The sequence below is a fragment of the Vibrio sp. 1457 genome (genome assembly GCF_033340195.1).
GTDB classification, from domain to species: domain Bacteria; phylum Pseudomonadota; class Gammaproteobacteria; order Enterobacterales; family Vibrionaceae; genus Vibrio; species Vibrio alginolyticus.
In genome coordinates, this window is the sequence record NZ_JAWOWA010000011.1 from 115,343 (window position 1) to 173,013 (window position 57,671).

Below are 57,671 nucleotides of genomic sequence, written 5' to 3' on the forward strand. Positions count from 1 at the left end.
GAAAGTACACCACCCGAAAGAAGATATCCTCTATCACCACTTTCTTGAACACTATGGTAAGCAACAAACCATGGAAAATTTAGAGAAAGAACATCTAGAGTTAGCGAGTAAAACCAGAGAGTTTTCATCCGTGATAGAGATGATCCTTCAGGATGCTGTTGTGCCACAAGACATGTTTGTCGCTCACCTAGAAGATTTCATAGAATCGCAAAGGCACCACTTGGAGCTAGAAGAGCGAAAAATTTTGCCTCTCATTGAAGAGTTATTTACCACAGAAGATTGGCAGCATGTCGAGAGCTTATGGAGCGTCAGTGAGGATGATCCTGTGTTTGGTGACACGATTGCTGATCGTTATAAGCAGTTGGCCGAACGTGTTCGTCAAAGTGATACTGAGTATGTTTAAGCCTGAGTGATGAAACCTGAGCGAGCGAAAGCCGTCTCTCGGGTTTGTGAGATACATTTCTTATTTATTGGGAATCAACCGAAAATTTAGTGTGCATATTTCTCGGCAAAAAGTACGGAAGATTCTCATTCAGTAATAATGGTATTCATACTTAAACCTTGGTACATAAACTCACGGTGTTTACGGTCACTGTAAACAAAAAACAAAAGGCACCTGTAAGGTGCCTTTTGTTTGAATTAGAGTTTAATGTCTTCCAAGTTATAATCGGTACAGACATCAAGTTCGCGCAGCTCTTTAAGCAAATTGCGTCTGTCGTTCATCTCTTCTATTTCACGCCACTTTCGCTTTACTGGTTTGGCACGAGATTTGGTTGTTGAGGTAGTATCCAGATTAAAAATGTCATCTAGTTGAAAGCCTTCCATAAGCCACCTTTACCTTTCTTAAGCTAAACTGTTGTAACCAGTCCTTGTGGAGTTTTTTAAGTACCACAATAGCCGTGAGAATAACCATGATATATTTCGCATTTGTGTCGGTAGCATGACATTTTCGTGCAAAAATATTCTCAAAATCACACTTTTTATTGCAACGATGTGGATAAAAAATGCACAAACGATCTCAAGAAAACGATTAAATAGAGAGATTTTCTATGTTAATTCGATTTGATGAATGGGTGCACTGCGCAAAGGTTAAAGTTGCATAAAATCAGTTTGATGAAATAGTGTTCAATTAGATGGTAAGTCACTAGCGTAAATTTATGTAACACCTTGTGAATACTAGCTTGTTCTTGTTTATACGGTTTGCCATTCCATTTAATGAAAAATAATTATTTATGTTGGTGTTTGGTAATTGAAATGTTGCGCAGTTTGAGTGTTAAGTCTTCTATTTATGTTATTTTTTGGTGACTTTATAGTGAAAAATAACAATGATATTCTTATTGTTGCATATTGATTTTTGCGCTCCTAGGTTGCATTATCCGCCCGTCAAAAAATACGCTGGTACGTAAAATGGATGCATGAAGCGACGTTTACGATTCTAGATTGCCCATAAACATTACTTAAAAAGCTAAGCACACTTTGACACTTAGCAGGCAATTTGGTGGATGGCTAGGACGCATAGACTGGCGCAACTCACTTTGAGGTACACATGACAGACTTAATCAATTTGATGAACGATCTCCTCTGGGGCTCGATTCTGGTTTATCTTCTTGTTGGTGTTGGTATTTACTTCACCGTTCGATTAGGGTTCATTCAGTTCCGCCATTTCGGCCACATGTTCTCTGTTCTTAAGAACAGCCGTAAAGCAGACAAAGCTGGTATTTCCTCTTTCCAAGCGCTTTGTACTAGTCTTGCTGCACGTGTTGGTACAGGTAACATGGCGGGCGTTGCAGTTGCATTGACTGCGGGTGGTCCTGGTGCGATCTTCTGGATGTGGCTGATTGCAATGCTTGGTATGGCAACATCGTTTGCCGAGAGCACACTGGCGCAGCTATACAAAACCAAAGATGATGATGGCAACTACCGTGGTGGCCCTGCCTACTACATGGAAAAAGGCCTGGGCATGCGTTGGATGGGCGTGTTGTTCTCAGTTTTCCTAATCATCGCTTTTGGTTTGGTATTCAACGCCGTACAAGCTAACTCAATTGCCAATGCAATGAGCAACGCATTTGGTTGGAATAACCTGTATGTTGGTATTGCCGTTGTTTTACTGTCTGCAATTGTTATTTTCGGTGGCATCAAGCGTATCGCAAGAGTTGCTGAGATGATCGTTCCGATCATGGCACTACTTTATCTAGCCCTAGCGCTGTTCATCATGTTCTCTAACCTAGAGAAATTACCTGATGTATTGATGCTTATCTTTAAGAGTGCATTTGGTCTGCAAGAAGCAGCAGCAGGTGGTCTTGGCTACGCAATTGCACAGGCAATGATTAACGGTATCAAGCGCGGTCTATTCTCGAATGAAGCAGGTATGGGTTCTGCACCTAACGCGGCAGCTTCAGCAACACCTTACCCACCACACCCAGCGTCTCAAGGTTACGTACAGATGCTAGGCGTGTTCATGGATACGATCGTTATCTGTTCTGCAACAGTGGCTATCATCCTGATGTCTGGTGAGTATGTCGGTCAAGCAACAGAAGTGACGGGTATCGAGCTAACTCAGCGAGCATTGAGCTCACAAGTTGGCGATTGGGGCGGCATCTTTGTTGCTGTGGCAATCTTCTTCTTTGCGTTTACTTCAATCATTGCAAACTACTCGTATGCTGAAACGAACTTAATCTTCCTAGAGCACAATCATAAAGCGGGCTTAAGCATTTTCCGCGTTATTGTTCTTGGTATGGTGATGTTTGGTGCACTAGCTTCGTTACCAGTCGTATGGTCGCTTGCTGACGTCTCTATGGGTCTGATGGCGATAGTCAACTTGGTGGCGATCATCTTGCTATCTGGCATCGTGATTAAACTGGCAAAAGATTACAACCGCCAGCTTGGTGAAGGCAAAGTGCCAACATTTGATGCGAATGACTTCCCAGAGCTGAAATCTCAGCTTGAAGAAGGCATTTGGTACAACGATAAAAAAGACTAAGTGAGCTATCACTCATAGTTGAAAGCTATTAGTACGATGTAAAAAGCCATGCAGACAATGCATGGCTTTTTTTGTACCCTATTAAAAACAAAATTAGAGAAGGGAAAGTCATGCTTATCGTAGTTTCTCCAGCGAAGACTCTTGATTACGAGTCTCCGTTAGCGACAGAAAAATTTACTCAACCTGAGTTGGTCGAATACTCAAAAGAGCTTATCGATGTTTGCCGCAAACTGACTCCTGCTGATGTTGCCTCTTTAATGAAAGTGAGCGACAAGATTGCCGATTTAAATGTGGGCCGATTCCAAGAATGGAGTGAAACGTTTACCACGGAAAACTCACGACAAGCCATTCTTGCATTTAAAGGTGACGTTTACACAGGTCTAGACGCCGAAAGTTTATCTGAAGCGGACTTCGAATATGCTCAAGATCATCTGCGTATGCTATCGGGTCTTTATGGTTTACTAAAACCACTTGATTTGATGCAGCCATACCGTCTTGAAATGGGTACCAAGCTTGCAAACGACAAGGGTACGAACTTGTACCAGTTTTGGGGCAATGTAATTACGGACAAGCTTAACGAAGCGATTTCTGCTCAAGGTGATAATGTCCTTATCAACCTTGCATCAAATGAATACTTTAAAGCGGTTAAGCCAAAGAATTTAGATGCGCAAGTGATCACGCCAGTATTCAAAGATTGTAAGAATGGTCAATACAAGGTCATCAGTTTTTACGCGAAGAAAGCGCGCGGTATGATGGCGCGTCACATCATTGAAAACCGTGTTGAGAGCGTGGCAGACCTGACTAAGTTTGATACGGCGGGTTACTACTTTGTGGAAGATGAATCGACGCCAACAGAGTTAGTATTTAAACGTGAAGAGCAAAAATAAAGCTGATTGAGACGTAGTCTACGTTAATCTCTATCAGCACAAACGAAAAAGGGTTGGCATTGCCAACCCTTTGTTATTTTCTAGCTTGAGCTACTTGGCTCCAACAAGATTACTTCTTCTTAGCGGTTTTCTTTTTCGCTACTTTTTTCTTGTCGTCTTTTTTCTTTTTCTTCTTAAACACAGGCTTTTTGTGTTTAGGACGCATCTCTTTCACGAAACGCTCTTTGATGTCTTCTTTCACGTAGCGCGCAACGCGATCCATCATTGGTTGGTCGTGTGCTTCTACGATTGAGATAGCGTTACCTTTCTTACCTGCGCGAGCCGTACGGCCGATACGGTGAAGGTAAACATCAGCCGTGCGCGGCATGTCGTAGTTGATAACGTGTGATACATCCGGAAGATCGATACCACGCGCAGCAACGTCCGTCGCTAGCAGCACGTTCACAGTACCATCGCGGAAGCGAGAAATCGCATTGTTACGACGATCTTGCGGCATTTCACCTTGAATCCAAGAACATGGAATCTGTGCACTTTCAAGCTGCGCTCGTAGCTCAGCCAAACGCTCACGAGTCTTTAAAAAGACGATAGTGCGCTCAGCTTGCTGAGTAATAATGTGTTTTAGTAATTCCAGTTTGTGTTCAGCATCATCAGCTCGGTGATACCACTGAGCAATTTTCTTACGCTCACGCAGCGGTGATTTTGCATCAATCTCTGCTGGGTCATTCAACAGATCAGCGGTAAAGCCTTCTACGCCTTTCCCTTCTAACGTTGCTGAGAACAGAAGGGTTTGCTTACGCCAGCGACATTCGTTAGATAGGCGATCGACAGTAGGAGCAAAACCCATATCTAGCATACGGTCTGCTTCATCAAGGATTAACCATTCGATTGCACGACAATCAAAACGTTCTGCATCAATGTATTCTTTTAAACGGCCAGGTGTCGCAACCACAATGTCTTGTGTTGTTGCAAGGATGTCGGCGTGCTCTTGGTACTGAACACCACCAGTGATGGTGAAAATGTTGAGTTTGGTATTTTTTGCCAAAGCACGTGCTTGATCGGCAATTTGCATCGCCAGTTCGCGAGTAGGCGTTAGGATCAAAATACGCGCAGGCCCAGGCTTACGACGAGGGAAGTCTTGCAAGTATTGCAATGCTGGCAGGACGAAGGCGGCCGTTTTACCAGTTCCTGTTGGCGCTGACGCTAGAATGTCACGACCGTCCAACGCTTGTGGAATCGCTTCTGCCTGAATTTTTGTTGGGCGTTCGTAACCCATCTCTTCAATGGCTTCAAGTAGGTTTTGGTCTAGATCAAGTTCAGCAAAGGTTCTGATCACAATGAGTTCTCCACAAGCAAAGCTTGGTTAATGGTTCGCCACAACAGCATAGAATACAAAAAGGTCGCACATTATAAAGTGATTGGTGATAAGGATCACATGTTATTTCACATCTTAAGATAAAACTCGCGGGTTAACTGGATGAAATCATCACTATAGCCGTCATTTGAACGGATAATTAAATGTGACGTCTGCAAATCGCAAGGTCGTTTTGACAGTTCAAATAACAATCGGTGTACTGGTTTCTTTTCTGATGGTTGCACACGACAGATCCTCGATAGATACCAACCTTGGTTTAATGCTAGCTCAATGAACTGCTCGCCTTCGGTGATTGGCAAAACAAAACTAGCTCTCCCTTCGTCATCAAGCAAATGATAGCAACGCTGTAGCAATGCGTTATGGCCTAGCGTATCAGTGTGCCTCGCGGTTGCACGTTGACTGTGTTTCGATTGCTCGCCGCTGTTGAAGTAGGGCGGGTTACAAATGATGCGTTGGAATGGATGTGTCGGCGTAAAGTGCAGTATGTCGGTGTGATGCACACTTACACGATCTGACCAAGGAGACTGGGCCATATTTTTTTGCGCGGCAGCAACGGCTGTTAATTCGATATCGACCGCGGTTATTTGAGCTTCTGTAAAGCGTTGAGCACACATCAGGGCAAGCAGGCCAGTGCCAGTGCCAATATCGAGAATTTTAGCGTCGTTAGGGCTTTGAATCCAAGCACCAAGCATTACCCCATCTGTGCTGACTGGCATACCACTCTCGCCGCCCTCAATACAAAATTGCTTAAAATTGAAACCTTTAGTTTTCAGTTTTTTGTTCTTCATGATTGTTTTATATTTGCTCAATAATTAAGTGGATTACTCTATTGTTTATTAATTGTATAGATTGTTGTTTTGTTGGTTATTAAATTGTATTGTTAATTGATCGAGATAAAGAACTGGTCTGTTATTTGGATCTGGTTATATCCACTGCTTTTAAGTTTGAAAACTAAATTAATATGGTGTTTTTTTCTTAAAGGTTGCCAAATGATGAGTCTTTCGTCATTATGCGGCGAAAATTTTATAGATTGAACCACGTGTACTTATTGACTTTAGGTATACAAAAAGTGGTCTAAGCATACACAACATTCATTAATTAAAAGACAAGGGTTATCTGTGAAGCAGACGTTAAAACTAACAGATATTATCGCAGTAGGCTTTATGCTATTTGCGTTCTTTTTAGGTGCGGGCAATATTATCTTTCCACCTCTAGCGGGTCAGTTAGCGGGTGAAAACTTAATGCCAGCTATGTTTGGTTTCTTGCTAACAGCGGTAGGTCTACCTCTTATTACTATCGTTGCTATTGCTGTTGCTGGTGGTTCTTGGGATCACTTGACGCAAGATCTTCCGAAAAAAGCGGCAGTTCTTATGGCTGCACTGATTTTCATCATCATTGGTCCAGCGTTTGCAGCGCCTCGTACAGGCCTAGTGGCTTACGAGATGGCGGTGAAACCTTTCTTCCTTGAGGCGTCACAAACGCATCTGACAGCGTTCTCAGTGATCTTCTTTATCGCAGCGATGATGTTCTCATGGTTCCAAGGCCGTTTGATCGATCTTATCGGTAAAGTACTGACACCAGCATTGTTCGTTGGTTTGATCATTCTTGCTGTCGCTGTCTTCCTTGATCCTCAGGGCGATATGATTGGCGCGCACGGTGAATACCTAACGCAGCCTCTGACCAAAGGCTTCTTAGAAGGCTACAACACAATGGATACGTTCGCGTCATTGATGTTTGGCATGCTGATGGTTGACGCACTACGCGGTAAAGGCATTACTGAGCGCTCTGCAACTACTAAATATCTGATCTATGCAGGTTGTATTGCCGCTGCTGGTCTTGCGTTTGTTTACATCTCACTATTTTACTTAGGTGCGACGAGTGCAACGGTTGCTGCTGGTGCTGATAATGGTGGCCTAGTGCTTAGCCAATACGTTCAAGCGTTGTTTGGTCCATACGGTCAAATCGTTCTGTCTGTCATCGTATTGCTAGCGTGTCTGACAACCGCTATTGGCTTGATTTCTGCGTGTTCAGATTTCTTCAGCTCGAAAACACCACTGTCATACAAGCAATGGGTACTGATTAATGGTTCTGTTTGTGCATTGGTTGCAAACGTTGGTCTTGCGCAGCTGATTTCTCTGTCAGTGCCAGTATTGTTTGCGCTGTACCCTGTGGCGATTGCGTTGGTTGCACTAACATTTGTGCGTAGCAAACTGCCGAATCCACGCTTTGCTTACCGTGCAGTACTGCTTGTATCTCTGCTGTTTGCGTTGGTTGATGCGGCAAAAGTATCGGGTATTGATGTTTCTGCGTTTAACATGTTGCCATTATTCGAAGTCGGCATGGGTTGGGTGCTTCCAACATTTGCGGCTATCGTGTGCATGTTCTTCATCGCGAAACCTCGCCCAGAGCTAGCACAAGAAACCGCGTAATCACTTCGCGTTATCAAGATAATAAAAAGCCCGATGAATTACTTCATCGGGCTTTTTACTTTTTAATGATTACGTGTTTGCGCTATTAAAGCGTGTCGTGGAATTCCACAAGAACTTGTTCACACCATTTTTCGATGCGTTCATCACTCAGTTCGTACTGTGAGTCTTCATCTAACGCAAGTCCAACAAACTTGCTGCCATCTTCGATCAGTGCTTTCGATGCTTCAAATTCGTAGCCTTCATTTGGCCAGTAACCGATAAAGGTTGCGCCTGTGGCTTGCAATTCATCGTGAAGTAAGCCCATCGCATCTAAATACCACTCTCCGTAACCTTCTTGGTCACCCAGACCAAACAGCGCTACAACTTTGCCTTTCAGTGGTGTGGTCGCGATGTCTTGCCAAATCGCGTTCCAATCTTCTTGAATTTCACCAAAATCCCAAGTTGAGATGCCAAGGAGTAATAAGTCGTAGTCCGCCATTAGTGATAACGGTGTCTCTTTCACATTGTGAATGTCGACAAGGTCTTCACCAATAAGGGTACGAATTTTCTCTGCTGCCATTTCGGTGTAGCAGGTCGTTGAGCCGTAAAAGAGTCCGATTTTCATTATATTCGTCGTTATTTGTGTTGCTGTTGTGGAAGATTCTAACCATAAATTGAGGAAGATTGCAGCGAATATCCTATGTGGGATGATTTTTTATGGTATTGGATTGGCAGGTGCTTTAATCTAAATACTGTAAATATAAACAGATAAGGAAGCATTCATGACGGCACAACAGCCTGTCAATCAACAAGATTTTTCGCTTGTTGAGCAATTCTTAGATGCGATGTGGATGGAGCGTGGCCTATCAGAGAACACGTTGGCTTCCTACCGAAACGATTTAATGAAGCTGCTCGTGTGGATGGAAAAACATCGATACCGTCTTGATTTTATCAGTTTGTCTGGCTTGCAAGAATATCAAAGCCACCTTGTAGACTTAGATTACAAACAGACGTCCCGTGCGCGTATGTTGTCGGCTATTCGTCGTTTATTTCAATACCTGCATCGTGAGAAGGTGCGTGCTGATGACCCGAGTGCGCTCTTGGTTAGCCCTAAACTGCCACAACGTTTACCCAAAGATATTAGTGAAGAGCAAGTGGACGCGTTGCTCGAAGCGCCAGACCCGAATGACCCTATAGAATTGCGCGATAAAGCGATGCTAGAGCTACTCTACGCGACAGGGTTGCGTGTGACAGAGCTCGTCAGTTTGACCATGGAAAATGTTAGCTTGCGCCAAGGGGTGGTGCGCGTGACTGGTAAAGGTGGTAAAGAACGCCTGGTTCCTATGGGGGAAAACGCGGTCGATTGGATCGAGACGTTCATTCAACAAGGGCGCCCTGCGTTACTTGGTGATACATCATCTGATATTGTTTTTCCTAGTAAACGCGCAAGACAAATGACTCGTCAGACGTTTTGGCACCGTATTAAGTACTATGCTTTGATAGCAGGGATTGATACTGATCAGCTGTCGCCGCACGTACTGCGTCATGCCTTTGCCACGCATTTATTGAACTATGGCGCAGATCTCAGGGTCGTACAGATGCTTTTAGGACATAGTGACTTATCGACCACGCAAATTTATACTCACGTGGCGACTGAACGATTGAAGCAGATCCACAGTCAACACCACCCAAGAGCATAACAATGGTTAGATTCATCCATGTCTTCTTGGAAAAACGATTTTACATTAAGGTGAATTTCATGAGCGTATTACGCCGACTAACTCTGCTGACTTTACCATTTTTTGTTACCGCTTGTGGTGCAGAAGAAAGTCAGGCTCAAACGGAGACTCCTGCGCAACAAGTGGCGCCAGCTGCACAAAGCGGCTTTGATGAAGCAGCATTAAAAACTAAGTTCTCAAAGCTTGGTTTATCTATCGTTGATATTCAACCATCAGACGTCGCTGGCTTATTGGAAATTCAAACCAATGGCGGGATCCTGTTTGCTTCAAATGATGGTAGCCATTTTATCGCCGGTACGCTTTATGCCATTAATGATGATGGCAGTTACAAAGATGTCATAGCAGAGCGTCAAGCGCCGCTTAACGCCGAGAAAATTGCGCAGTTCTCCGATAGCATGATCGAATACAAAGCCGACGATGAAAAGTACGTTGTGACCGTATTCACTGATATCACCTGTGGTTACTGTGTGCGTCTGCATAGCCAAATGCAAGGCTATAATGATCTAGGTATTACAGTGCGTTACATGGCTTACCCTCGCCAAGGTGCAACTGGCCCTGTGGCAGAGCAAATGGCAACGATTTGGTGTGCTGAAGATCCGGCGTCGGCAATGCACAACGCGAAAGTGAATCGTACATTTGATAACCCTGCGAAAGACTTGAAACAGTGTAAAGAAACCATCCAGGCGCATTACAATCTAGGTCGCCAATTGGGTATTTCTGGTACGCCAGCAATCTTCTTACCGAATGGCGAAATGGTTGGTGGCTACCTACCACCTGCAGAGCTATTGAAACGTTTAAAGCAACTATAATCCTTTAGGAGCAGAGCCGGCAAAGTTGTCGGCTCTTTCAAGCATGATAGAAATTCAACGACGTCCTGAACCAGATCTTTCCCTTCTTCCTGATTCCATACCTCCGATTCTTAAACGTATCTACATCAACCGTGGGATAACGGATCTTTCACAATTAGAAACGTCGGCCCGTGGGTTGCATTCATATCAAAAACTCGGGGGGATTGAGCAAGCTGTCGATCTTTTGTTTCAGGCGATAAAAGAACAAAAACGCATCATCGTTGTCGGTGATTTTGACGCTGATGGTGCGACAAGCTCAGCATTATCAGTACTCGCGCTGCGTATGCTTGGTAGTCACAATGTGGATTACCTAGTGCCAAATCGTTTTGAAGACGGTTATGGGTTAAGCCCAGAAGTCGTTGACCAAGCGTTAGAGCTTGGCGCTGAGATGATCATGACGGTGGATAACGGCGTCTCATCAATCGAAGGTGTGCGTTACGCAAAAGAAAATGGCATTACCGTGCTCGTTACCGATCACCACTTACCAGGACAAGTGTTGCCTGATGTGGATGCAATGGTGAACCCAAACCTTGAGAGCTGTAGCTTTCCATCTAAAGCGCTTGCGGGTGTGGGGGTCGCGTTTTATCTCATGATGGCACTATGCGTTCATATGCGAAAACACAATTGGTTTGCAGAACAGGGGATGCAAGAGCCCAAGTTGATGGAACTGATTGACCTTGTTGCACTGGGTACCGTCGCCGACGTCGTTCCATTGGATGAAAACAACCGCATTCTTGTACACCAAGGCTTGCAACGTATTCGTGCTGGCAAAGCGCGTCCCGGCATCCAAGCATTAATTGAGGTCGCGAAGCGCGATGCGCGTCGTTTAGTTGCGTCTGACTTTGGCTTTGCTTTAGGTCCACGTATTAACGCTGCAGGTCGTCTTGATGACATGTCTTTCGGTGTTGAACTATTGATGTGTAACAACATCCACGCTGCTCGTCGCATGGCAAGTGAATTGGATGGCTTGAACCAAACTCGTAAAGAGATTGAAGAAGGCATGAAGCAAGAAGCGATGGCTTTCTGTGAGCGCCTTCAGTTTGGTGAAGGCAATGAGCTTCCTTATGGCTTAGCCTTATTCCAGCGTGATTGGCACCAAGGTGTGATTGGTATTTTGGCTTCGCGCATTAAAGAGAAGTTTCACCGTCCAGTCATTGCATTTGCTGATGGCGGAGAAGGGACGATTAAAGGCTCGTGTCGTTCTATTCCGGGGCTACACATGCGCGATGCGTTGGATTTCATCGACACACAAAACCCGGGTTTGATCATCAAGTTTGGTGGACACGCCATGGCAGCAGGCTTAACGATTAAAGAGCAGGATTTTGAGCGTTTCAGTCGTTTGTTTGATGAAGTGGTAAAAAAGGAACTCGATGAAGCGGCGCTAAAAGGCGTGATCATGTCAGATGGTGAACTTAAGCCGGAAGAGTTCTCTATGCATGTTGCTGAACAGCTGCGATCGGGTGGCCCTTTTGGACAAGCCTTCCCTGAACCAATCTTTGATGGTGAGTTTAAAGTACTGCATCAAAAGCTGGTGGGTGAGAAGCATCTTAAATTGATGTTAGAGCCGCTTTATAAAGGTCACCCTACCAATGTGATGATCGACGGCATTGCATTCAATGTTGATCTACGCCGATGGCCAGATGCATCGGTTAAAACAGTACGTCTCGCGTATAAGCTGGATGTGAATGAATTTCGTGGTAATCAATCATTGCAATTGATGATCGACCATATCGAAGCTAAGTAATACCTAGATTAACCTTTCTTATAGAGTACGGTTGCCCCTAAGTGGGCGTAAAATTTTATGACCGTGCTCTCTCTCACCGCAATCTGATTTCTCATCCGAAATTTTCCTGTATCTCGGTCACATTTTTCAGTAGAATTTCTCGGTTAAATTCTATTCTAAAATGTTGAGTAAACATGTTTGAAATCAATCCAATTAAAAACCGTCTGCAGGACGTGTCTCAGCGCACAAATGTCCTGAGGGGGTATCTTTGACTATGACGCGAAGAAAGAGCGTCTAGAAGAAGTCAACGCAGAACTTGAACAACCAGATGTATGGAACGAACCTGAGCGTGCGCAAGCACTGGGTAAAGAGCGTGCATCACTAGAAGCGGTTGTTGAAACCATTGATCAACTAGAGCAAGGTGTGGAAGATGTAGAAGGTCTTCTTGAGCTGGCTGTAGAAGAAGAAGATCAAGAAACATTTGACGAAATTGAACCAGAACTTGCTGAGTTGGAAGAGAAGCTAGAAAAGCTTGAATTCCGTCGTATGTTCTCTGGCGACCACGATAGCTCTGATTGTTACATCGATTTGCAAGCAGGTTCTGGTGGTACAGAAGCACAAGACTGGACTAACATGCTGCTGCGTATGTACCTACGTTGGGCAGAAGCGAAGGGCTTCAAAGCTGAAGTGATTGAAGTCTCTGAAGGTGAAGTCGCGGGTCTTAAGTCGGCAACAGTTCGCATCTCTGGTGAGTATGCGTACGGTTGGTTACGCACTGAAACGGGCGTCCATCGTCTTGTTCGTAAATCTCCGTTCGATTCAGGCGGTCGTCGCCATACGTCATTTGCTTCTGCGTTCATCTATCCAGAGATTGATGAAAACATCGACATCGACATTAATCCTTCCGACCTACGTATTGACGTTTACCGTGCGTCAGGCGCAGGTGGTCAGCACGTAAACACCACAGAATCTGCGGTACGTATTACGCACGTACCTACGAACACAGTGGTTCAGTGTCAGAATGACCGTTCTCAACATAAGAACAAAGATCAGGCAATGAAACAGCTTCGAGCGAAGCTATTTGAGCTTGAATTGCAAAAGCAAAATGCGGAAAAACAAGCTAATGAAGACGCTAAGTCTGACATTGGCTGGGGTAGCCAGATCCGTTCTTACGTATTGGATGACTCACGTATTAAGGACCTCCGTACGGGCATTGAAAACCGTAATACTCAAGCGGTTCTTGATGGCGATCTGGACAAATTTATTGAAGCTAGCCTGAAATCAGGTCTATAAAGCTTTTCACCGACAAAAACAGGATACATCGAAAATGACTGATGCTGTTCAAAACGAAACTGTACTAGAAGAAAATAAGCTGATTGCTGAACGCCGCGCTAAACTGGATGCAATCCGAAAGAGCTGCAAAGCGAACGGCCATCCAAACGACTTCCGTCGTGACGCACTAGCGGGCGACCTTCAGAAAGAGTTCGGTGAAAAGACGAAGGAAGAGCTAGAAGAGCTTAACCACGTAGTAGCAATCGCTGGCCGTATCATGGCTAAACGTGGTCCATTCTTGGTAATTCAAGAAACTTCTGGCCGTATCCAAGCTTATGCTGACAAAGCGGTTCAAAAAGTACTTAAAGAAAAATACCAAGGTCTAGATATCGGTGACATCATCGGTGTTAAAGGTGCACTTCATAAGTCTGGTAAGGGTGACCTATACGTGAACATGGAAGAGTACGAGTTGCTAACCAAAGCACTACGTCCACTTCCAGAAAAGTTCCACGGTCTAACTGACCAAGAGATGCGTTACCGCCAACGTTACGTTGACCTGATCGTTAACGAAGACTCTCGTCAAGCGTTCGTAGTACGTTCTAAAGTAATGTCTGCAATCCGCAACTTCATGATCTCTAAGCAGTTCATGGAAGTTGAAACGCCAATGATGCACGTTATCCCTGGCGGTGCGAGTGCGCGTCCATTCATCACGCACCACAACGCACTAGACATGCCAATGTACCTACGTATCGCGCCAGAGCTATACCTGAAGCGTCTAGTTGTTGGTGGTTTTGATCGCGTATTCGAAATCAACCGTAACTTCCGTAACGAAGGCCTTTCTCCACGCCACAACCCAGAATTCACAATGATGGAATTCTACATGGCGTACGCAGACTACAAAGATCTGATGGACCTAACTGAAGAACTACTAAGCTCAGTGGCGCAAGAAGTTCTAGGTTCAACGTCAATGCCTTACGGTGATGAAACGGTTGAGTTTGGTGGTACTTACACTCGTATGAGCATGTTCGAAGCAATCAAGCACTACAACCCAGACCACGCGCAAATCCAAGCGCTAACAGAAGAAGACCTACAAAACCGTGATCTAATGGTTTCTATCGCGAAATCTGTTCACGTTGAAGTAGAACCTTTCTGGACATGCGGTCAGCTTCTTGAAGAGATCTTTGGTGAAACAGCAGAACCTAAGCTAATGCAGCCTACGTTCATCACTGGTTACCCAGCAGATATTTCTCCGTTGGCTCGTCGTAGCGATGATAACCCGTTCTTTACAGACCGCTTTGAGTTCTTTATCGGTGGCCGTGAAGTAGCGAACGGTTTCTCAGAGCTTAACGATGCTGAAGACCAAGATGCACGCTTTAAAGCACAGGTTGAAGCGAAAGAGTCTGGTGACGACGAAGCAATGTTCTACGATGCAGACTACATCACTGCTCTAGAGCACGGCCTACCGCCAACAGCAGGCCAAGGTATCGGTATCGACCGTTTGGTTATGCTACTGACTAACACGCACACTATCCGTGACGTGATCTTATTCCCTGCAATGCGCCCGCAAGCGTAATTCGATAGGATGAGTAAAAAAACCACCTTCGGGTGGTTTTTTTTTGCCTTTTAGTTAAGGTAATTCAAGTTGTTGCACTTGCCTTTTAATGGGATATGCAAATAAACATTCGCCAAATCTCAATCTATTGCATAGTCTTAATACTGAGACAGACGTGAGGGGGCGGAGTCTCGATAATGTTACCCGCTCGCAAAGATAAGTTTGTGGCACAAAATTTCTATTAACAATGAAAAAGGGTTAGAGAATGGCTGGGCAGTTTAAGATGGATTCCATCCCGGGATCGCTTGTGGTAGTTGGCGGTACTTATGAGCCTTGGTTATCGGTACTGGAGCAAGTGGGCTGGAAGTGTCATCAAGTAGGTGACTTACGCAAAGCTAATACGCTGTTAGAAGATATTGGTCCATGTATCGGTATTGTTGATCTCAGCCATGACGAGTTCAGCTTGAATGGTTTGGCGAACTTAGTCAGCTCTCACAAACACGTACGTTGGTTAGCGTTTATTCGTGAATCTCAGCTTGGCACTGACACCATATGCCAGTTCATTGTTAACTTTTGTATCGATTTTTTCACAGCGCCGATCCCAGATGCACAGTTATTAAGCACAATAGGTCACCAGCTTGGCATGCTTAAATTGGAGAAAAAAGTTTGGCCTAGTTTTGGTAGCAGTTTAGATATGGGTTTGATCGGTGAATCTATCCCGATGAAACGTTTACGCGATCAAGTGAAGCGCATTGGTCCAACGGACGTCAGCATTCTGATTTCTGGGGAAAGTGGGACTGGTAAAGAGGCGGTTGCTAGGGCCATCCATAAAGTCTCTTCACGCTCTCATAAACCGTTTATGGCAATTAACTGTCGCGCACTCAATGAACAACGTTTCCAAGCTGAAGTATTTGGTATTAACGCCGATGAAGATATGGAAGCATGCCTGCTTGAACAAGCAGATGGTGGCACCGTGTTGTTTAATGACATTCTTACCATTTCAAAAGAGCAGCAAATGAATCTGCTGAGATTCTTGCAAGAAGGCACCATTGATACCAAAGATGGCGTAAAAGCGGTTAACGTGCGTATTCTTGCTGCTAACTCGTCGGATGTTGAAAAAGCTTTGATTGACGGTGACTTCAATGAAGAGCTTTACCATTACATCAACGTTCTGCGCATCAATGTCCCTAGCTTGAAAGAACGTGCGAGTGACATCGCATTGCTGGCTCGTTTCTACTTACAAGAGTTCTCAAAAGAGTACAACTCGCAAGCAAAAAGCTTTTCTGAGGATGCATTCAAGGCACTGACACGTTATTTCTGGCCTGGAAATGTGCGTGAGCTGATGAACCAAGTGAAGCGAGCGGTATTAATGTCCGACAGCGTAATGATTGAAGATCATCACTTAGATTTACCTCAACGTAATGACTCAAAGCGCAGCTTGAAATCAATCCGAGAGAAGAGTGAACGTGATGCGTTGCTGGTTGTTTTGGAATCTCATTCTGGTCAAGTTTCAAATGCGGCGAAAGAGCTCGGAGTTTCGCGTGCAACCATGTATCGACTACTTAATAAACATAACTTGATTTCCGAACAAGCCATGTAGTTGGCCTTTCCCTGTGTTAAATAGGCGAATAAATACAATAAAAGAGAGTGGCCACAGAGCTGCTCTTTTTATTTTTGTTTGGTTTGATTTATAAAATCCGCAAATTTATATATTCCTCAGGTGAATATGTTATACATAAAAGTATATGAAACTAAATTGCGGTGTATTGATTTGTTTTTAATCAAAAAGGCAAAAAATGTTTGATATATATTCATCAAAGCTTACAATTTAACCGTAACTCAATGAGTTATACCTTTCATAAACGGATTAATTTTTAGCTAGGAGGCGCAAGATGAAACATTACGTTGTTAACACCACTGCTTGCGCTGATCGTATGCCTATCGCTCCGATAACCCTTAAATCGGATGATACCAATACCACTGGCTCACAAGATAAAAATTAATCCGTAACCTATCATATTTATTACTAGGCTGCGGGAAAGTAGCGGCTTAGTATCAACAGAATATTTCTGTTCATTTTACGCACTATTTTTCCCAGTCGAATACATCGATAATCGGAGAAAATATTATGCGTCACTCTATTTACTTACAATTGGCCACTTTGCTATTGAAAGCAGACCTTAAACGCGAAGAAAAGCAATGGCAGCGTACCATACGCCGAACTGCTCATGATATTCCATGGACGAATGTTCATCTATTGAGGGATATTGGTTTAGATCGCGATGGTCGTTCTACACGTGCCAATGTTCCGGATGCAGTAAAAGTTGAACGTCGAGTTCGTCACCTTCGTCGAGTCTTAACGTCGCGAATAATGACGTAATCGTTAGCGTGTTGGGCTGACTGAGTTGCTAACGAGTCATTCAACACGCTTAACTTTTTATATGAAGTATGACTTCATTGGATAAACAGCTGATCTTGAAGATCAGCTGTTTTCGTTTGAAGGTGGTACTGTTAAGGGCAAGGATTCGAGTAAGTTGTACCTATTGCTTGAATTTCAGTAAGTAGTTCGTCGCTAAGTTGCAAATCAATACTGTCGATATTGGCTTTTAATTGGTCTAGGTTTGTTGCTCCGATAATGTTAGAAGCAACAAATGGACGCTGATTGACAAACGCGAGCGCCATTTGTGCAGGGTTTAGACCATGCTCTTGAGCTAAATTGACGTAAGCTTCGGTCGCTTTAACACCTTGCGGAGTGAAGTAGCGCGCAAAACGCTCCCACTTAGTGCATCGAGCGCCTTCAGGTTTTGCCCCGTTTAGGTATTTACCACTCAGGCAGCCAAATGCCAAAGGAGAGTAGGCAAGTAACTGAACGCCTTCGTAATGGCTGATTTCAGACAAGCCAACTTCGAAGCTGCGGTTCAATAAGTTATATGGGTTTTGAATGGAGACAATTCTTGGCAAATCGTGTTTTTCTGCCAAACGCAATAGCGACATCACACCCCACGGCGTCTCGTTGGATACGCCGATATAGCGCACTTTACCTGCATTCACTAATTCAGTAAGCGCTTCCAACGTTTCAATTAACGTGACTTCTTCTTGTTTGTCAGGGTATGGGTAGTTGAGTTGACCAAAGCAGTTGGTTTGACGCTGCGGCCAATGTAGTTGGTACAAATCGACATAATCGGTTTGTAGACGATTAAGGCTGTCATCAATTGCTGTATGGATGTGGCGACGATTAAGGCTCATGTTGTCTCTGATGTGAGGAACATTGCGAGGGCCTGCCACTTTTGTTGCCAGTACTACTTTCTCTCTTTTGCCGCTTTTTGCTAACCAATTACCGATGTATTGCTCGGTGAGCCCTTGTGTTTCCGAGTTTGGCGGTACAGGGTACATCTCTGCGGTATCGATGAAGTTCACCCCATGATCGAGGGCAAAGTCGAGCTGTTCAAAGGCGTCCTTTTCTGTGTTTTGCTCGCCAAACGTCATAGTGCCGAGGCAGATTTTACTGATCTCAAGTGATGAGTGCGGTAGTTTTGTGTATTGCATATCACGTCCTTGAAGAGTTACCGACTAAATAAGTGACTCCAATATAGGGGATTTGTAGCCGCAATCGCAAATGATTTACGTATAAAGGAAGAGCAAACTCGAAAGCTACAGTTAGCCTAACTACACTTAAATGATCGTGTGAAGGAGGTATGTTATGCAGAAGCATCAATTGGACATGTGGCTACATGGTCCACATAAAGATACTTATAAAACTCCCAAAGTATTTGTGATTGGGTGTTCTGATGTCTCTGACTATCTTTTAGCTGTGGAGTACAAGCATCAACTTGAGCCGATTAAAGACGGTGAAGACCCGATACATTTTGGCTCTCTAGACTTAGTAAAAGAAGAACTATTGAGGCTAGGGGTCGATAAAGCGTATTTAAGGCTGCGCAATGCGTATGACGAATGTGGCACTGAAGAGGCAGCCTCATACTGCGATATTGAGTTATCGCTCGTGACGCACTAAATAGCTGATATAGTTTTATTCTGGTTGAGTGTTAATGTAGTGCTTGAGTAAGATCTGTTCAGTAAACTGTGTTCTAAGGTAAAAGCCTCGGGGCAGAGTTTTCATCGGCTTACCATTTGAGTTATATGCTTCGGTGAGCGCTTTTGCATTTGCGGCTTTAGGGCGAAGATGCAGCGCTTCTCCGTGTCTGGCGGAAATTTGATCAAATCTTCCCAAGACGATCATCTCCATTAACTCTTCCCAGTCATTTCGCAAAATCCGTTCTTCTTCTTCATCTGGTGACCAAATGAGTGGACTGCCCACACGTCTTTCAGGGAGTGGGATTTCTCGTTCTCCTTCTACGGGTACCCAAAGGACACGAGATAGCTTGTTTCGAACATGACTTGTTTCCCATGTAAGACCATGAACACCAGTGAGGGGCGCCACAGAAACAAAGGTTGTTTCTAAAGGTTTGCCAGAGTAACTGATCGGAATACTTTTCAACTCGATCCCTAGTTTTGCGAAATCTTGTTGAGGTTTACTGCCAGCTGGAGCGCCCAAGTGCCATTCGAGTAATTGACCCACCCAACCTTTATCACGTTTTAAGTTTTCAGGAACAATCATATTCGCCTCGGCGGCCAACTCAGCAAAACAGAGTCCTGCCATATCATGCGCTCGTTCCAATAGCTCTGCTTCTGTTTGTGGTTCTGGTTTCATAGTTACAAGGTGGTATTACAAAAAATATAGTTTATCAAACTCCGACCAAATCTACTGTTTAAGATTTCACCGAGGCGGTGTAAGAACGATCAATTCATAACTTATCCACAGGTGGAGGAGGTATTGATAAGATCCTGGCGGGGTCTGTATGAATAAACAGGGGTTAAAATGCATTTTTGGGGTTGATTTTGTTGTAATCATCTAAACGAATAGCAGGTGAGTGTGGATAAATAGCCTGTTGGTGGATCTTTGACCGATCTGAGTTTGGTGAAAAGATCATCAAGAAACTGAAGATCGAATTATCGTTGTTTTTAAAAATAAATACTTTTTTATCAATGTTTTATGTTTATTTTTTTGTTTCTTCATCTGTTTTGCTTTTGATGGGATTGAACTGAATTACTCATTTGAATTGAATTCTTCACAAAGTTATTCACAGAAAAGGTGAATAAATGTGGGCAATGTCTCACTCTTGTGTTGATAAGGTATGGTTTGATTAAAAGATATCCAAAAATGGTGAAAAGGTAATAAATCTTGCTCATATCACATCAGTAAGTTTGCTAGTAATGGGGATATGTGGAAAAATCACGGTAATAAAAAATTTATTCATAGAGGTTAGCCAGTGATAGATGGCGATGGTTACCGACTTAATGTTGGTATTGTGATATGTAATAACCATGGTCAGGTCTTCTGGGCTAAACGATACGGGCAACACTCATGGCAATTTCCACAAGGTGGGATTGACGAAGGTGAAACCCCTGAACAAGCCATGTTCAGGGAGTTATACGAAGAAGTCGGTTTAACGAAAAAAGACGTTAAGATCATTGCAACAAGTCGTCATTGGTTAAGATATAAGCTACCAAAGCGATTGGTGCGTTGGGACTCCAAGCCTGTTTGTATCGGCCAAAAACAGAAATGGTTTCTGCTGAGATTAGAATGCGATGAGTCTCGCATTAATATGCAACGCGGAAAATCCCCTGAATTTGATGGTTGGCGCTGGGTAAGTTACTGGTATCCAGTTAGGCAAGTTGTTTCTTTCAAGCGAGATGTTTATCGACGAGCGATGAAAGAATTTGCATCCTTAGCCATGCCTTTTCGAGAGAGAAAAGCGAAAGGGAAAAGAAAAAAGCAACGTAGAGGATAATCATGCTCAGTCAGCTAAGGGAAATAGTTGAGAAAGTCTCCAGGGTCGATGATGTGCATCTGGCACTCGATATATTGGTGAAAGAGACTTGTGCTGCCCTTAGTACTGAGTGCTGTACTATCTATCTTGCTAATGAAGAAATGCAGCGTCTTGAGTTAATGGCAACTCAAGGCCTTATTTTTGAAGGTGATAGTATTCATATCAACTTCAATGAAGGCCTGGTTGGGTTGGTAAAACGAAGCGCTGAACCCCTTAACCTTGCCGAAGCCTCAAAACACCCCGAGTTCAAATTCTTTCCTCAACTCGGCGAACAGATTTACCACTCTTTTTTAGCTACTCCAATCATTCATCGTAAACAAGTTTTAGGTGTGTTGGTGATCCAACAAAAAACGCCGCGCTTGTTTAGTGAAATGGAAGAATCGTTTCTTGTTACTTTATCCGCTCAGTTAGCGGTGCTCATTGCACATGCGCAGAATCTTGGGCATTGGCAGTTAGCATCTAAACCCACGGTATTAAAAGGTTTGCCTGCGTCTACTGGTGTCGCGATTGGAGAGTTTTGGTTCGACAATACCCAGCCGAGTTTATCGGATATTTTCCCTTCGTCCACGTTAGATAAGGAACGCGAGCACGAGACACTACTGGTGGCCATAGAGCGAGCGTTAAATGACTTTCGCCGCATGCGGAAAAAACTGGACAGTGAAATCAACAAAGATGCTCTGGCGATCTTCGATCTGTTTACTCACTTACTGAATGATCCGATGCTTCGCGGTGATTTGAAGAAGCAGATTGAAAAAGGAGACAGGGCAGACTGGGCGTTACGCCAAGTTGTAGAGTCATACTCGAATCGATTTGCCAGAATGTCGGATGTATACATGCGTGAAAGAGCGCAAGATATCCGAGAGTTAGGGCAAAGGCTGCTCTATTTTCTGCACAACAGCGAGCAAGAAAATTCTGCAATTGATCGTCCCATTATTTTGGTGGCGAATGAACTCACTGCCACCTTGCTCGCTTCTGTACCTAAAGAGTTCTTGTTAGCCGTCGTATCATTAGAGGGAGGCGCAAACTCTCACGCTGCCATTTTATCTCGAGCTCTTGGGGTCCCTGCAGTCATGGGCGCCAACATTAATCCGGATGTGGTGAATGGCAAACTCGGGATAGTCGACGGCTATACGGGTGAGATCTTCTTAGAGCCTAACCGCCAGTTGTTGCGAGAGTATCGCAGCTTAGTAAGCGAAGAGTCTGAACTGTTTGCCATGGTAAACAAGGACCTCGCACTCCCTGCAGTTACGCAAGATAATCACCATATCGAAATTATGCTGAATGCGGGACTCAGTGCAGACAGTAATATTGCCATCAACACAGGTGTTGATGGTGTTGGGTTGTACCGAACTGAGATTGCATTTTTACTTCAGCATCACTTTCCTTCGGAAGATGAGCAGTATCATCAATACCAAGCAATACTTAACAGCTATCCGAATCAACGAGTAGTGATGCGTACTTTGGATATTGGTGGTGACAAACCTTTGCCGTATTTGCCCATCGAAGAAGATAATCCGTTTCTAGGCTGGCGTGGCATTCGTTTTACATTGGATCATCCAGACATTTTCTTGATCCAGCTGCGTGCAATGTTAAGAGCGAGTGCAGAAAGCGGAAACTTAAGTATCTTATTGCCAATGGTGTCAGGGGTAAAAGAGCTAGACGATGCCATTAGCTTGATTAATCAAGCTCACAGCGAAGCCGTTTTGCTTGATGATAGAATTCAATTCCCACAAATTGGGGTCATGATTGAAGTACCATCGATGGTGTATCTGTTGCCAACGATTGCTCACCGTGTTGATTTTGTTTCTGTCGGGACAAACGATTTAACTCAGTATTTATTAGCGGTAGATAGGAACAATTCGCGCGTAGCGGATGTCTATGAATCTATGCATCCTGCGGTACTGTTAGCGCTTAAGCAAATCCATGAGGTGTGTGATAAATATCAGGTGCCCGTGTGTATTTGTGGTGAGCTAGCGGGTGATCCATTTGGCGCTCTTCTCTTACTTGGGTTAGGGTATACCAGTTTGAGTATGAACACCTCCAACGTGGCTAAGGTGAAATATTTGATTCGTCATAGTCAACAAGAAGAATTAGAAAAATTAGCGGAGCAAGCAATGACAAAGTCCTATGGGGAGGACATTCATCAAATGATGCATGACTTCTTCATTCAACAGGGCTTTGCGGGCTTTATCCGTGCAGGTAAAAAGTAGGAAATCGTGACCGTCTCTTTATTTTTGTTATTGTTGGCGCTAGGCGCTTTTGTGGGTGTGATGGCGGGGTTACTCGGTATCGGTGGTGGTTTGATTGTTGTTCCTGCCTTGTTGTATTTGCTTCCTCTTGCTGGGATCTCTCCAGAAATGAGTATGCACATGGCCTTAGCCACTTCGTTAGCGAGTATTATTGTCACGTCTGGCTCATCGGCGATGAATCACCTTAAGCTCGGCAATGTCGATATGTTTGTCGTAAAATGGTTGATGCCTGGTGTGGTCATTGGTGGCTTTGTTGGTGCCAATATTGCTGAGTGGATCCCTACACACTATTTGCCGAAAGTGTTTGGTGTCATTGTTCTTTGCCTGTCAGTACAAATGTTTCGTTCCATTAAAGTTACGAGCAGTAAACCTATGCCGAGCAGCCCTGTGACTGTAGTTTACGGCACGGGAATTGGTGTCGTATCAAGCCTTGCTGGTATTGGTGGTGGCTCACTGTCGGTACCATTTTTAAATAAACATGGGATAGAGATGCGTAAAGCGGTGGGCTCATCCTCCGTTTGTGGTTGCGTGATTGCTATTTCTGGTATGATCGGCTTCATCTTACATGGCTATAAAGTGGAAGGCTTACCTTCATACAGTATTGGCTATGTTTATCTTCCCGCTTTATTAGCGATTGCTATGGCCTCGATGCTCACAACAAAAGTGGGTGCGAAGCTGGCAACTAACCTTCCAACTGCGGTATTAAAAAAGATATTCGCGGTGTTCTTAATGTTTGTTGCAGCGACCATGCTGCTCTAAGCTTGTACCCAAGTCATTCTCGCTGAACCAAGCATCTAGAGGTTACTTGGGTATATTTATTTTGTTGTGATAAGAAGAGAATGATTTATGTCTCAGGGATATATTGAATTTCCCAATATTGATCCGGTTTTAATCTCTATTGGTCCTGTTTCGGTTCGTTGGTACGGTTTGATGTACCTTGTGGGCTTTATGTTTGCTCTATGGTTAGCGAACCGACGTGCAGATAAGCCTGGAAGTGGTTGGACACGAGAGCAGGTTTCTGATTTGTTGTTCGCAGGCTTCCTTGGCGTGGTGATTGGTGGCCGTGTAGGCTACGTGCTTTTCTACAATTTTGAGCTCTTCCTGGCTGACCCTTTGTATCTATTTAAAGTGTGGACCGGTGGTATGTCTTTCCACGGGGGCTTACTGGGTGTGATTACTGCGATGTTCTGGTATGCACACAAAAACGGGCGAACTTTCTTCGGTGTTGCTGACTTTATCGCGCCGCTTGTGCCATTTGGTTTGGGTATGGGGCGTTTAGGTAACTTCATGAACAGCGAGTTGTGGGGCCGAGTAACGGATGTGCCTTGGGCGATCGTTTTCCCAAATGGCGGTCCACTGCCACGTCATCCATCGCAGCTTTATGAAATGGCGCTTGAAGGTATCGTACTTTTCTTCATCTTGAATTGGTTCATCAAGAAACCTCGTCCTCTAGGTTCTGTTTCAGGGCTATTTTTAGCTGGATATGGTACATTCCGCTTCTTAGTTGAGTACGTGCGCGAACCAGACGCTCATTTGGGTTTATTCGGTGGCTTTATTTCCATGGGACAGATTTTATCCCTGCCAATGGTGGTTATCGGTGTCCTCATGATGGTTTGGGCATACAAACGTGGTCATTACAAAGACGAATTACCACAAAAGACGAAGTAAGGTATTGGTGTGAAACAGTATTTAGATTTGTGTCAACGCATCGTTGACCAAGGTGTTTGGGTTGAAAATGAGCGTACAGGCAAGCGCTGCCTGACCGTAATCAACGCGGATTTAACCTACGATGTTGCGAACAATCAATTTCCGTTGGTCACCACACGTAAAAGTTTTTGGAAAGCGGCCGTTGCAGAGCTATTAGGGTATATTCGTGGTTACGATAATGCGGAAGATTTTCGTAAGCTGGGCACGAAAACCTGGGATGCCAATGCCAACCTAAATGATGCCTGGTTGAATAACCCATACCGTAAAGGTGAAGACGACATGGGCCGTGTCTATGGGGTTCAAGGGCGCGCCTGGGCGAAACCTGATGGTGGTCATGTTGACCAGCTACGTAAGATAGTGGATGACTTAACGCGTGGTGTTGATGACCGCGGTGAAATCTTGAACTTCTACAACCCGGGTGAGTTCCACATGGGGTGCTTGCGTCCTTGTATGTACAGTCACCATTTTTCATTGCTGGATGATACGCTTTACCTGAATAGTACTCAGCGTTCGTGTGATGTACCGCTTGGCTTAAACTTCAATATGGTTCAAGTTTACGTGTTCTTGGCGATTATGGCGCAAATTACGGGCAAGAAACCTGGTCAGGCATTTCATAAGATTGTGAATGCTCACATTTATGAAGACCAGCTTGAACTGATGCGCGATGTTCAGTTGAAGCGTGAGCCATTAAAAGCGCCGACGTTCCATATCAACCCAGAGATTAAATCTCTAGAAGATTTGGAAACATGGGTCACACTGGATGACTTTTGGGTTGAAGGGTACGAGCATCACGATCCTATTCGTTACCCATTCTCAGTGTAACGAGTATCGTTCTTCAAGATATAGAAAAAGCTCCGAATGGAGCTTTTTCTTTTTTGTACTTAGAAGGTATTATTTTAGTGCACTGACAATATAACGGTGAATTGGGCTGGTCTGCATCGGTGTGGATAGTGCCGGGCTAATAAACTTAGGTTGAGTGAATATTTCTTTACTCACTAATGAACGGATAAGCTCAAAGTACTTCAGCTCAGTTTTCCCGCACAACAATAGTGAAAAGTCATCGCCCAATTTATCATAGGCATTGAGCACCTCTCGGAATCCTCTAAGATACAAGTAATCCTTCGTTAAACCTCCACCTCGATAGACTCGGGCAGTCGTTGTAAATGCTTGAAGATCAGAAGCTTTATACTGTTCTTTTAATAGCATGAACGTATGGCGGAAATCGCGATCCTTGATCATCGACTCTACTGCCAGAACTCGTAAGGCTAAGGTTCTTAGGCGCTTGATACTGAAATGTCCTGACAGATACTCACATAATATAGCCAGCCCTTCTTGAGTGTTGGTATTGGCAGGACAACCTAAGCTCAGGACTTTTAGCGGTTGTTGACGACCGTTAAGCGTAGTCAGGAGATGTACTCCCATTTCATGATGTGCAAGAGCCTCCAGCTCATCAGTGGTGATGTACGCCGCGTGGTTAATTTTGACTCGAGACCCTGAAACTAGTGCGTTTGCTAACATCCCGTCCAACACCTGTATTTCACATTCATACCCATTGCGTTGAGCAAAATTTTGCATGAAACGTGCTATTGCACGGCTATCGTGCTGAGGTTCTTTTTCTTCTTCTGTAGGAAGGTGCAATATGAAATGGGCGTTGGCAATATCTTTGGCGCTCGGTTCCCCATAATAGCGTAAGGAGTTATAAAGAAACTCTTGCGTGCCTATGGTATTCACTTGATCCAGTTTATCTGCATAAGACTGAATTACATCCGCGTACAGCCTCTGCAGTTGGGTGTCTTGAATGTTTTCTAGAGGTAGCTCATATAGACGTCGCTTTGCACTGTGGGTATCTACGTTAGTAATTGAATATTGAAAATTAGGCTCTTGAGAATATTTGTTTTTAATGAAACGTTCTCTTTCTTGAGCATAATTAAGAGGATTCACGCTACTAAGGATATCAATATCAGCAACCAGTTGGGTTAGGTTTTCGTCTATTGCGAGTAGCTGATCAGAAATAGCGTCATTAAGCTGCGTCATGTTGTCGACTCCAAATGAGATAGCTCAGCATAAGCATGCTGATGTGGCTCAAATTATCACCGGACAATCGATTTGAACAGTTTAATTATCATAAAAAAGGCTCCACGATGTGGAGCCTAAACAATAAGCGATGGTATGTCGTTGTTGTTACGTTGTTAGGGCTAGAATTGCACCTGGTAGAATAACGAATACTGACATTAGGTAACCACCAACAACTGCTTTATTCTTAATAGCCATTTCAGAAATCATCTCAGCGCCTTTAACCGGAATCTCACGTAGGAATGGAATTCCAAAGATAAACAGCGTCGCCATGATGTTAAATACTAAGTGGACTAGAGCGATTTGTAGTGCGAATACTGCGAACTCTCCAGATACCGCTGTCGCTGCTAGTAGTGCCGTAATACAAGTACCAATGTTAGCACCCAGAGTGAAAGGGTAGATATCTCGTACTTTCAACACGCCAGTACCAACCAACGGAACCATTAAACTTGTCGTGGTTGAGGAAGATTGTACTAGAACGGTCACGATTGAGCCTGATACGATGCCGTGAATAGGACCACGACCGATGGCGTTTTTCAAAATTTCACGTGCGCGACCAACCATTAGGCTCTTCATTAATTTACCCATCACTGTGATTGCAACGAAGATAGTCGCAATACCCAAAGCAATAAGCATGACGCCGCCAACAGTATCACCGAAGGTAGAAAGTGGCTCTTTAATTGCGCCTACGACTGGCTTTGTAATTGGTTTAATAAAGTTGAAGCCTTTAATGCTCATATCACCAGTAGCAAGCAGTGGAGAAACAAGCCAGTGAGAAACTTTCTCTAAAATGCCGAACATCATTTCCAACGGAAGGAAAATAGCGACAGCAAGCAAGTTGAAGAAGTCGTGAATGGTTGCACTTGCAAATGCACGTTTGAACTCTTCTTTACAGCGCACGTGGCCAAGAGATACAAGCGTATTGGTCACTGTGGTACCAATGTTAGCACCCATCACCATAGGGATAGCGGTTTCTACAGGTAAGCCACCTGCAACCAAGCCTACAATAATAGACGTTACAGTACTTGAAGACTGAATTAAGGCTGTTGCCACCAAGCCGATCATTAGACCTGCAACTGGGTGTGCGGCAAATTCAAATAGCACCTTAGCTTGATCGCCAGTTGCCCATTTAAAGCCACTACCAACCATAGATACTGCTAGAAGAAGCAGATATAACATGAGTGCCAAGTTAGCCCAGCGTAACCAACGAGCTGTGCTCGAAATTGGTGCCACTGTTGAAGTAGCTTGGTTCATCATAATTTTCTCCGTTGACCTTTCAGTTCATTTTTCGGTCTGTAGTTGAATCTGCGGGCGATGTTAGAGAATAAATATTTCAGTAATATTACAGATTTCTTGCTGTGAGAGATTTTTATTGTTCTTTTTGATAATGGCGTAAAGGAGGAAGAAAGTTAATTTTTAAATTGTTGATTTTAATGGTTAAATTTTGATTTCGTTTTGTTTGGTTTTTGCGTTTTTTTTGTAGAGAAAATGCGCCTCAGTTCAACTTTTATGACAGTGTTGACTTTATACTTTCGGTAAAACTTATGCTTTTGTAAGGTATTGTATGGTTTTGTCGAGTTTATTGTTTGTCTCTGTCACATTTGGTATAAAAAGTATCACTTTCTTTTCGGGACTCGATCATGTCACATCTAAACTACAACCATCTCTATTATTTCTGGATGGTGTGCAAACAGGGCTCTGTAACTAAGGCGGCTGACGCGCTCTTCCTGACACCGCAAACCGTGACAGGACAGATTAAAGCGCTTGAAGAGCGCATGAAAGGAAAGTTAACCAAGCGCAATGGTCGTACAGTTGAGCCCACTGAGTTAGGTCAGCTTGTGTTTAAGTACGCCGACCGGATGTTCGGTTTGAGCTATGAGATGTTAGATATCGTCAATTACAGCCAGCACTCGAACATTCTATTTGAAGTTGGTGTAGCCGATGCATTATCTAAACGCTTGGTCAGTAAAGTACTGATGACGACCGTCCCGGAAGATAACAGTATTCATTTACGCTGTTATGAATCAACCCACGAACTGCTACTTGAACGCCTTTCTCAGCACAAGCTAGATATGATCCTTTCGGATTGTCCCGTTGATTCTACTCAAAGTCCTGGCCTTTATAGCAAAAAGTTAGGTGAAAGTAGCATGAGCTTTTTTGCTTCTTCTGAAATTGAAAATGTGCGATTTCCTGAGATCTTGGAACAAAAAAAACTTCTGATTCCCGCGAGCCGAACGGCTATGGGGCGTAAAGTTATTCAATGGTTTGATCGTCAAGGCCTTCAAGCCAATGTGCTGGGGGAGTTTGATGATGTTGCGTTGATGAAAGCTTTTGCTCGGTACCACGACGATGTGATTTTCTTGGCACCGACCGTATACATGTCGGAGATTGAAGACGACCGAAATTTACAGCTAATTGGCCATGTCGATGGGCTAAAAGAAGAGTACTACGTGATTTTTGCGGAACGAATGATCCAACACCCCGCGGTAAAAAATGTTTGTGATGCTGATTTCAGTCAAATGTTTGAGTAAACCCGTATCGTTGCGTAAATAAATAGATTACTATCAATAAAAATATAATTCTAAATAATATCTAAGTAAGCAAGATACTTGTTTTAGTGAGCAAAACTATTAATTATTGATGGCGCACCAATTAAAATCCTTGGTGGATAATATTGGTGTATCACTAACAACTAAATTAGAGGTTCTAATAATGAAGACTCTGGGAGTGTATCTTGATTTTCTTAGATATATAAATCAGTGCAACACAACAAGCTGGCCAGGGTTGGAATAAGTAAGTTGTAGCTAGAGGTCCAACACATGAATCTACAAGAAATGGAGCAGAACTCCGCAAAAGCCGTCGTGTTGCTCAAAGCGATGGCAAACGAGAGACGCCTACAAATCCTTTGTATGCTGCATAACCAAGAGCTGTCCGTGGGAGAGCTGTGTGCAAAGTTAGAGCTAAGCCAGTCGGCATTATCTCAGCATCTTGCTTGGCTTCGCCGTGATGAGTTAGTCACGACAAGGAAAGAAGCACAAACGGTGTACTACACATTAAAGAGTGATGAAGTGAAAGCGTTAATAAAAACACTGCATAGTCTTTATTGTGCTGAGAGTGCTCAACATTAATTAAATAGTCCTAATATACTGCTCATCTTAGAGTGTGAATCTAACTTGTTGGAATATTTGAGAGTGGCGTTAAACTTTTGATGATAGGGTACTACTCATCGACCAATTTGCTTTGTTCTCAAGTGTTTTAATAGTGCTTTCTAGTTTGAGCGTTATATGGGTAATGAATAAGCTGATGTCTTTAAATGGGACATTCAGAAAAAGAAAAGCTGGCATTGCCAGCTTTTTTTATTAAGAAAATTTTGTAGATATAAAAAAACCGACACAAGGTCGGTTTTTTCTTCGCTGTAAAATCAGGACTCTATTAAAGAGCTTTGATTTGTGCAGCGAAACGAGACTTATGGCGAGCTGCTTTATTCTTGTGAATAAGGCCTTTAGTTGCCATGCGGTCTAGGATAGGTGTAACTACAGCGAATGCAGCAGTTGCAGCTTCTTTGTCGCCTGCTTCGATAGCAGCAACAGTTTTCTTCATGTAAGTACGCATCATTGAGCGACGGCTAGCATTGTGCTGACGACGTTTCTCAGCTTGGATAGCGCGCTTCTTAGCAGATTTACTATTTGCCAAGGGTCTAACTCCCAAAAACTTAGTTCTGTGACAATTTAAGGGCGAGGAATATCCCTCATTTGCGCTTAAATGTCAAATGATTTGTGCAAAAACCGATCTAAGCCAAAACAAATTTTGGTAAGAGAGGTTATCGCGGTTAAGATGGCGGGGATTCTAACAGCATTTTTATACCAATGCTAATAATTATCCGCGAAAGGCACACTTATTCCTTACAACCCGCGGATAGATTTTTGACGTCTATTTACAGCACCTGTCAGAGAAACAGTATAGGGTTAGCTGTCTTATGGTGATATTCCGAGGTTACAGTGAGTAAACGACTACTCAAGTCTGGCATGATCGTCAGTGCTATGACATTTATTTCCCGCGTTCTTGGCCTAGTTCGTGATGTTGTAGTGGCAAATTTAATGGGGGCAGGAGCAAGCGCAGACGTCTTTTTCTTCGCCAATAAAATTCCTAATTTTTTACGACGTTTGTTTGCTGAAGGTGCTTTTTCCCAAGCGTTTGTACCTGTTTTAACGGAAAGCCATGCTCAAGGCGACATGGATAAAACTCGGGAGCTCATTGCTCGTGCAGCGGGCACGTTGGGGGTGATAGTCTCAATTGTTACCATCTTAGGTGTTCTAGGTTCCGGAGTGGTGACTGCACTGTTTGGTTTTGGTTGGTTCCTAGACTGGATGCATGGTGGTCCCGCGGCTGAGAAGTTCGAACTTGCTAGCGTGATGCTCAAGATTACCTTTCCTTATTTATGGTTCATCACTTTTGTTGCCCTATCGGGAGCCATTCTTAATACACTAGGTAAGTTTGCGGTTTCTTCGTTTACTCCCGTCTTCCTCAACGTAATGATCATTTTGGCAGCATGGTTTATCTCGCCGCAGATGTCACAGCCAGAGATTGGTCTTGCCATCGGTGTTTTCCTTGGTGGTTTGGTTCAGTTCTTATTTCAAATCCCTTTCCTTATTAAAGCGGGGGTTATGGTTAAGCCAAAATGGGGCTGGCGCGATCCGGGCGTGGTGAAGATCCGAACCTTAATGATTCCTGCTTTGTTCGGTGTGTCGGTAAGCCAAATCAACTTGTTGTTTGATACTTTTATTGCCAGCTTTCTGCAAACCGGTTCGATCAGTTGGTTGTACTATTCAGATCGCTTGTTGGAATTCCCGTTAGGTCTGTTTGGTATTGCTATTGCAACGGTGATTTTACCAGCATTATCACGCAAACATGTTGACGCACAAAATGAAGGATTCGCACAAACCATGGACTGGGGGGTGCGCATGGTGATCTTACTTGGCCTTCCTGCAATGCTTGGTTTGATGGTACTGGCAAAACCTATGTTGATGGTGTTATTCATGCGAGGTGAGTTTTCGCCACAAGACGTACATCAAGCATCATTGTCACTCTTTGCTTACGCTTCAGGCTTGTTGAACTTTATGCTGATTAAAGTGCTTGCTCCGGGTTATTACTCGCGTCAAGACACCAAAACGCCAGTGAAATACGGCATCATTGCGATGGTGACCAACATGGTATTTAATGCAATTTTTGCGTACTTCTATGGCTACGTTGGCTTGGCTATCGCGACAGCACTATCGGCATTTGTGAATATGGCACTGCTGTATCGTGGCCTGCACATCGCAGAGGTATACCAAATCACTAAGCGAACCGTCTTCTTTATTATACGTTTAGCTATTGCTGGCGCGGCGATGGTGGTGGCAATCTTATGGCAACTGGAAGATATGTCAGTATGGCTGGGCTGGAGCTTTGCTCACCGAAGCGCGGTGCTAGGGATGTTGATCGGTTTAGGAGCAGTGGTTTACCTAGTGGTTCTATTTTTAACTGGTGCGCGTTTAAAAGACCTAAAAGCTGGGACAGACTGAGGGTGATTAGTATATAATCCGTCAGTTTCACACAGTGTAAAGTAAAACAGAGGCAGAAAGCAGTATCCAATGGAACTGATTAGAGGCATTCACAATATCAACCCGCGACATCATGGTTGTGTGCTGACTATTGGCAATTTCGATGGTGTCCATAAAGGCCATCAACAAGTATTGCAGCAAGTGTCTGAGCAAGCGGACAGGCTATCCTTGCCTTCTGTTGTGATGACCTTTGAACCTCAGCCGATGGAGCTGTTTGCCAAAGACAAGGCACCTGCAAGGTTGACGCGATTACGCGATAAGTTCGTGCAATTGAGTAAGCTCGATATTGACCGCTTACTGTGTGTCAATTTCAATCGCCATTTTGCAAGTTTAACCGCGGAAGAGTTTATTCGTGACTTGTTGGTCGAGCGTTTGGGTGTTAAGTTTCTTGTCGTTGGTGATGATTTCTGCTTTGGCAAAGGCCGTACAGGTAACTTTGCAATGCTGCAGGAAGCAGGGGAAAAATACGGCTTTGATGTCGTAAGTACCCAGAGCTTTTGTTTACAACAATTACGTGTCAGCAGTACGGCTATCCGTCAAGCGCTGGCGCGTGACGATTTGCATTCTGCGCAACAGATGCTGGGAAGAAACTACAGCATCAGCGGTCGTGTTTCTCACGGAAGAAAGCTAGGTCGAACCATTGGGTTCCCTACTGCAAATATTCCTTTGAAACGCTGTGTTTCTCCGGTTTCCGGAGTCTATGTTGTTCAAGCGCTTGGCTTAGGAAATAAGCCAGTTGGTGGTGTTGCTAATATTGGTCAAAGACCAACCGTCAATGGTGTTCGCCAACAGTTAGAAGTGCACTTATTCGACTTTCATGCCAATTTATATGGCAAGCAACTAGAAGTGGAACTTTTGCATAAACTTCGAGATGAGCAAAAGTTTGAGTCGTTTGAAGCACTTAAACAACAAATCGAATTGGATGCTGAAGCAGCAAGGGTGTGGCTGCGTCAGCTTAAGCGTTGAGCGGTTTATTCCACCGTTCAACATAATGTCTAATTTTCGCCCAATATAACGGAATTAAGAATCGATGAGTGAGTATAAAGATACCCTGAACTTACCTGAAACAGGGTTTCCAATGCGCGGCAACCTGGCCAATCGTGAGCCAGAAATGCTTAAGCGTTGGTACAAAGAAGATCTTTACGGTGAAATCCGTAAAGCTAAGAAAGGCAAAAAGTCATTCGTATTGCACGATGGCCCTCCTTACGCAAATGGTGACATTCATATTGGTCACGCACTAAACAAGATTCTTAAAGACATTATTATTAAATCCAAAACACTTTCAGGTTTTGACGCACCTTACATCCCAGGCTGGGACTGCCACGGTCTACCAATCGAATTAATGGTAGAGAAGAAAGTAGGTAAGCCAGGCCAAAAAGTGACAGCAGCGGAATTCCGCGAGAAATGTCGTGAATACGCAGCAGGTCAGGTTGAAGGTCAGAAAGAGAGCTTCAAACGCCTTGGTATCATGGGTGAGTGGGACAAGCCATACCGCACTATGGATTTCGCAACTGAAGCGAACATTATTCGTGCTCTTGGTAAGATCGCAAGCAATGGTCACCTGCTAAAAGGTTTCAAACCTGTTCACTGGTGTACAGACTGTGGTTCTGCTCTTGCTGAAGCGGAAGTAGAGTACAAAGATAAAGTATCGCCATCTATCGACGTTCGTTTTAAAACGGCTGACGAAGCGGCACTATTGTCTAAGTTTGAACTGACAGAAGGTCATGAAGGTCACGGTGACGTATCTATCGTTATCTGGACAACAACACCTTGGACACTGCCTGCAAACCGCGCAGTATGTCTACGTGATGATCTAGAGTACGTGCTTATCCAAACAGAAGGCGACAACGCTGAGCGTATCATCGTTGCTGCTGAGCTAGCGAAAGACGTAATGGACCGTGCGGGTATCGAGCACTTCCACAACCTTGGCTTTGCTAAAGGTGCGGACCTAGAGCTTTCTCAATTCCAACACCCATTCTACGATTTCACTGTACCGGCGATCCTTGGCGATCACGTTACGACTGATTCAGGTACTGGTGTTGTTCACACTGCTCCTGGTCACGGTCAAGAAGACTTCGCGGTTGGTAACAAGTACAACCTAGAAGTAGCAAACCCAGTTGGCTCAAACGGTGTTTACCTACCAGATACAGAGCTATTTGCTGGTCAGCACGTATTTAAAGCGAACGATGCAGTAGTAGAAGTACTAAAAGAAAAAGGTGCACTACTACACCACCACGCTTACGAGCACAGCTACCCACACTGTTGGCGTCATAAGACTCCAATCATCTTCCGAGCTACACCTCAATGGTTCGTTTCTATGGACCAAGCTGGCCTACGTGCTAAAGCACTAGAGTCAATCAAGAACGTAGAGTGGATGCCTGAGTGGGGTCAAAGCCGCATTGAAGGTATGATCGAAGGTCGCCCTGAGTGGTGTATCTCTCGTCAACGTACTTGGGGTGTGCCAATTGCTCTGTTTGTTCATAAAGAAACAGCAGAACTTCATCCAAACACGCTAGAGCTGATCGAGAAAGTCGCTAAGCTGGTTGAAGAGAAAGGTATCCAAGCATGGTGGGATGTAGATGCCGCTGAACTACTAGGTGCTGACGCTGACCAATACGAAAAAGTGCTAGATACGCTAGACGTATGGTTCGATTCAGGTGTTACTCACTTCTCTGTTGTTGATGCTCGTGAAGAGTACAACGGCAATAGTGCAGACCTATACCTAGAAGGTTCTGACCAACACCGCGGTTGGTTCCAGTCTTCTCTAATTTCATCTATTGCGATGAAAGACGAAGCACCTTACAAACAAGTACTGACACACGGTTTCGTGGTTGACGGTCAGGGTCGTAAGATGTCTAAATCTATCGGTAACGTGGTTGCGCCAAAAGACGTAACCAACAAGCTAGGTGCTGACATTCTTCGTCTATGGGTTGCTTCTACAGACTACACTGGTGAAGTTGCAGTTTCTGATGAAATCCTAAAACGTAGCGCAGATGCGTACCGTCGTATCCGTAACACAGCGCGTTTCTTCCTAGCTAACCTGAGCGGCTTCAACCCTGAAACAGACATCGTTCCTGTTGAAGAGATGGTTGCGCTAGATCGCTGGGCGGTTGGTCGTGCACTGGCAGCACAAGAAGAGATTGTTAAAGCATACGAAGAGTACAACACGCACGGTGTAACTCAGCGTCTAATGCAATTCTGTTCAATCGAAATGGGCTCTTTCTACCTAGACGTAATTAAAGACCGTCAGTACACAGCAAAACGTGGCGGCAACGCTCAACGTAGCTGTCAGACAGCACTTTACTACATCGTAGAAGCGCTAGTCCGTTGGATGGCGCCAATCATGTCGTTCACTGCAGATGAAATCTGGAACGAAATGCCAGGTCAACGCGACAAGTTCGTATTCACTGGTGAGTGGTTCGACGGCCTATTCGGTCTTGCTGAAGGTGAAGAGCTGAACAACGAATTCTGGACTGAGATCCAAGCGGTTCGTGGTGCGGTTAACAAACTTCTAGAAGATGCGCGTAAAGAGAAAACCATTGGTGGTGCACTACAAGCTGAAGTGACTCTATTTGCTGATGACGCACTAGCGACGAAGATCAACAAACTTGAAGATGAACTGCGCTTTGTTCTACTAACCTCTGCGGCGAAAGTTAAGCCTCTAGGTGAGAAGACTGATGCAGCACAAGCGACGGATATCGAAGGCTTGTTTGTTGAAGTAGCAGCAGCTGAAGGCGAGAAGTGTGATCGTTGTTGGCACCACACGCCAGACGTAGGCACAATCGAAGGTCACGAGAAGATTTGTGGTCGTTGTGTATCTAACGTAGAAGGCGAAGGTGAAGTACGTAAATTCGCGTAATTGCCTAGAACGACTGAACTTTTTTTAAAATTAACAGCCCCAGTATTTACTGGGGCTGTTTGTAGGTAAAGTAATGAGTGAAAAAGCACTGACGTTAAAGCAATCTGGAGTTCGCTGGCTGTGGTTAGCAATTCTGGTATTTATTGCAGATATTGGCATCAAATTGGTGGTGATGGACAACATGGGCTACGGATGGGCAAACCGAATTGAGGTGTTGCCATTCTTCAACCTACTTTACGTTCATAACTACGGTGCAGCTTTCAGCTTCTTGAGCGATCAAGCTGGTTGGCAGCGCTGGTTATTTACAGGTATCGCGTTTGTTGTTACGGGTCTTTTGACCTACTGGATGAGTAAGCTTCCAGCAAAAGAAAAATGGAACAACATTGCTTATGCACTGATTATTGGTGGTGCAGTGGGCAACGTGTTTGACCGCGTCGTTCATGGCTTTGTTGTTGATTACCTAGACTTCTTCTGGGGTAACTACCACTGGCCAGCATTCAACCTTGCTGACATGGCGATCTGTATTGGTGCGGCAATGATTATTCTGGATGGCTTCCGTAAAAAAGACGCTGACAAGTAATCTTTTGCGGTATATCGAATAACCCTAAGCGTCGTCCGTTGATTCGAGCGACGCTTTTTATTATGTTGGAGCGCCAATCAGCATATCAATGTATAAAAAGACCAAGCTGACAGCGTAATAACCCAAGAACAAGGAAGCATTAACGTGACAACAATAACCAATGAATCGGTAGTAACCCTTCACTTTACGATTAAAATGAAAGACGGATCGGTTGCAGATAGTACTCATAACATGGGTAAACCAGCGAAATTTGTTATGGGTGATGGCAGCTTGAGTGAAAACTTTGAGCAGTGCTTGATAGGCCTCGAAACAGGCGCACAAAAAGCGATTGAGCTAAAGGCAGAAGACGCGTTTGGTATGCCAAACCCTGATCATATTCACTATATGGATCGCACTAAATTTGTAGGTGATGCAGAAGTGGAAGTTGGTACAATCATGGCCTTCAGTGGCCCTGATGGCATGGAAATCCCAGGCATCATTACTGAGATTGCTGGCGACTCAGTAACTGTGGACTTCAACCATCCACTCGCGGGACAAGACGTGACTTTCGAAGTTGAAATTTTGTCAGTAGAATAGCGAACCAAATAAAAGATAACTTCCATGAGCAATGAAATGAAAATCCTGTTAGCTAACCCACGTGGTTTCTGTGCTGGTGTTGACCGCGCGATTAGCATCGTAGAGCGTGCGCTAGAGATGTATCAGCCACCGATTTATGTGCGTCATGAAGTGGTGCATAACCGTTTTGTGGTTGAAGGTCTAAAACAGCGTGGTGCTATCTTCGTTGAAGAACTGCACGAAGTGCCAGACAACAACATTGTGATTTTCTCCGCTCATGGTGTATCGCAGGCAGTTCGTCAGGAAGCCAAGCAGCGTGATTTGACCGTATTTGACGCAACGTGCCCTTTAGTAACCAAAGTGCATATGGAAGTGGCGCGTGCGAGCCGTCGTAATATGGAAGTGGTTCTGATTGGTCACGCAGGTCACCCTGAAGTCGAAGGTACGATGGGGCAATACGCCAGTGAAACCGGTGGTATGTACTTGGTTGAAACTCCAGCCGATGTTGAGAAACTGAAGGCGATTGTGAAAGATCCATCCGATCTTCATTACGTAAGCCAAACGACGCTTTCTGTCGATGAAACTGCCGATGTTATCGAAGAGCTACGCCGCGTGTTCCCAGATATCCAAGGTCCACGTAAAGACGATATCTGTTATGCGACACAAAACCGCCAAGATGCCGTACGTGAATTAGCTGGTGACGTAGATGTGATGGTTGTGGTGGGTTCTAAAAACTCATCAAACTCTACACGTCTTAAAGAGCTAGCTGAAAAGCTAGGGACACCTGGCTACTTAACCGACTGTCCGGAAGATATCAAACCTGAGTGGTTCGAAGGCAAAACAAAGGTCGGCGTGACTGCGGGAGCATCTGCTCCGGAAGAGCTCGTTAATCAGATTCTAGAGCGAATCAAAGAACTCGTTGGTGCCGAAGCGGTTGATGAAGTACTTGGCCGTGAAGAGAATATGTTCTTTGAAGTACCTAAAGAACTTCAAATCAAGCAAGTGGATTAGTCTCCATTTATCGAATATTCAAAAGGCGACCTGTGGGTCGCCTTTTTTACATCTCTCTTAACTCATTTAGGTAATCACGAATTTGGTCTTTTCCTAAACCATCGATAATCATATCAGACATCTTCGTGATTCTTCGCTCAAGCGATTGAGCAACCTTTTCGCAATGTGCGTACATGTATTCATCAGAACCATCGGTCGGAAAAGCATCAACTTGCCAGTTTACTCGAACACCACCTGCAAGCCACTGAGGAGCGGTTTCTTGATGTAAAGAATCACAGAGAATAATAACGATGTCGGGAAGAAATTGAGTTCGCTCCTCCCATGAATGCGTGTGGATATGCGGAATGGGGAGTTGGTGGTCATCTAAATATTTTTGCACCACTGGGTGCACCTTGCCTGTGGGATGTGAGCCTCCACTGGTGACACTAAAATCTGCTAGCAGGATATTGGTTGCGATTGACTCCGCGAGGACGCTTCGTCCAGCGTTGTGCTTACATATGAATAAAACTTTATACATCATCGCCTCGTCTTTTCAGAGCGTCCTATTTATACGCTAGCGGAAACTCAGCGATGATGTGTGAAGTTTTTGTGTTAGTGGCTAATGCCGAGCATCTCTTTGAGCACCTTTAAGTAGCGGCGGCTTACTGGTATCTCAAAGCCTGTTTTGGTGATGATTTCCGCTAACCCATTTTCCAGTAACTTGATTTCGCTAATCGCTTTAATACTGACTAAGTATTGACGATGGCAGCGGACTAGAGGGGTTTTCTCTTCCAACGTTTTTAATGTCAGTTGGGTGCTCGCGGTTTGGCTGGTGGAGCGTACATGTACGCCGCTGATATCACTGTAAGCACATTCCACCGTGTCGGTGGCCATGATAACGATGCGGTTGTGTCCGATGCACGGTATCTGATCCAACGTGTCAGGTGTAATAGCAGACAGTTGTTGCGTTAGGGCGGATTGGCTAATGACTTTGTTTAGTCGTTTGACCGTTTTAGTTAACCGGCATGGGTCGACAGGTTTGAGCAAGTAATCAAAGGCATTGTCTTCAAATGCTTGAATCGCATACTGATCATAAGCCGTGACAAAAACCACATAAGGCATGGTTTCTGGATCAAGCATCCCAAGTAATTCAATCCCCGTGACTTGAGGCATTTGGATATCGAGAAACACCACATCAGGCTTGAGTTCATTGATTTTTTTTAGGCCAAGGATTGCGTTTGAGGCATCGCCCACGACCTCAACTTGGCCTGTTTCATCCAGTAACTCTGCTAGCTCTTCACGAGCAAACTGTTCATCATCAATGACGAGTGCGGTTAACATCCAACATTACCTTTATTGCTTCAGCGTGCTTTTATGATTTTGGGGGAATGATAAAGCTCATTTTAGTAAATTGATGTGGCTCGCACGTAATTTTTAGCGCTGCATCACGTCCAAATTGATTAGTGAGACGTTTGTCGACAATTTCTAAACCTAGCCCTGAGTGGTTTTCTTTTGGCGGTTCAAAACTGCCTGCGTTGTCTTCGACGGTAATCAAGTGACCTTGTGGGTGTGCTTCGCTGTAGATATGAACTTTACCACCTTCAAGCATGTTTGAAATGCCATGCTTAATGGCATTCTCAACCAAAGGCTGGAGTGTAAAGCTTGGTAATTTGATGTCCAGCAATTCAGGTTGAATATCGATTTCAACCTCTAAGCGGTCCGTAAAACGCGCTTTTTCGATGCTCAAGTACGAGTTCACATGTGCAAGCTCTTCCTTTAGCGTCACGGTATTAATGTTCTGCTTTAAATTGCTGCGGAAGAAGTGCGATAGATTTTGGATTAGCTCGCGCGCTTTGTCAGGGTCACGACGAGTAATCGCACTAATAGTATTGAGTGCATTAAACAAAAAGTGTGGATTCACCTGAGCGTGAAGCAATTTTATTTCTGCTTGGGCGAGTAAGGCTTGTTGTTGTTGGTAATCGCCATAAAGGATTTGGCTAGATAGAAGCTGGGCTATTCCTTCCGCCATCGACATGTTGGCCGTCGAGAACAATTTACGCTTCGGTTCATACAGCTTTATGGTACCAATGACCTCTTTCCCTGCACGCAGTGGGATGATCAGCGCAGATCCGAGCTTGCAATCTTTTGCAATGGAGCATTGGTATGGACGCTCCGCACCATCAAGATAAATGATGTCGTTTTTCTCCATGGAGTCTAATGTGCTTTGCGATGAAATCGGCGTGTTTGGTTTATGGTGATCATCGCCAATGCCCACAAACGCTAAGATTTTTTCTTGGTCAGTAATCGCGACAGCGCCCACTTTGGTTTCTTCGTAAATAATACGTGCGATTTTCTCTGCGTTTTCGGTGTTGAAGCCGTTGCTTAGAATTCCCACTGAGCGATCAGCAATGGTGAGCGCTCGACGCGAAAACGTCGCAGAAAACTTTTCAAAGATTGCTTTTCTGTCTTGCAGGATACTCATGAACAACGCCGCACCAAATGAGTTCGCGATGATCATAGGCGCTGCAATAGCGGACACCAGTTCATAGGCTTGATCAAAAGGTTTCGCGACGGCGAGCAGCAAAATCATTTGCACCACTTCTGCAACAAACGTGACGCTGAATACGACGCTTGGATTAAACAGCAATGCGCCTTTATTTCGCTTGATAAGGTAAACGTGGAGCAAGCCACCAATTACGCCCTCGGCGGTGGTTGAAATTGCGCAGGCTAGGTCAGTAAAGCCACCAAGAGAGTATCGATGGATGCCACCAGTAAATCCGACGGCGAAACCTACAACAGGTCCACCAAACAGCCCGCCCATAACTGCGCCGATCGCACGAGTATTGGCAATAGCATCGTTGATGTGCAGACCGAAATAGGTGCCGAGAATACAAAAGCCAGAGAAGAGTACGTAACAAATTAGGCGGTGGCTTAAGCGCGAAGAAATACTCAGCAAAGGTAAGATGATTGGCGTTTTACTTAGCATGTAAGCCAAAACTAAGTACACACACATCTGTTGTAAAAGGGAGATGACCAGTTCCATAGTGAACCTAACCTAGAATCAATGTTGTTATTGTATACCTAAGTAACCTCAAGATGCTTGGCTCAGATAGATAAGAACAGCTAAGTAAATGATGCTGCGCTGTGCTTTCTGAGTCTTAAAGTGACTTGGGTATAAAACAAAAAGAGCCTGCAATTGGCAGGCTCCTATCTTAGTCACTCAGATGTGACGAGTATTACGCTGTTTCTGATACGGCTTGTGGTTTCTCTTCGTCAGCCAGTTCAGTTTCACCTTTACCCTTAGAGGTTTTGATAACGTAACCTGTCACAGCTAGGGCAAACACAATACCTACGATAGTTGATAGTTGCATTGGCAGACCAAAACCTAGCGAGCTGTTGTTTAAGATGAACGTGACACATACCGTGGTCATGAAGATAGCTGGGATAGTGGTAATCCAGTGCAGCTTGTTGTGACGCAGTAGGTAAGCGGACGCAGTCCAAAGCATCATTACCGCTGTTGTTTGGTTTGCAAAACCGAAGTAGCGCCAGATAATGCCGAAGTCTACTTGAGTTAAGATACCGCCGATAACGAACAGTGGAAGTGCCATCAGTAGACGGTTACGTAGCGTTTTTTGTTCCATGTTGAAGTATTCAGCAAGGATCAAGCGGCTTGAACGGAACGCTGTATCGCCAGACGTAATTGGTAGGATAACCACCCCCAGGAACGCAAGGATACCACCGAACACACCTAGCAGACCAAATGATGCGCTGTATACCACGTTACCAGGACCACCGTTTTTCACAGCTTCTGATAGAGCGTCTAGAGAGCCGAAGAAAGACAGAGCGATAGCACACCAAATTAGCGCGATAACACCTTCACCAATCATTGCACCGTAGAATACGAAGCGACCGTTTTTCTCATTTTCCATACAACGCGCCATCAGTGGAGACTGAGTTGCGTGGAAGCCAGAGATAGCGCCACATGCGATAGTGATGAACAATGCAGGCCATAACGGCATGTCATTTGGGTTGAGGTTAGAGAACATGTCCGAAACTTGGAAGTCACCCATTACTGTGTGTTCGCTAGAGAAAGCAACGGCTGTCATTAGGCCAACAGACATAAAGATAAGTAGGGCGCCAAACAGTGGGTAGAAACGACCAATGATTTTATCGACAGGAACAATCGTCGCAATGATGTAGTAAGCAAAAATAGCAATAACCATTGTAGTCATGCTTACGCTCAAGCTTGTTTGATCATTGATGAGGTTAGTAATCATGCCAGCAGGGGCTGAAACGAACACTACGCCAACTAGAAGCAATAGGACAATGGCAAAAATATTCATAAAGTGTTTTGCGCCATTACCTAGGTAGCGACCTGTAATGGTAGGTACAGATGCACCGCCGTTACGCACTGAAAGCATGCCTGAGAAGTAATCGTGTACTGCACCAGCAAAAATACAACCGACTACAATCCAAAGCATCGCCGCAGGACCGTATAGTGCCCCCATGATCGGGCCAAAAATTGGACCAACACCTGCGATGTTAAGTAGTTGAACTAGGTAAACTTTCTTTGTTGACATTGGAACGAAGTCAACACCGTCCGATTTGGTGTGAGCTGGCGTTTGGCGTTTTTCATTGATGCCGAAAATCTTCTCGACGAAAGCGCCGTAGATGAAGTATCCGCCGATTAGGGCTGCGACACAGGTTAGAAACCACATCATAGCAATTGTCCTTGGTCTTAGTTGGGTAGGGTAATTTTTTAATCTCAGGATGCATGTTATGCGTCACTTGTGTTAAATGCATTCGGTTAGTAGATGAGTGGTCGAATAGAGCACTGAGTGGTCGATATGCTGCTTGAGCGGTTTTTAAAAATGGCGAAAGGTTGATGACAGTCTTGAGCGGCTGATTTGAGTCATCAGTGGTTAAATCTGCAAGCTCAGCGGCAAGCGCCAATAATTAGTGGTAAGCTTATTTTTGAAAACAATTACTTAAGGAAGAACCATGAAAAAGGTAACGGTAGGTCTGGCACTGGCTTTACTTGCAGGATGCACAGCAACGACAGCAGATCTTGCCAAGTCGGGAGATTGGCATCAGATCGGATATCAAGATGGCATAACCGGACACACATCGCGCACGATGAGCGAGCTTCGTGAGTTGGGTAGTGTTAAGCAAAGTGACTACGACCAAGGTTATTTAGAAGGTTTACGTGAGTACTGTAATCCTGCTTTTGCGTATCAAATGGGGTTATCTGGTCAGTATTACGAAGGGGTTTGTGAAGGTACTGAGCAAGCGCAAAAATTCCGCATGGAATGGCAACGTGGTTGGAATGAATACTCAAATTAATAGTCAATAAAGCCGTTGTTACACTGTCTGCATCACATAAATGTGGCAAAATCTTCCTTATTAAACTGTGCTCATATTTCTTGATAGTGAGCACAGAAAAAAAGGAATCACATTATGTCAACGCAAATGGCTGGTGGCTGGAGTCCATTTCATGAACTCACAGCAGAGAATAAAGAAGTATTTGCTAAAGGTATCGAGGGGTTTGTCTGTGTCAAATACTCCCCTTTGGTTGTGGCTACTCAAGTCGTAGCCGGACAAAACTATGCGTTTTTCTGTAATGCAGAAGTTGTCTACCCTGGAGCACAACCATACCCAGCAATGGTTCATATGTTCAGTGACCTTGAAGGTAAAGTCGGTATTACTCACATTGAACGATTGAACTACTAAATTAAGCCATAAAAGGCGCCTGACTTTTAAATAAGTGAGGCGCTTTATTGATTAAGATTGATTAAGATTGATTAGTTTGCGCGATCACGACTTTTCTTAAATATCCTTGCTTGGCGTTCAGTTGCTCAGTCGCGCTTTCTCTATCCAGCCCGGTTAAAATCATCAAAATCGCTAACTTGGCGTCGTAGTCCGTTTCTTTGAGCGCCGTTTTAGCCTCTTGGTTAGTACAATCTGTTGCTTGCATAACAATACGAGCCGCTCTTGCAACTAGCTTTGCATTCGTCGCTTTCACATCTACCATTAAGTTCTGATAACTTTTGCCCAGGCGAATCATGCTTGCGGTAGTGAGCATGTTTAGTACGAGTTTTTGTGCCGTCCCTGATTTTAAGCGAGTGGATCCCGTTAACGCTTCAGGTCCAACAACGGGGCTAATCGCAATATCAGCAATATCTGCAATCGGAGAGTCAGGGTTACAAGATAGTGCTACAGTGGTGGCACCAAGCTCGTTCGCATACTCTAAGCCACCAATCACGTAAGGTGTTCGTCCACTTGCCGCAATACCAACGACGACATCGCGTTGTGTTAGCGTATTCTCTTTAAGATCTTGCTCACCCAATGCTGGATCGTCCTCCGCCCCTTCCTTTGCACGGAACATTGCCTCTTTTCCACCGGCAATAATACCAACGACCATCTCTGGATCTGTGCCAAAAGTTGGTGGGCATTCTGAAGCATCCAAAACGCCAAGTCGACCACTGGTACCCGCACCGATGTAAAACAACCGACCTCCGACCTTAAATGCTTCCGTGATCTTATCAACGGCTTCAGCGATCTCAGGCAACACTTTTTCAACGGCAAGAGGAACGAGTTTGTCCTGTTGGTTGATGCGTTGAACAATATCGAGAGAAGGCAGCAAGTCGATGTCCATGGTGTCTGGGTTTCGCCCTTCAGATACCAGATGGGATAAAGCTGCGATAAGTGCATCGTTCGTCATAATGAATTAAGCCTTTTTGTTTAGGATCTATTGCCCTTAATTTTTTGAATAGAGTACACCCAGTGAAGCGAGACGACTTGCCCCCGTAACTTCCGGTAAGTTGCTAGGGAGGCCGTGAATATGGCGCTGCGCAAGCCAAGCAAACGCCATTGCTTCCATGTAATCGCCATCAACACCTTTTTCTGCCGTTGTCGCAACGCTCCATTGTGGCAATAACTTAGCTAGTCGCTGCATCAAAAGCGGGTTTCTTGCTCCACCGCCACAGACTAATAGTTGAGGTGTGATGCCATGAGAAAACTTGTCGACTTCGTTGGCAATGGTAATTGCAGAATACTCGCAAAGTGTACGTTGTACGTCTTCGATTGGTAAATTGTGATGGGCCAGTTGTTGATGCAGCCAGTCAATATTGAACAGTTCTCGCCCGGTACTTTTAGGGGCAGGCATGGCGAGGTAAGCTTCTTTGAGTAATTGAGTCAACAAAGTAGCGTTTACCGTTCCTTTAAGTGCAAATTGTGCATCTTCGTCGAAGCTTTGCCCAGTATGCAGCGCACACCATGCGTCCATCAACATATTGCCCGGGCCTGTGTCATAGCCAATGACTGGTTGTTCTGGATGCAGTACCGAGATATTGGCAATGCCTCCAATGTTAAGCACCACAATTGTGGAATCCTGCATCGCAAAAATGCTTTTATGGAAAGCAGGGACGAGTGGGGCACCTTGTCCACCTAGCGCCATGTCTTTACGACGAAAATCCGCTACCGTATCAATGCCTGTCTTGACTGCGATAATGTTTGCATCGCCCAATTGAGTGGTAAACGGCAAGTTTCCGGTAGGCTGATGGAACACTGTTTGACCGTGATTACCAATCGCACGAATTTGCTCTGCGACGTAGCCAGACTTATTGAGTAGCTGTAACACAGCATCTGCAAATAGGTGGCCGAGCTGGTGGTCAAGTTCACCTATGGTTTTTAAATTTGTTGCTTGACCGGTACAAACAGATAACAGCATGTCTTTTAGCGCTGCGGGCATTGGGTAGTCGTCGTGCGCAATCAGACGAACATGCTCATCGCTTATTTCAACTAGAGCGGTATCAACGCCATCCATACTCGTTCCAGACATCACACCAATGTACAGTTCGTTAAATTTCATAGCCGATCTCGTCAATTCTTCATTCACTTATTGTAAAGCAAATCTGAAGCGAATAACCTCATCGAATACGAGATATTCAGCCGATTTTGAGGAGAAAACATGGGACCGTTATGGGTTGACGTTGCGGGGTATGAACTGACCGCTGAAGACAAAGAAATCTTGGAGCATCCTACGGTTGGTGGCTTAATTCTATTTGCTCGCAACTATCATGATAGCGAACAGCTTCAAGCACTTACTCAATCCATCCGAAAGGCGGCTAAGCGCCCGTTTTTGATCGGTGTGGATCAAGAAGGCGGCCGAGTGCAGCGCTTTCGTGAAGGTTTCTCATTAATTCCTGCTGCTGATGAGTACGCTAAACATCAAAATGGTGAAGAGCTTGCTCGTATGGGCGGTTGGTTAATGGCAGCAGAGCTGATTGCCCATGATATTGATTTAAGCTTTGCCCCGGTACTTGACCAAGGCCATCAATGTAAAGCGATCGGTAACCGCGCATTCGGTGAAGATGCCGACACCATTCTTCGCTATAGCACTGCATATATGCAGGGAATGAAGAGTGTTGGCATGGCAACGACAGGCAAGCACTTCCCTGGACATGGTGGCGTGATTGCAGACTCACATCTAGAAACACCATACGACGAGCGCAGTGATATTTTTGAACAAGATATGGCGATCTTCAAAGCGCAAATTGATGCCGGTATTTTAGATGCCATGATGCCTGCTCACGTGATTTTCCCACATTATGATGCTCAACCAGCCAGCGGTTCTGAATACTGGTTAAAACAGGTCCTGCGTCAGCAATTGGGTTTTAAAGGTTTGGTTTTTTCGGATGATTTGACCATGGAAGGCGCTGCGATTATGGGCAGCCCAGCCGAGCGAGGTGCTCAAGCATTGAGAGCTGGTTGCGATATGTTGTTAATGTGTAATAAACGAGAAGCGCACGTTGAGGTATTAGACAACTTACCGGTTTCAACCGTGCCACTCGCGGATGGATTACTGAAAAAACAGTCATTTTCTCCAAGCGAACTTAAGCTATCTCAAGAGTGGAAAGCGGCGAGTGAAGCGATGAAACGCTTGACTAGCTAAACCTCTTGTAAAAGATTCAAAACAGCGATGAGAAGCCAAAGTTAATTATACTTTGGCTTTTCATTTGACTGTAAGCTTAAATTTACACTAAATGTTTTTTATTCTGTACGCTTGTTTTTCTTTTTTAGACTGTTATCTTGTCGTTAAAGCTTAGTTGTCTCACCAAAGGTTTGGTTGGGTGTAAAAATAAATATACAGGTTAGAGTTATGCAGAAAAGTGAGTTGAGCAATATTAATATTATCGAAGAACAGGTTCTTATTACTCCGGAGGAACTAAAAACCAAGCTTCCTTTGAGTGAAAAAGCACGTCGCTTTATTCAAGAGTCTCGTCAAACTATCGCTAATATTATTCACAAGAAGGATCACCGCCTGCTTGTTGTATGCGGTCCATGTTCTATCCACGACGTAGAAGCGGCGAAGGATTACGCAAAGCGACTTAAAGCACTCTCTGAACAACTAAGTGACCAACTGTATATTGTTATGCGTGTTTACTTTGAGAAGCCGCGCACCACGGTCGGCTGGAAAGGCCTGATCAATGACCCACACCTAGACGGCAGTTTCGATATTGAACACGGTCTGCATGTTGGACGCGAACTTCTGGTGGAGTTGGCAGAGATGGAAATCCCGCTCGCGACTGAGGCTCTAGACCCAATTAGCCCACAATACTTGGCGGATACTTTTAGCTGGGCAGCCATCGGTGCTCGTACGACGGAGTCACAAACTCACCGTGAAATGGCAAGCGGCCTGTCTATGCCAATCGGTTTTAAGAATGGCACCGATGGCAGTTTGGCAACCGCAATTAACGCGATGCAAGCTGCGTCCTCTAGCCACCGTTTTATGGGAATTAACCGTGAGGGACAAGTCGCACTGTTGACCACCCAGGGCAATGCTAATGGACATGTGATCTTACGTGGCGGCAAGCAAACTAACTACGATTCGGTATCAGTCACTGAGTGTGAGCAAGAGATGGCGAAATCTGGTCTTGATGCTTCATTAATGGTGGATTGCAGTCACGCCAACTCACGTAAAGATTACCGTCGCCAGCCATTAGTCGCGGAGGATGTGATTCATCAAATCCGTGAAGGCAATAAATCTATTATCGGTCTTATGATTGAAAGCCATATCAATGAAGGAAATCAATCTTCTGACTTAGCTCTTGAAGAGATGAAATACGGTGTATCTATCACTGACGCATGTATCAATTGGGATTCAACTGAGGCACTATTACGTCATGCACATGAAGAGCTAGTGCCTTTCTTAGAAAATCGTCTAAAGGCTAATTAATACAGGATTTAAGGAACATCAATGGCAGTTGAACTTAACGCATTACGCGATCAGATTGATGCAGTCGACAAGCAAATGTTGGAGCTATTGGCTCAGCGTTTAGCGCTCGTAGAGAAAGTTGGGGAAGTAAAAAGCGAACATGGTTTGCCAATTTATGCTCCAGACCGCGAAGCGGCGATGTTAGCTTCTCGTCGCGCTGAAGCTGAAAAAATGGGAATTCCTCCACAGCTTATTGAAGATATTCTGCGTCGAACAATGCGTGAGTCTTATGCCAGCGAGAAAGATTCCGGTTTTAAGTGTTTGAACCCTGATTTACGCTCAGTTGTTATTATTGGTGGTAATGGTCAATTGGGTGGCCTGTTTGGGCGTATGTTCAAATTGTCGGGCTACCAGGTCAAAGTTCTCGGCAGTAAAGACTGGGATCATGCGGATGAGATTCTAGACAACGCGGGTTTAGTCGTGGTCACGGTGCCGATTCATCTAACGGAAGGGGTGATCGAAAAACTGGGGAACTTGCCGCAAGACTGCATTCTGTGTGACCTGACTTCTATCAAGTCGAAGCCTCTGCAAGCAATGTTGAATGTGCACCAAGGTCCTGTAGTTGGTTTACACCCAATGTTTGGCCCAGATGTTCCGAGCCTTGCCAAGCAGGTTATTGTGTACTGTGATGGTCGTGGTCACGAGCATTACCAATGGCTATTGCAACAGTTTGGAATTTGGGGCGCAAGCTTGTGCCAAATCGATGCACAAGAGCATGATCATGGCATGACGTTGATTCAGGCGTTGCGCCACTTCACTTCGTTTGCTTACGGTATGCACCTTAGCAAAGAGAACCCGAACATCGATCAGTTGTTGAAGTTAAGCTCGCCAATCTACCGCCTTGAATTGGCGATGGTGGGACGACTGTTTGGTCAGGATCCGAACTTGTACGGTGATATCATTTTCTCTTCTCAAGAGAATATCGATATGATCAAGCGATTCCATCAGCGTTTAGGTGATGCGGTAGCGATTCTGGATAGCAGAGACAAAGCGCGATTCATCGAAAGCTTTAAGCAGGTGAGTGATTGGTTTGGTACTTATTCTCAACAATTTATGAATGAGAGCCAAAACTTACTCAAACAGGCGAATGATAATATTCATCGCGGCTAATCACGGGTCATTTAGCCGTGCAGAGTCCGAAACAAAAAGAGCAGCGTAAGCTGCTCTTTTTCGTGTTGATGGACAAATCAGTTCGTCGCAGTATTACTCGTATCTTCACTTGATACTGTGTTGATACTGGTATCGCGATAGGGTGAATTGGTTAAATTGACTTGTAGGCGTACAACGTTATCAATCAATTGAACCAAAGGTCCCCATTTCACTTTTTTCTCTTTTTCAAAGACGTCATTGAAGTTTTCTGGTGTCCACTCCATTAAGTATTGAGGGTTGAGTGCTCGTCCGAGGAAGCGTACTTCATAGTGCAAGTGTGGCCCTGTGGAGTTGCCAGAGTTACCGCATTGAGCAATGATGTCGCCTTTACTAACAAACTGACCGCTTTTCACTTTGAAGCGTTGTAGATGAGCAAAGGAGCTCATAAAGCCAAATGAGTGACGAATGGTGACATAGTTACCATAACCACGATTGCTCGGGCGAACGGTTTCCACCACACCGTCAGCCGGTGCCAGGATCTCTTCTCCTCTTTTACAAGTCAGATCGATACCAGTATGAACATGCCTCTTACCTGAAATCGGATTAATACGACTGCCGTAAGAAGAAGAAATACGTTGGTATGTGACTGGACTGTCATTTGGTATCAAACGGAACATCGTCGCGCGAACAGCAGAATCGATAGCGGCTGCGTCAATTCGCTCCTCTAACCCCATGCTGTTCTCATCGATCATCAACTCTTCGTCTGCGAGACCTAAAACCGATTCAACGTCGAATACCCGTTTGCCCAATAGCTGAATTTGATTGTTTTTGTCCGTCAAAGATTGGGAAAGCGAATGATTGGTATCAAGCTGCTCTTCGTAAAGAGCCGTCACTTCGGCCTTTTCACTTTCCAGTTTGGCGATGATTTGTGTTAGTTCGTCTTTATTGTGCATCTGCTGCTGATTAAGGTACCACGCGCCACCAACGACGGCGGGTAATGCCAATACTGAAGCAAATACTGCTAGGACCGAACTGCGGCCCAAATAGAACTGCTGATCGCCGTCTTTCGTCGGGATCTGCATGATGATTTTTTTAGACATAGTTATTGTTACTTAAATAGGCGTTCATTTATTTTTCTCCTAAAAACCAGAGAGGTGCTCTAACTCTCGATTCAGAAGGTCGTTATTGCCTACATTCAATTCTATAAATCGTTTTAGTTGGCTAATGCTTTCGATGTCTATCTTAGCGATCTTCAACCTAACCTCACACTTAGAGACATTCACAATTTGCGCTTTTAACGTAATCACTTGTTCGGATTGATCAAATGAAAAAGTCACATGGACTGGAAGGGTTGGATCCAAAGCCTCAGTCTCTTCCACTTTCATGAGTAAACCATGCAAGGAAAGATCTTGAATCCTAGCTTCAATTGCCAAGTCACGTTGTTCTATCTTAGCTGGAGCTTGATGGAGAATACGTGAAAAGCGTCGTCTCTCTGTCATATGAATATTCTCGTCAGGTCGTCAAACAGAATTGAATAGTATATCAATACGAACAAAAAATGTTCGATTGTTGTTTGAAAAGTGTCGAAGTCGCTACAGAGTGACGTAAGTGCAATGTCATGTTCTTAACGAACGAGACGGGCTAATGAGCTCTTTTTATAACAAAGAAAACAAAGGCCGCTATGATAGCGGCCTTTGTACAAATTACAATCAAACTTTGTGGGTTGCGATTACTTCGCAATACGCTTGTATTTGATACGGTGTGGTTCTGCGGCTTCAGGACCCAATGTTTTCTTCAACCAATCCATGTACTCTGTGTAGTTACCTTCGTAGAAGTTAACTTGGCCTTCGTCACGGTAGTCAATGATGTGGGTTGCGATACGGTCAAGGAACCAACGGTCGTGCGAGATAACCATTGCACAACCAGGGAACTCTAGTAATGCTTCTTCTAGAGCACGCAGTGTTTCAACGTCAAGGTCGTTGGTTGGTTCGTCGAGTAGCAACACGTTACCGCCCGCTTTAAGCAGCTTCGCAAGGTGGACACGGTTACGCTCACCACCCGATAGTTCACCAATAATCTTCTGTTGGTCACTGCCTTTAAAGTTAAAGCGTGAACAGTATGCGCGAGCTGGGATTTCGAAGTTGTTGATCTTAATGATATCAGCACCTTCAGAGATCTCTTGGAATACGGTTTTAGAATCGTCCATGCTGTCACGGAACTGATCGACCGATGCCAGTTTTACTGTATCGCCCATCTCAATTGTGCCCGAGTCTGGTTGTTCAGTACCACTTAACATCTTGAATAGCGTCGATTTACCTGCGCCGTTCGCACCGATAATACCAACAATCGCACCTTTAGGGATGCTGAATGACAGGTCATCAATCAGAACACGACCGTCAAATGACTTAGTTAGGTTCTTCACTTCAATAACCTTATCACCTAGACGCTCACCAGGTGGGATAAACAGTTCGTTGGTTTCATTACGTTTTTGGTGATCAGAGCTTTGTAGCTCTTCAAAGCGAGCCATACGTGCTTTTGACTTCGCTTGACGACCTTTAGGGTTTTTACGTACCCACTCAAGCTCTTTCTCGATAGTCTTTTGGCGAGCACTCTCTTGGGAGGCTTCTTGTTGTAGACGAGCGTCTTTTTGCTCCAGCCATGAGGTGTAGTTACCTTCCCATGGGATACCTTCACCACGGTCCAGTTCTAAGATCCAGCCCGCAGCGTTATCTAGGAAGTAACGGTCGTGGGTGATGGCTACTACGGTACCTGTGTAATCCACTAAGAAGCGCTCTAGCCAAGCAACTGATTCTGCATCTAGGTGGTTGGTAGGTTCATCAAGCAATAGCATGTCTGGCTTAGAAAGTAGCAAGCGACAAATAGCCACACGGCGGCGTTCACCACCTGATAGGTGCGCAATTTTTTGGTCCCATTCAGGTAAACGTAGTGCGTTTGCTGCACGCTCAAGCGCATTTTCTAGGTTATGACCATCTTTCGCTTGGATAAGGGCTTCTAGCTCGCCTTGCTCTTTTGCAAGTGCGTCGAAGTCTGCATCTGGTTCAGCGTATGCTGCGTAGACTGCGTCCAAACGTTTCAGAGCGTCAGCAACGTCAGCAACCGCTTCTTCAACAACTTCACGAACGGTTTTTGATTCGTCTAATACTGGTTCCTGAGGTAGGTAACCTACGTTTAGACCAGGTTGTGGACGCGCTTCACCGTCGATATCCGTGTCGATACCTGCCATGATACGTAGCAGTGTGGATTTACCTGCACCGTTCAGACCTAAAACACCGATTTTCGCACCAGGGAAGAAGCTCAGAGAGATGTCTTTAAGAATTTGACGCTTAGGTGGCACAATTTTGCTCACCCGCGACATGGTATATACGTATTCAGCCATTGCCGATCGTTCCTAAATTAACTGTCATTCAAACCCATCATTTTATACCAAGTGCTTTGTTTTTGTTACCGCATTGCAAGAATTTCCCTAACGAATGGATTTCTTATTTTGAGCTGACCGGAAACTTACACGGTTAGGGTATACACTTTTGTTATTCGTTAAGAATGACGAAGTGTTTTCTATGCGAGTTAGAAACGCTTTGTCTCCATCGTCTTAAAAGTTTGACGAGTACAATTTTTAATACACTAAGTTGCTTTACATGGACATCTGCATTCTGTGTAAATAGATGCATGTGTGAAAATTGCCTTAACATCACATGAACTCTAACAAAACTAGGCTTTAGGGCAGTATATGTCTGGGGAAAATGACACAAATGAGATTCAACGTATCTGAATTGGCTAAAAACGTATGCTGCGCCGCCGCGTTGTGTGCTATGAGTTTGAGTGCTAATGCCGCGCTGAGTTTGGAAAAGCAGCGCGAAGTATATGAGCAAGCTCAAGATTTATTAGATAAAAATGACATCGACGGGTACCTTTCGATTCGTCCTAAAATTTCTGACTATCCACTAACGCCTTATGTGGATTACCGCACTTTTATTAGACAGTTACCGGAAAAGTCACCACAACAGGTGAACGAGTTTATTTCTGAGCACGAGTCTTTTCCATTTTCTCGTCGAGTTCGTGCTCCATACCTCAATCATCTTTATAAGCAAAAAGATTGGAAAACCATTACTGAGTTTCAAAAAGTCATTCCTAGTGGTGAGCGTTACCAATGTATTTTCTACGTCGCTCAGTTAAAGCAAGGCAAGAAAGTCGCGGCATTTAAAGGGGCTGAACATATGTGGTTACGTGGCATCAGCATTGCTGATGAGTGTGACCCATTATTTGCGGCATGGGACAAGGCGGGTGAGCGTACCGATGAACTGATTCTACAGCGTATGTTACTGGCGTTTGATGCTCGTAATGGCGGTTTGATGAGTTACTTGCTCAAACTGTCTAAATCCGCGCAGGCGAAGCAACAAGCCAAAGAAATGAAAGCGTTGTTTGATAATCCTTCAAGTGTTGCGGAATTCGCGAAGAAAAAACCTGCGAATGATTTTAATCGAGCGCAAAGTGAATATGCGTTAGAAAAGTTGGCTCGAATGAACTCTAGCCAAGCTCAAGGTGCGTATGATGTCGTCATTAAAGGACAGAAGTTTTCTCCAGAAAAAGCGCAAGAACTTGCCGACTATATTGCATTTCGATTGACTCGTACGGAGTCTGAGTCATTAGCTAAATGGCGCGATGATAAAACGAAAACCAGTCAGTACTTACCGTTGATTGAAACGCGCATCCGCTTAGCGATTCAAAATGCAGATTGGAAAGGCGTACAAGAGTGGATTGCTGTTCTAAATAAAGAAGAGCAAGCTACGCTACGCTGGCAATATTGGCTTGGAAGAAGTGAAATTGCGTTAGGTGATGACATCGCGGGGAAACAGCGTTTAGCAACTCTGCTTGGGCAACGAAACTTCTACAGTGTGGCTGCCGCCAATGCAATCGGACAATCAATCAAATACCCAACGCATACGGTTAAGTTGGATAAGAAAGTTGTTCAACCCTATCAAGACTCGCTAGCTCGTATCGAAGAGTTGATCGCGACGGATAAAATCGCAGCAGCGAAGAGTGAATGGACACACTTACTGCGCCGCGTAGGGAAAGATGAAAAGGCGATGTTGGCGGCTTATGCATCATTTAAACGTTGGCATAACCTAACGGTGACCGCGAGTATTCAGGCGCAGATGTGGGATAATATCGAACTTAGGTTCCCAATAGCACACCGCTGGTGGTTTAACTTTTATGCGAAAAAGCACAACATTGATCCCATCACGATGATGTCTCTCGCTCGACAGGAAAGTGCGTTAGATGTTGAAGCCCGCTCTCCAGTCGGCGCTCGTGGTCTTATGCAGATTATGCCTGCGACGGCGAAGTACACGGCACGTAAATATAAGTTGAGTTATCAAGGTACGCAGGATCTCTACAATGTAGGAAAAAATATCGAAATTGGTAGCCATTATTTGCAAGGTTTATTAGAGGATTACGATAATAATCGTATTTTTGCTCTTGCTGCTTATAATGCAGGTCCTAACAGAGTAAAAACGTGGCGAGAGCGTACCCAAGGAAAAGTGGATGCTTATGCCTTTATTGAGGCAATTCCATTTAAAGAGACGCGCGGTTATGTACAAAACATCTTGATGTTTGAAACATACTATCGTGATCTTTTGGGTATCGATGGCGCGTTCTTGAATCAACATGAGATCAATACCAAGTATTGAGTGAGGTAACTTGATGTCGCACGAACCCGAGTACAAAGACTGGCAACAGATTATTGAGCTAATTCGAACAAGTATGGGCACCCAGCAAGATGACATGCTGTTAACTATGCTGATGTCACGTGATGAGAGAGAGTCATTAATATCACGCGTTAATATAATTAACGAACTTCTTAAAGGAGAATTATCTCAACGTCAGATCAGTCAGATGCTTGGTGTGGGCATTGCCACCATTACTCGTGGCTCTAACGAACTAAAGTCGAAATCTGATGAAGAAAAAGACAAGTTGAAAGTCTTGTTAGAACAAGTTGCGGTATCTAAGTAGACAGTATATCCAATTTGCTTTTAGGCCTTGGTGTTACAAGTGACTAAGATAACGTATTACAAAGGGCGGAAATATCCGCCCTTTTTTGCGTATCTAGAGACTAGGCTGAGTGTTATAAATTTGAAGGAAAATGTTCAGGGTTTGTGAATGGAATTAAAGCCAGAATCAAGGCTTGGTGATAGACCGAGCTTCGAGTTAGCTGGTTTTGGGTTAGCAGGCTAATAGCGCCACCTTTCTGTTTGATATTATCAGTACCAAACACTTCGTCCATTACATCTCCCAATTCATTCGCATCCTTGAGTTTTTCCAAGACTTTTGGCGGCAACATTAAGCTTGCAGAACGAGATTCACCGCGGTGAGTCTCTGATTCAACCACCATCCAAGCAAACGTCACGTTTGCTTCAATTCCCGCTTCGAGACCGACATAGTAATCCGCGTTTGGCATCTCTACTTTTGCGTTTTTAACGCGGTTTAGCGCACCACGATGAGTTTCTTCATTCGTCATGGGCTGCTCTGCGACCTCACTCGGTACACTGATGCCAACGAAGTTGAACTCTTGATGCGGAAATGCATTACGAAATGCACTTTGAACTGCATTAATTTTGGCTGGGTTTAGCGATGCGATTACGACTTTTTGGGTTGCCATGATCTTTTTACTCACTGGTGTCTATTAACTCAATTTTACTTGCGTAGGCTTTACGTTCTCACTCGGGTAACAGCCTAATACTTTCAAGTGCTTAGTGATTTTTGTTAGCTCTTCAAGTGCCTGTTGCATTTCTGTCGAAGCAAGATGTGATGTCAAGTCTACGTAGAACATCTCTTCCCACGGGTTCCCCATAATTGGGCGTGATTCCAGCTTGGTCATATTGATGCCGTAACGTTGCAGCACTAATAGTGTTTCAACCAATGAGCCTGCCTCTTGGGAGGTCGACATGATCAATGTGGTTTTTGCTGGAATTTGAGTAGAAACTTCAACCGGTTTACGAGCAACCACGATAAAGCGAGTATGGTTTTCGGTTTGGTTTGCGATGTTGCCTTGAATTGCTTGCAAGCCATATAGCTTACCGCTTGATGCATTACCAATTGCAGCTACATCATCACGATCCATCTCTTGGACTTTCTGCATTGCATCTGCTGTGCTCGCGCAGGACTCCAGCTTTACTCCTTTCATACGGCTTAAAAACTCACTGCACTGTTGGTGTGGCTGAGGGTGAGAATACAGCGTTTTAATATCTTCCAGACGAATGTCTTTTTTCGCAACCAAGCAGTGTTCGATTGGTTGAGTTAGCTCTCCAACGATGTAAAGCGTCGTGTGTTGTAGTAAGTCATACACTTCATTAATAGAGCCTGAGCTGGTGTTTTCGATTGGCAGAACGCCATAATCAGCATGGCCAGATTCAACCGTTTGAGTCACTTCTTTAAAGTGCTCGCAGTTGAGCTCGATAAGCTCCGTATTTTTACGACTGAAGTATTCGCGACTTGCCAAGTGCGAATAAGAGCCTTTGGCTCCTAAAAATGCGACGCGAGCAAGTGGCTTACGGCTTTGCTGTGGGTTAACGAGATTTTGCAGATAACTTTGTTGAAGCAGAACTGAGTCTTCAATGATGGTATGGAAAAGTTTGGTGATGTACTGCGCGTCAAGTTCGTATTTATCTTGGCCATTAGAAATCAGCTTGACCAATAATTGCTGTTCACGGACGGCGTCGCGAACAGGCTTTGAGGTTTGTACTTTGCTTTTGGCTACTTCAATGCTGAGTTTACGGCGCTCAGACAACAAGCTGAGAAGTTGGTCATCCAACTCATTCAAGCGTAAACGAATTTCTTCGAGGGAAATAGGTTGGTCAGTCATCAATTCTTTCCTTATAAAAAAGCCTCCCGATTTGGGAGGCTTTCTGTTTGTTTTTGACTTTTCTTTCACAAACGAGTTCGCCCCTCCAACTATGGGAGGAAAAAGAAGTCAAAAATAAACAGTGAGGTTAAATGCATAAATAGTG

General features: G+C 44.4%; 52 protein-coding genes and 1 other annotated feature (1 of these 53 cut by a window edge). Of the genes, 32 read left to right on the forward strand and 20 right to left on the reverse strand.

From position 1 onward, the window contains the following. A protein-coding gene (locus tag R7Z41_RS13540; RefSeq protein WP_005381807.1) for a hemerythrin domain-containing protein crosses the window boundary here: on the forward strand, positions 1–403 show its 3' portion. It extends 149 nt beyond the left edge of the window; only the last 403 of its 552 coding nucleotides appear in the window; the start codon falls outside the window, past its left edge; it ends in the stop codon at positions 401–403. A 236-nt stretch (positions 404–639) separates the two neighbouring features. Here the strand turns inward: R7Z41_RS13540 and R7Z41_RS13545 are convergent, their stop codons facing one another. Continuing rightward, positions 640–825, reverse strand: a complete 186-nt coding sequence (locus R7Z41_RS13545; RefSeq protein WP_005381805.1) for a DUF3545 family protein — start codon at positions 823–825, stop codon at positions 640–642. Positions 826–1,546: 721 nt separating this feature from the next. Here R7Z41_RS13545 and R7Z41_RS13550 point away from each other — a divergent pair. Next, positions 1,547–2,980, forward strand: coding sequence for an alanine/glycine:cation symporter family protein (locus R7Z41_RS13550; protein WP_005381800.1), 1,434 nt, complete (start codon positions 1,547–1,549; stop codon positions 2,978–2,980). A gap of 110 nt (positions 2,981–3,090) precedes the next feature. Continuing rightward, positions 3,091–3,867: a peroxide stress protein YaaA gene (gene yaaA / locus R7Z41_RS13555; RefSeq protein ID WP_225477660.1), complete on the forward strand. Its 777-nt coding sequence runs from the start codon at positions 3,091–3,093 to the stop codon at positions 3,865–3,867. A gap of 109 nt (positions 3,868–3,976) precedes the next feature. Here yaaA and srmB read toward each other — a convergent pair whose 3' ends face one another. After that, positions 3,977–5,200, reverse strand: a complete 1,224-nt coding sequence (srmB, locus tag R7Z41_RS13560) for an ATP-dependent RNA helicase SrmB (RefSeq protein ID WP_005381797.1) — start codon at positions 5,198–5,200, stop codon at positions 3,977–3,979. 107 nt (positions 5,201–5,307) lie between these two features. Next, positions 5,308–6,027, reverse strand: a complete 720-nt coding sequence (locus R7Z41_RS13565) for a tRNA1(Val) (adenine(37)-N6)-methyltransferase (protein WP_053306891.1) — start codon at positions 6,025–6,027, stop codon at positions 5,308–5,310. A 330-nt stretch (positions 6,028–6,357) separates the two neighbouring features. Between R7Z41_RS13565 and brnQ the strand changes: the two genes are divergently transcribed. Next, entirely contained in the window at positions 6,358–7,668 is a 1,311-nt protein-coding gene (gene brnQ / locus R7Z41_RS13570; RefSeq protein ID WP_005381792.1) for a branched-chain amino acid transport system II carrier protein, read from the forward strand. A gap of 85 nt (positions 7,669–7,753) precedes the next feature. Here the strand turns inward: brnQ and fldB are convergent, their stop codons facing one another. Next, positions 7,754–8,272: a flavodoxin FldB gene (fldB, locus tag R7Z41_RS13575; protein ID WP_005381790.1), complete on the reverse strand. Its 519-nt coding sequence runs from the start codon at positions 8,270–8,272 to the stop codon at positions 7,754–7,756. A gap of 157 nt (positions 8,273–8,429) precedes the next feature. Here fldB and xerD point away from each other — a divergent pair, with 157 nt between their 5' ends. From xerD to R7Z41_RS13610, 7 genes are all read left to right on the forward strand, one after another. Further along, positions 8,430–9,347, forward strand: a complete 918-nt coding sequence (xerD, locus tag R7Z41_RS13580) for a site-specific tyrosine recombinase XerD (protein WP_005381788.1) — start codon at positions 8,430–8,432, stop codon at positions 9,345–9,347. Positions 9,348–9,406: 59 nt separating this feature from the next. Beyond that, positions 9,407–10,195 (forward strand): bifunctional protein-disulfide isomerase/oxidoreductase DsbC, encoded by a 789-nt coding sequence (dsbC, locus tag R7Z41_RS13585; protein WP_005381786.1) that lies wholly within the window; start codon positions 9,407–9,409, stop codon positions 10,193–10,195. A 43-nt stretch (positions 10,196–10,238) separates the two neighbouring features. Then, positions 10,239–11,978, forward strand: coding sequence for a single-stranded-DNA-specific exonuclease RecJ (gene recJ / locus R7Z41_RS13590; RefSeq protein ID WP_017821504.1), 1,740 nt, complete (start codon positions 10,239–10,241; stop codon positions 11,976–11,978). Between the two features lie 173 nt (positions 11,979–12,151). Further along, positions 12,152–13,250, forward strand: a protein-coding gene (gene prfB / locus R7Z41_RS13595) for a peptide chain release factor 2 (protein WP_100068604.1) whose coding sequence is annotated in 2 segments (ribosomal slippage) — positions 12,152–12,226 and positions 12,228–13,250 — 1,098 coding nt in all. Because the reading frame shifts where the segments join, the coding sequence is not laid out codon by codon here. A gap of 34 nt (positions 13,251–13,284) precedes the next feature. After that, positions 13,285–14,802 carry a lysine--tRNA ligase gene (gene lysS, locus R7Z41_RS13600; RefSeq protein WP_005382861.1) on the forward strand — a complete coding sequence of 506 codons (1,518 nt, stop codon included), beginning with the start codon at positions 13,285–13,287 and terminating at the stop codon, positions 14,800–14,802. Between the two features lie 244 nt (positions 14,803–15,046). Continuing rightward, positions 15,047–16,381 (forward strand): cyclic-di-GMP-binding transcriptional regulator VpsR, encoded by a 1,335-nt coding sequence (vpsR, locus tag R7Z41_RS13605; RefSeq protein WP_005385970.1) that lies wholly within the window; start codon positions 15,047–15,049, stop codon positions 16,379–16,381. Between the two features lie 528 nt (positions 16,382–16,909). Further along, the gene (locus tag R7Z41_RS13610; RefSeq protein ID WP_005381776.1) at positions 16,910–17,161 is read left to right on the forward strand and encodes a hypothetical protein; all 252 of its coding nucleotides are present in this window, start codon (positions 16,910–16,912) and stop codon (positions 17,159–17,161) included. Positions 17,162–17,292: 131 nt separating this feature from the next. Here R7Z41_RS13610 and R7Z41_RS13615 read toward each other — a convergent pair whose 3' ends face one another. Further along, on the reverse strand, positions 17,293–18,327 hold the full coding sequence (locus R7Z41_RS13615) for an NADP(H)-dependent aldo-keto reductase (RefSeq protein ID WP_005381774.1): 1,035 nt from the start codon (positions 18,325–18,327) through the stop codon (positions 17,293–17,295). Between the two features lie 154 nt (positions 18,328–18,481). Between R7Z41_RS13615 and R7Z41_RS13620 the strand changes: the two genes are divergently transcribed. Next, positions 18,482–18,793, forward strand: a complete 312-nt coding sequence (locus R7Z41_RS13620) for a DUF6482 family protein (protein ID WP_005381772.1) — start codon at positions 18,482–18,484, stop codon at positions 18,791–18,793. Between the two features lie 15 nt (positions 18,794–18,808). Here R7Z41_RS13620 and mutH read toward each other — a convergent pair whose 3' ends face one another. After that, entirely contained in the window at positions 18,809–19,489 is a 681-nt protein-coding gene (gene mutH, locus R7Z41_RS13625; RefSeq protein ID WP_005385968.1) for a DNA mismatch repair endonuclease MutH, read from the reverse strand. 619 nt (positions 19,490–20,108) lie between these two features. Between mutH and rppH the strand changes: the two genes are divergently transcribed. From rppH to R7Z41_RS13650, 5 genes are all read left to right on the forward strand, one after another. Next, the gene (gene rppH, locus R7Z41_RS13630; RefSeq protein WP_005381953.1) at positions 20,109–20,630 is read left to right on the forward strand and encodes an RNA pyrophosphohydrolase; all 522 of its coding nucleotides are present in this window, start codon (positions 20,109–20,111) and stop codon (positions 20,628–20,630) included. A gap of 2 nt (positions 20,631–20,632) precedes the next feature. Next, complete coding sequence (ptsP, locus tag R7Z41_RS13635; RefSeq protein WP_104975865.1) at positions 20,633–22,879, forward strand: phosphoenolpyruvate--protein phosphotransferase; 2,247 nt, start codon at positions 20,633–20,635, stop codon at positions 22,877–22,879. A 6-nt stretch (positions 22,880–22,885) separates the two neighbouring features. Beyond that, positions 22,886–23,677 (forward strand): sulfite exporter TauE/SafE family protein, encoded by a 792-nt coding sequence (locus tag R7Z41_RS13640; protein WP_005385965.1) that lies wholly within the window; start codon positions 22,886–22,888, stop codon positions 23,675–23,677. Positions 23,678–23,764: 87 nt separating this feature from the next. Beyond that, positions 23,765–24,586 carry a prolipoprotein diacylglyceryl transferase gene (gene lgt / locus R7Z41_RS13645; RefSeq protein WP_005381948.1) on the forward strand — a complete coding sequence of 274 codons (822 nt, stop codon included), beginning with the start codon at positions 23,765–23,767 and terminating at the stop codon, positions 24,584–24,586. 9 nt (positions 24,587–24,595) lie between these two features. Continuing rightward, the gene (locus R7Z41_RS13650; RefSeq protein WP_005381947.1) at positions 24,596–25,447 is read left to right on the forward strand and encodes a thymidylate synthase; all 852 of its coding nucleotides are present in this window, start codon (positions 24,596–24,598) and stop codon (positions 25,445–25,447) included. A 69-nt stretch (positions 25,448–25,516) separates the two neighbouring features. Here the strand turns inward: R7Z41_RS13650 and R7Z41_RS13655 are convergent, their stop codons facing one another. Together R7Z41_RS13655 and R7Z41_RS13660 are read right to left on the reverse strand one after the other, a co-directional pair. Then, complete coding sequence (locus R7Z41_RS13655; RefSeq protein WP_062730733.1) at positions 25,517–26,659, reverse strand: flavohemoglobin expression-modulating QEGLA motif protein; 1,143 nt, start codon at positions 26,657–26,659, stop codon at positions 25,517–25,519. 147 nt (positions 26,660–26,806) lie between these two features. After that, complete coding sequence (locus R7Z41_RS13660) at positions 26,807–27,952, reverse strand: Na/Pi symporter (protein WP_318136373.1); 1,146 nt, start codon at positions 27,950–27,952, stop codon at positions 26,807–26,809. A 386-nt stretch (positions 27,953–28,338) separates the two neighbouring features. Here R7Z41_RS13660 and nhaR point away from each other — a divergent pair, with 386 nt between their 5' ends. Next, the gene (gene nhaR / locus R7Z41_RS13665; protein WP_005385959.1) at positions 28,339–29,229 is read left to right on the forward strand and encodes a transcriptional activator NhaR; all 891 of its coding nucleotides are present in this window, start codon (positions 28,339–28,341) and stop codon (positions 29,227–29,229) included. 288 nt (positions 29,230–29,517) lie between these two features. After that, the gene (locus R7Z41_RS13670; protein WP_005381940.1) at positions 29,518–29,826 is read left to right on the forward strand and encodes an ArsR/SmtB family transcription factor; all 309 of its coding nucleotides are present in this window, start codon (positions 29,518–29,520) and stop codon (positions 29,824–29,826) included. A 304-nt stretch (positions 29,827–30,130) separates the two neighbouring features. Here the strand turns inward: R7Z41_RS13670 and rpsT are convergent, their stop codons facing one another. After that, a complete protein-coding gene (rpsT, locus tag R7Z41_RS13675) occupies positions 30,131–30,391 on the reverse strand; it encodes a 30S ribosomal protein S20 (protein ID WP_005381938.1) in 261 nt (86 codons plus the stop codon). A 305-nt stretch (positions 30,392–30,696) separates the two neighbouring features. On the opposite strand from rpsT, the gene murJ reads away from it, so the two are divergent. The 6 genes from murJ to ispH all read left to right on the forward strand — a co-directional run bounded on the left by murJ (position 30,697) and on the right by ispH (position 38,303). Further along, entirely contained in the window at positions 30,697–32,259 is a 1,563-nt protein-coding gene (murJ, locus tag R7Z41_RS13680; protein ID WP_225477658.1) for a murein biosynthesis integral membrane protein MurJ, read from the forward strand. 69 nt (positions 32,260–32,328) lie between these two features. Continuing rightward, on the forward strand, positions 32,329–33,264 hold the full coding sequence (ribF, locus tag R7Z41_RS13685) for a bifunctional riboflavin kinase/FAD synthetase (RefSeq protein ID WP_005381933.1): 936 nt from the start codon (positions 32,329–32,331) through the stop codon (positions 33,262–33,264). Positions 33,265–33,328: 64 nt separating this feature from the next. Then, a complete protein-coding gene (ileS, locus tag R7Z41_RS13690) occupies positions 33,329–36,157 on the forward strand; it encodes an isoleucine--tRNA ligase (RefSeq protein ID WP_225477656.1) in 2,829 nt (942 codons plus the stop codon). A gap of 73 nt (positions 36,158–36,230) precedes the next feature. Beyond that, positions 36,231–36,737 (forward strand): signal peptidase II, encoded by a 507-nt coding sequence (gene lspA / locus R7Z41_RS13695; protein WP_005385948.1) that lies wholly within the window; start codon positions 36,231–36,233, stop codon positions 36,735–36,737. Between the two features lie 144 nt (positions 36,738–36,881). Then, complete coding sequence (fkpB, locus tag R7Z41_RS13700) at positions 36,882–37,313, forward strand: FKBP-type peptidyl-prolyl cis-trans isomerase (protein ID WP_005381922.1); 432 nt, start codon at positions 36,882–36,884, stop codon at positions 37,311–37,313. 24 nt (positions 37,314–37,337) lie between these two features. Continuing rightward, a complete protein-coding gene (ispH, locus tag R7Z41_RS13705) occupies positions 37,338–38,303 on the forward strand; it encodes a 4-hydroxy-3-methylbut-2-enyl diphosphate reductase (RefSeq protein ID WP_005381920.1) in 966 nt (321 codons plus the stop codon). A gap of 46 nt (positions 38,304–38,349) precedes the next feature. On the opposite strand, the gene R7Z41_RS13710 is transcribed toward ispH, so the two are convergent. The 4 genes from R7Z41_RS13710 to R7Z41_RS13725 form a co-directional block, all read right to left on the reverse strand. Further along, entirely contained in the window at positions 38,350–38,823 is a 474-nt protein-coding gene (locus R7Z41_RS13710; RefSeq protein ID WP_225477653.1) for a low molecular weight phosphatase family protein, read from the reverse strand. Positions 38,824–38,894: 71 nt separating this feature from the next. Then, a complete protein-coding gene (btsR, locus tag R7Z41_RS13715; RefSeq protein WP_005381917.1) occupies positions 38,895–39,623 on the reverse strand; it encodes a two-component system response regulator BtsR in 729 nt (242 codons plus the stop codon). Between the two features lie 31 nt (positions 39,624–39,654). Next, positions 39,655–41,325, reverse strand: coding sequence for a sensor histidine kinase (locus tag R7Z41_RS13720; protein WP_005381915.1), 1,671 nt, complete (start codon positions 41,323–41,325; stop codon positions 39,655–39,657). Positions 41,326–41,518: 193 nt separating this feature from the next. Then, positions 41,519–43,003 carry a carbon starvation protein A gene (locus tag R7Z41_RS13725; protein ID WP_005381914.1) on the reverse strand — a complete coding sequence of 495 codons (1,485 nt, stop codon included), beginning with the start codon at positions 43,001–43,003 and terminating at the stop codon, positions 41,519–41,521. A 280-nt stretch (positions 43,004–43,283) separates the two neighbouring features. Between R7Z41_RS13725 and R7Z41_RS13730 the strand changes: the two genes are divergently transcribed. Together R7Z41_RS13730 and R7Z41_RS13735 are read left to right on the forward strand one after the other, a co-directional pair. Then, positions 43,284–43,625: a DUF2799 domain-containing protein gene (locus R7Z41_RS13730; protein ID WP_005381912.1), complete on the forward strand. Its 342-nt coding sequence runs from the start codon at positions 43,284–43,286 to the stop codon at positions 43,623–43,625. 114 nt (positions 43,626–43,739) lie between these two features. Then, complete coding sequence (locus R7Z41_RS13735) at positions 43,740–44,012, forward strand: hypothetical protein (protein ID WP_053306896.1); 273 nt, start codon at positions 43,740–43,742, stop codon at positions 44,010–44,012. Positions 44,013–44,073: 61 nt separating this feature from the next. Here the strand turns inward: R7Z41_RS13735 and murQ are convergent, their stop codons facing one another. Both murQ and R7Z41_RS13745 read right to left on the reverse strand, forming a co-directional pair. Next, on the reverse strand, positions 44,074–45,003 hold the full coding sequence (murQ, locus tag R7Z41_RS13740) for an N-acetylmuramic acid 6-phosphate etherase (RefSeq protein WP_017636161.1): 930 nt from the start codon (positions 45,001–45,003) through the stop codon (positions 44,074–44,076). Positions 45,004–45,039: 36 nt separating this feature from the next. After that, complete coding sequence (locus R7Z41_RS13745) at positions 45,040–46,152, reverse strand: anhydro-N-acetylmuramic acid kinase (RefSeq protein WP_033906112.1); 1,113 nt, start codon at positions 46,150–46,152, stop codon at positions 45,040–45,042. A 99-nt stretch (positions 46,153–46,251) separates the two neighbouring features. Here R7Z41_RS13745 and nagZ point away from each other — a divergent pair, with 99 nt between their 5' ends. From nagZ to tyrA, 3 genes are all read left to right on the forward strand, one after another. Beyond that, on the forward strand, positions 46,252–47,235 hold the full coding sequence (gene nagZ, locus R7Z41_RS13750; protein ID WP_005381905.1) for a beta-N-acetylhexosaminidase: 984 nt from the start codon (positions 46,252–46,254) through the stop codon (positions 47,233–47,235). Positions 47,236–47,442: 207 nt separating this feature from the next. Continuing rightward, positions 47,443–48,519 carry a 3-deoxy-7-phosphoheptulonate synthase gene (locus R7Z41_RS13755; protein WP_005381904.1) on the forward strand — a complete coding sequence of 359 codons (1,077 nt, stop codon included), beginning with the start codon at positions 47,443–47,445 and terminating at the stop codon, positions 48,517–48,519. Between the two features lie 21 nt (positions 48,520–48,540). Continuing rightward, positions 48,541–49,668 (forward strand): bifunctional chorismate mutase/prephenate dehydrogenase, encoded by a 1,128-nt coding sequence (tyrA, locus tag R7Z41_RS13760; protein ID WP_005381901.1) that lies wholly within the window; start codon positions 48,541–48,543, stop codon positions 49,666–49,668. Between the two features lie 77 nt (positions 49,669–49,745). Here the strand turns inward: tyrA and R7Z41_RS13765 are convergent, their stop codons facing one another. The 3 genes from R7Z41_RS13765 to ettA all read right to left on the reverse strand — a co-directional run bounded on the left by R7Z41_RS13765 (position 49,746) and on the right by ettA (position 53,044). Then, a complete protein-coding gene (locus tag R7Z41_RS13765; RefSeq protein ID WP_005381900.1) occupies positions 49,746–50,747 on the reverse strand; it encodes a M23 family metallopeptidase in 1,002 nt (333 codons plus the stop codon). A gap of 39 nt (positions 50,748–50,786) precedes the next feature. Beyond that, complete coding sequence (locus R7Z41_RS13770; protein WP_065274196.1) at positions 50,787–51,146, reverse strand: PilZ domain-containing protein; 360 nt, start codon at positions 51,144–51,146, stop codon at positions 50,787–50,789. Positions 51,147–51,376: 230 nt separating this feature from the next. Further along, positions 51,377–53,044: an energy-dependent translational throttle protein EttA gene (gene ettA / locus R7Z41_RS13775; RefSeq protein WP_005381894.1), complete on the reverse strand. Its 1,668-nt coding sequence runs from the start codon at positions 53,042–53,044 to the stop codon at positions 51,377–51,379. A gap of 364 nt (positions 53,045–53,408) precedes the next feature. On the opposite strand from ettA, the gene R7Z41_RS13780 reads away from it, so the two are divergent. Beyond that, positions 53,409–55,355, forward strand: a complete 1,947-nt coding sequence (locus R7Z41_RS13780) for a transglycosylase SLT domain-containing protein (RefSeq protein ID WP_411913010.1) — start codon at positions 53,409–53,411, stop codon at positions 55,353–55,355. A 13-nt stretch (positions 55,356–55,368) separates the two neighbouring features. Continuing rightward, positions 55,369–55,677 (forward strand): trp operon repressor, encoded by a 309-nt coding sequence (trpR, locus tag R7Z41_RS13785; RefSeq protein ID WP_005381892.1) that lies wholly within the window; start codon positions 55,369–55,371, stop codon positions 55,675–55,677. A 112-nt stretch (positions 55,678–55,789) separates the two neighbouring features. Here trpR and yjjX read toward each other — a convergent pair whose 3' ends face one another. After that, positions 55,790–56,323 carry an inosine/xanthosine triphosphatase gene (yjjX, locus tag R7Z41_RS13790; protein WP_206970469.1) on the reverse strand — a complete coding sequence of 178 codons (534 nt, stop codon included), beginning with the start codon at positions 56,321–56,323 and terminating at the stop codon, positions 55,790–55,792. A gap of 24 nt (positions 56,324–56,347) precedes the next feature. Further along, positions 56,348–57,526, reverse strand: coding sequence for a prephenate dehydratase (pheA, locus tag R7Z41_RS13795; RefSeq protein ID WP_017636154.1), 1,179 nt, complete (start codon positions 57,524–57,526; stop codon positions 56,348–56,350). A 12-nt stretch (positions 57,527–57,538) separates the two neighbouring features. Next, positions 57,539–57,660: a sequence feature (Phe leader region), on the reverse strand. Positions 57,661–57,671 lie beyond the last annotated feature (11 nt).

What these genes read in the sequence shown, in the direction of transcription:
- R7Z41_RS13545 (WP_005381805.1), bottom strand. Translation starts at nt 825, where the DNA reads ATGGAAGGCTTTCAACTAGATGACATTTTTAATCTGGATACTACCTCA.
- R7Z41_RS13550 (WP_005381800.1), top strand. Translation starts at nt 1,547, where the DNA reads ATGACAGACTTAATCAATTTGATGAACGATCTCCTCTGGGGCTCGATT.
- yaaA (WP_225477660.1), top strand. Translation starts at nt 3,091, where the DNA reads ATGCTTATCGTAGTTTCTCCAGCGAAGACTCTTGATTACGAGTCTCCG.
- R7Z41_RS13565 (WP_053306891.1), bottom strand. Translation starts at nt 6,027, where the DNA reads ATGAAGAACAAAAAACTGAAAACTAAAGGTTTCAATTTTAAGCAATTT.
- fldB (WP_005381790.1), bottom strand. Translation starts at nt 8,272, where the DNA reads ATGAAAATCGGACTCTTTTACGGCTCAACGACCTGCTACACCGAAATG.
- xerD (WP_005381788.1), top strand. Translation starts at nt 8,430, where the DNA reads ATGACGGCACAACAGCCTGTCAATCAACAAGATTTTTCGCTTGTTGAG.
- dsbC (WP_005381786.1), top strand. Translation starts at nt 9,407, where the DNA reads ATGAGCGTATTACGCCGACTAACTCTGCTGACTTTACCATTTTTTGTT.
- recJ (WP_017821504.1), top strand. Translation starts at nt 10,239, where the DNA reads ATGATAGAAATTCAACGACGTCCTGAACCAGATCTTTCCCTTCTTCCT.
- lysS (WP_005382861.1), top strand. Translation starts at nt 13,285, where the DNA reads ATGACTGATGCTGTTCAAAACGAAACTGTACTAGAAGAAAATAAGCTG.
- vpsR (WP_005385970.1), top strand. Translation starts at nt 15,047, where the DNA reads ATGGCTGGGCAGTTTAAGATGGATTCCATCCCGGGATCGCTTGTGGTA.
- R7Z41_RS13610 (WP_005381776.1), top strand. Translation starts at nt 16,910, where the DNA reads ATGCGTCACTCTATTTACTTACAATTGGCCACTTTGCTATTGAAAGCA.
- R7Z41_RS13615 (WP_005381774.1), bottom strand. Translation starts at nt 18,327, where the DNA reads ATGCAATACACAAAACTACCGCACTCATCACTTGAGATCAGTAAAATC.
- R7Z41_RS13620 (WP_005381772.1), top strand. Translation starts at nt 18,482, where the DNA reads ATGCAGAAGCATCAATTGGACATGTGGCTACATGGTCCACATAAAGAT.
- mutH (WP_005385968.1), bottom strand. Translation starts at nt 19,489, where the DNA reads ATGAAACCAGAACCACAAACAGAAGCAGAGCTATTGGAACGAGCGCAT.
- ptsP (WP_104975865.1), top strand. Translation starts at nt 20,633, where the DNA reads ATGCTCAGTCAGCTAAGGGAAATAGTTGAGAAAGTCTCCAGGGTCGAT.
- lgt (WP_005381948.1), top strand. Translation starts at nt 23,765, where the DNA reads ATGTCTCAGGGATATATTGAATTTCCCAATATTGATCCGGTTTTAATC.
- R7Z41_RS13655 (WP_062730733.1), bottom strand. Translation starts at nt 26,659, where the DNA reads ATGACGCAGCTTAATGACGCTATTTCTGATCAGCTACTCGCAATAGAC.
- R7Z41_RS13660 (WP_318136373.1), bottom strand. Translation starts at nt 27,952, where the DNA reads ATGAACCAAGCTACTTCAACAGTGGCACCAATTTCGAGCACAGCTCGT.
- nhaR (WP_005385959.1), top strand. Translation starts at nt 28,339, where the DNA reads ATGTCACATCTAAACTACAACCATCTCTATTATTTCTGGATGGTGTGC.
- R7Z41_RS13670 (WP_005381940.1), top strand. Translation starts at nt 29,518, where the DNA reads ATGAATCTACAAGAAATGGAGCAGAACTCCGCAAAAGCCGTCGTGTTG.
- ribF (WP_005381933.1), top strand. Translation starts at nt 32,329, where the DNA reads ATGGAACTGATTAGAGGCATTCACAATATCAACCCGCGACATCATGGT.
- ileS (WP_225477656.1), top strand. Translation starts at nt 33,329, where the DNA reads ATGAGTGAGTATAAAGATACCCTGAACTTACCTGAAACAGGGTTTCCA.
- lspA (WP_005385948.1), top strand. Translation starts at nt 36,231, where the DNA reads ATGAGTGAAAAAGCACTGACGTTAAAGCAATCTGGAGTTCGCTGGCTG.
- ispH (WP_005381920.1), top strand. Translation starts at nt 37,338, where the DNA reads ATGAGCAATGAAATGAAAATCCTGTTAGCTAACCCACGTGGTTTCTGT.
- R7Z41_RS13710 (WP_225477653.1), bottom strand. Translation starts at nt 38,823, where the DNA reads ATGATGTATAAAGTTTTATTCATATGTAAGCACAACGCTGGACGAAGC.
- btsR (WP_005381917.1), bottom strand. Translation starts at nt 39,623, where the DNA reads ATGTTAACCGCACTCGTCATTGATGATGAACAGTTTGCTCGTGAAGAG.
- R7Z41_RS13720 (WP_005381915.1), bottom strand. Translation starts at nt 41,325, where the DNA reads ATGGAACTGGTCATCTCCCTTTTACAACAGATGTGTGTGTACTTAGTT.
- R7Z41_RS13725 (WP_005381914.1), bottom strand. Translation starts at nt 43,003, where the DNA reads ATGATGTGGTTTCTAACCTGTGTCGCAGCCCTAATCGGCGGATACTTC.
- R7Z41_RS13730 (WP_005381912.1), top strand. Translation starts at nt 43,284, where the DNA reads ATGAAAAAGGTAACGGTAGGTCTGGCACTGGCTTTACTTGCAGGATGC.
- R7Z41_RS13735 (WP_053306896.1), top strand. Translation starts at nt 43,740, where the DNA reads ATGTCAACGCAAATGGCTGGTGGCTGGAGTCCATTTCATGAACTCACA.
- murQ (WP_017636161.1), bottom strand. Translation starts at nt 45,003, where the DNA reads ATGACGAACGATGCACTTATCGCAGCTTTATCCCATCTGGTATCTGAA.
- R7Z41_RS13745 (WP_033906112.1), bottom strand. Translation starts at nt 46,152, where the DNA reads ATGAAATTTAACGAACTGTACATTGGTGTGATGTCTGGAACGAGTATG.
- nagZ (WP_005381905.1), top strand. Translation starts at nt 46,252, where the DNA reads ATGGGACCGTTATGGGTTGACGTTGCGGGGTATGAACTGACCGCTGAA.
- R7Z41_RS13755 (WP_005381904.1), top strand. Translation starts at nt 47,443, where the DNA reads ATGCAGAAAAGTGAGTTGAGCAATATTAATATTATCGAAGAACAGGTT.
- tyrA (WP_005381901.1), top strand. Translation starts at nt 48,541, where the DNA reads ATGGCAGTTGAACTTAACGCATTACGCGATCAGATTGATGCAGTCGAC.
- R7Z41_RS13765 (WP_005381900.1), bottom strand. Translation starts at nt 50,747, where the DNA reads ATGTCTAAAAAAATCATCATGCAGATCCCGACGAAAGACGGCGATCAG.
- R7Z41_RS13770 (WP_065274196.1), bottom strand. Translation starts at nt 51,146, where the DNA reads ATGACAGAGAGACGACGCTTTTCACGTATTCTCCATCAAGCTCCAGCT.
- ettA (WP_005381894.1), bottom strand. Translation starts at nt 53,044, where the DNA reads ATGGCTGAATACGTATATACCATGTCGCGGGTGAGCAAAATTGTGCCA.
- R7Z41_RS13780 (WP_411913010.1), top strand. Translation starts at nt 53,409, where the DNA reads ATGACACAAATGAGATTCAACGTATCTGAATTGGCTAAAAACGTATGC.
- trpR (WP_005381892.1), top strand. Translation starts at nt 55,369, where the DNA reads ATGTCGCACGAACCCGAGTACAAAGACTGGCAACAGATTATTGAGCTA.
- yjjX (WP_206970469.1), bottom strand. Translation starts at nt 56,323, where the DNA reads ATGGCAACCCAAAAAGTCGTAATCGCATCGCTAAACCCAGCCAAAATT.
- pheA (WP_017636154.1), bottom strand. Translation starts at nt 57,526, where the DNA reads ATGACTGACCAACCTATTTCCCTCGAAGAAATTCGTTTACGCTTGAAT.